This window comes from Pseudarthrobacter sp. MOO14, assembly GCF_058267675.1.
Genome location: NZ_CM177849.1, coordinates 2,211,691 through 2,268,213, shown reverse-complemented (window position 1 = coordinate 2,268,213; position 56,523 = coordinate 2,211,691). Strand labels below are relative to the sequence as shown.

53 protein-coding genes (2 of these 53 cut by a window edge) are annotated in these 56,523 nt (G+C 66.8%); 27 read left to right on the top strand and 26 right to left on the bottom strand.

Features of this window, described 5'->3' with window-relative positions; all coding sequences use genetic code 11:
* Both AC4EEV_RS10595 and AC4EEV_RS10590 read right to left on the bottom strand, forming a co-directional pair.
* Window positions 1–233, bottom strand: the 5' portion of a protein-coding gene (locus tag AC4EEV_RS10595) for a hypothetical protein (RefSeq protein ID WP_491328916.1). Its footprint begins 667 nt before the window's first position; only the first 233 of its 900 coding nucleotides appear in the window; it begins with the start codon at window positions 231–233; its stop codon lies off the left edge, out of view.
* Window positions 234–428: 195 nt separating this feature from the next.
* Window positions 429–854 (bottom strand): phage holin family protein, encoded by a 426-nt coding sequence (locus AC4EEV_RS10590; RefSeq protein ID WP_018763694.1) that lies wholly within the window; start codon window positions 852–854, stop codon window positions 429–431.
* A gap of 105 nt (window positions 855–959) precedes the next feature.
* Here AC4EEV_RS10590 and AC4EEV_RS10585 point away from each other — a divergent pair, with 105 nt between their 5' ends.
* The 5 genes from AC4EEV_RS10585 (at window position 960) to AC4EEV_RS10565 (ending at window position 6,530) form a co-directional block, all read left to right on the top strand.
* Entirely contained in the window at window positions 960–2,078 is a 1,119-nt protein-coding gene (locus AC4EEV_RS10585; protein WP_018763693.1) for a histidinol-phosphate transaminase, read from the top strand.
* Between the two features lie 150 nt (window positions 2,079–2,228).
* Window positions 2,229–3,461: a pyruvate dehydrogenase (acetyl-transferring) E1 component subunit alpha gene (pdhA, locus tag AC4EEV_RS10580; RefSeq protein WP_133832359.1), complete on the top strand. Its 1,233-nt coding sequence runs from the start codon at window positions 2,229–2,231 to the stop codon at window positions 3,459–3,461.
* Window positions 3,461–4,441 carry an alpha-ketoacid dehydrogenase subunit beta gene (locus AC4EEV_RS10575; RefSeq protein ID WP_018763691.1) on the top strand — a complete coding sequence of 327 codons (981 nt, stop codon included), beginning with the start codon at window positions 3,461–3,463 and terminating at the stop codon, window positions 4,439–4,441. Before pdhA ends, AC4EEV_RS10575 begins: the two co-directional genes overlap by 1 nt.
* Window positions 4,442–4,448: 7 nt before the next feature.
* Window positions 4,449–5,909: a dihydrolipoamide acetyltransferase family protein gene (locus AC4EEV_RS10570; RefSeq protein ID WP_491328915.1), complete on the top strand. Its 1,461-nt coding sequence runs from the start codon at window positions 4,449–4,451 to the stop codon at window positions 5,907–5,909.
* 3 nt (window positions 5,910–5,912) lie between these two features.
* The gene (locus tag AC4EEV_RS10565; protein ID WP_491328914.1) at window positions 5,913–6,530 is read left to right on the top strand and encodes a phosphatase PAP2 family protein; all 618 of its coding nucleotides are present in this window, start codon (window positions 5,913–5,915) and stop codon (window positions 6,528–6,530) included.
* A 39-nt stretch (window positions 6,531–6,569) separates the two neighbouring features.
* On the opposite strand, the gene AC4EEV_RS10560 is transcribed toward AC4EEV_RS10565, so the two are convergent.
* From AC4EEV_RS10560 to AC4EEV_RS10545, 4 genes are all read right to left on the bottom strand, one after another.
* Window positions 6,570–6,905 (bottom strand): hypothetical protein, encoded by a 336-nt coding sequence (locus tag AC4EEV_RS10560; RefSeq protein WP_491328913.1) that lies wholly within the window; start codon window positions 6,903–6,905, stop codon window positions 6,570–6,572.
* 156 nt (window positions 6,906–7,061) lie between these two features.
* Window positions 7,062–7,490 (bottom strand): universal stress protein, encoded by a 429-nt coding sequence (locus AC4EEV_RS10555; protein WP_018763687.1) that lies wholly within the window; start codon window positions 7,488–7,490, stop codon window positions 7,062–7,064.
* Window positions 7,491–7,534: 44 nt separating this feature from the next.
* Entirely contained in the window at window positions 7,535–8,827 is a 1,293-nt protein-coding gene (locus AC4EEV_RS10550) for an aminotransferase-like domain-containing protein (protein ID WP_491328912.1), read from the bottom strand.
* Between the two features lie 143 nt (window positions 8,828–8,970).
* Window positions 8,971–9,528 (bottom strand): NAD(P)H-dependent oxidoreductase, encoded by a 558-nt coding sequence (locus AC4EEV_RS10545; RefSeq protein ID WP_018763685.1) that lies wholly within the window; start codon window positions 9,526–9,528, stop codon window positions 8,971–8,973.
* 121 nt (window positions 9,529–9,649) lie between these two features.
* On the opposite strand from AC4EEV_RS10545, the gene AC4EEV_RS10540 reads away from it, so the two are divergent.
* The 6 genes from AC4EEV_RS10540 (at window position 9,650) to AC4EEV_RS10515 (ending at window position 17,748) form a co-directional block, all read left to right on the top strand.
* Window positions 9,650–10,261, top strand: coding sequence for a TetR/AcrR family transcriptional regulator (locus AC4EEV_RS10540; RefSeq protein ID WP_491328911.1), 612 nt, complete (start codon window positions 9,650–9,652; stop codon window positions 10,259–10,261).
* Window positions 10,262–10,617: 356 nt separating this feature from the next.
* Entirely contained in the window at window positions 10,618–11,601 is a 984-nt protein-coding gene (locus AC4EEV_RS10535; protein ID WP_491328910.1) for an ABC transporter permease, read from the top strand.
* Between the two features lie 2 nt (window positions 11,602–11,603).
* Window positions 11,604–12,593, top strand: coding sequence for an ABC transporter permease (locus tag AC4EEV_RS10530; RefSeq protein WP_018763682.1), 990 nt, complete (start codon window positions 11,604–11,606; stop codon window positions 12,591–12,593).
* Window positions 12,590–14,827: a dipeptide ABC transporter ATP-binding protein gene (locus AC4EEV_RS10525; RefSeq protein WP_491328909.1), complete on the top strand. Its 2,238-nt coding sequence runs from the start codon at window positions 12,590–12,592 to the stop codon at window positions 14,825–14,827. The genes AC4EEV_RS10530 and AC4EEV_RS10525 overlap by 4 nt, the downstream gene beginning before the upstream one ends.
* Window positions 14,828–14,878: 51 nt before the next feature.
* Window positions 14,879–16,594, top strand: coding sequence for an ABC transporter family substrate-binding protein (locus AC4EEV_RS10520; RefSeq protein WP_018763680.1), 1,716 nt, complete (start codon window positions 14,879–14,881; stop codon window positions 16,592–16,594).
* Between the two features lie 92 nt (window positions 16,595–16,686).
* Complete coding sequence (locus AC4EEV_RS10515) at window positions 16,687–17,748, top strand: Gfo/Idh/MocA family protein (protein WP_491328908.1); 1,062 nt, start codon at window positions 16,687–16,689, stop codon at window positions 17,746–17,748.
* Window positions 17,749–17,818: 70 nt separating this feature from the next.
* Here AC4EEV_RS10515 and ald read toward each other — a convergent pair whose 3' ends face one another.
* Entirely contained in the window at window positions 17,819–18,937 is a 1,119-nt protein-coding gene (gene ald, locus AC4EEV_RS10510; RefSeq protein ID WP_133832433.1) for an alanine dehydrogenase, read from the bottom strand.
* 233 nt (window positions 18,938–19,170) lie between these two features.
* On the opposite strand from ald, the gene AC4EEV_RS10505 reads away from it, so the two are divergent.
* Window positions 19,171–20,391: a PucR family transcriptional regulator gene (locus AC4EEV_RS10505; protein ID WP_018763677.1), complete on the top strand. Its 1,221-nt coding sequence runs from the start codon at window positions 19,171–19,173 to the stop codon at window positions 20,389–20,391.
* A gap of 16 nt (window positions 20,392–20,407) precedes the next feature.
* Here the strand turns inward: AC4EEV_RS10505 and AC4EEV_RS10500 are convergent, their stop codons facing one another.
* Genes AC4EEV_RS10500 through ptsP form a run of 3 tightly spaced genes read right to left on the bottom strand, consistent with a single transcriptional unit; the run spans window position 20,408 to window position 23,384 of the window.
* Window positions 20,408–21,223: an alpha/beta fold hydrolase gene (locus tag AC4EEV_RS10500; protein WP_231369933.1), complete on the bottom strand. Its 816-nt coding sequence runs from the start codon at window positions 21,221–21,223 to the stop codon at window positions 20,408–20,410.
* A complete protein-coding gene (locus tag AC4EEV_RS10495; RefSeq protein WP_018763675.1) occupies window positions 21,223–21,645 on the bottom strand; it encodes a helix-turn-helix domain-containing protein in 423 nt (140 codons plus the stop codon). The genes AC4EEV_RS10500 and AC4EEV_RS10495 overlap by 1 nt, the downstream gene beginning before the upstream one ends.
* Window positions 21,646–21,698: 53 nt before the next feature.
* Entirely contained in the window at window positions 21,699–23,384 is a 1,686-nt protein-coding gene (gene ptsP, locus AC4EEV_RS10490; protein WP_491328907.1) for a phosphoenolpyruvate--protein phosphotransferase, read from the bottom strand.
* 161 nt (window positions 23,385–23,545) lie between these two features.
* Between ptsP and AC4EEV_RS10485 the strand changes: the two genes are divergently transcribed.
* The 6 genes from AC4EEV_RS10485 (at window position 23,546) to AC4EEV_RS10460 (ending at window position 30,015) form a co-directional block, all read left to right on the top strand.
* The gene (locus AC4EEV_RS10485) at window positions 23,546–24,274 is read left to right on the top strand and encodes a TetR/AcrR family transcriptional regulator (protein WP_491328906.1); all 729 of its coding nucleotides are present in this window, start codon (window positions 23,546–23,548) and stop codon (window positions 24,272–24,274) included.
* Between the two features lie 88 nt (window positions 24,275–24,362).
* Window positions 24,363–26,417, top strand: coding sequence for a PTS mannitol transporter subunit IICBA (locus tag AC4EEV_RS10480; RefSeq protein WP_018763672.1), 2,055 nt, complete (start codon window positions 24,363–24,365; stop codon window positions 26,415–26,417).
* The gene (locus AC4EEV_RS10475; protein ID WP_018763671.1) at window positions 26,417–27,580 is read left to right on the top strand and encodes a mannitol-1-phosphate 5-dehydrogenase; all 1,164 of its coding nucleotides are present in this window, start codon (window positions 26,417–26,419) and stop codon (window positions 27,578–27,580) included. The genes AC4EEV_RS10480 and AC4EEV_RS10475 overlap by 1 nt, the downstream gene beginning before the upstream one ends.
* Before the next feature lie 209 nt (window positions 27,581–27,789).
* Entirely contained in the window at window positions 27,790–28,281 is a 492-nt protein-coding gene (locus AC4EEV_RS10470; protein ID WP_491330872.1) for a GNAT family N-acetyltransferase, read from the top strand.
* Between the two features lie 41 nt (window positions 28,282–28,322).
* Window positions 28,323–28,760: a MarR family winged helix-turn-helix transcriptional regulator gene (locus tag AC4EEV_RS10465; RefSeq protein WP_133832347.1), complete on the top strand. Its 438-nt coding sequence runs from the start codon at window positions 28,323–28,325 to the stop codon at window positions 28,758–28,760.
* 28 nt (window positions 28,761–28,788) lie between these two features.
* Window positions 28,789–30,015 (top strand): MFS transporter, encoded by a 1,227-nt coding sequence (locus tag AC4EEV_RS10460; protein ID WP_109864205.1) that lies wholly within the window; start codon window positions 28,789–28,791, stop codon window positions 30,013–30,015.
* 79 nt (window positions 30,016–30,094) lie between these two features.
* Here AC4EEV_RS10460 and AC4EEV_RS10455 read toward each other — a convergent pair whose 3' ends face one another.
* The 3 genes from AC4EEV_RS10455 to rraA form a co-directional block, all read right to left on the bottom strand.
* Window positions 30,095–31,537 carry a sugar porter family MFS transporter gene (locus AC4EEV_RS10455; protein ID WP_026265121.1) on the bottom strand — a complete coding sequence of 481 codons (1,443 nt, stop codon included), beginning with the start codon at window positions 31,535–31,537 and terminating at the stop codon, window positions 30,095–30,097.
* A 211-nt stretch (window positions 31,538–31,748) separates the two neighbouring features.
* A complete protein-coding gene (locus AC4EEV_RS10450) occupies window positions 31,749–33,413 on the bottom strand; it encodes an MDR family MFS transporter (protein WP_018763666.1) in 1,665 nt (554 codons plus the stop codon).
* A 125-nt stretch (window positions 33,414–33,538) separates the two neighbouring features.
* Window positions 33,539–34,033, bottom strand: a complete 495-nt coding sequence (gene rraA, locus AC4EEV_RS10445) for a ribonuclease E activity regulator RraA (RefSeq protein ID WP_018763665.1) — start codon at window positions 34,031–34,033, stop codon at window positions 33,539–33,541.
* Between the two features lie 115 nt (window positions 34,034–34,148).
* Here rraA and AC4EEV_RS10440 point away from each other — a divergent pair, with 115 nt between their 5' ends.
* From AC4EEV_RS10440 to AC4EEV_RS10420, 5 genes are all read left to right on the top strand, one after another.
* Window positions 34,149–35,432, top strand: a complete 1,284-nt coding sequence (locus AC4EEV_RS10440) for an MFS transporter (protein WP_491328905.1) — start codon at window positions 34,149–34,151, stop codon at window positions 35,430–35,432.
* Window positions 35,433–35,569: 137 nt separating this feature from the next.
* Window positions 35,570–36,178, top strand: coding sequence for a TetR/AcrR family transcriptional regulator (locus tag AC4EEV_RS10435; RefSeq protein ID WP_018763663.1), 609 nt, complete (start codon window positions 35,570–35,572; stop codon window positions 36,176–36,178).
* A 286-nt stretch (window positions 36,179–36,464) separates the two neighbouring features.
* The gene (locus AC4EEV_RS10430) at window positions 36,465–37,664 is read left to right on the top strand and encodes an NAD(P)-dependent malic enzyme (protein WP_285319050.1); all 1,200 of its coding nucleotides are present in this window, start codon (window positions 36,465–36,467) and stop codon (window positions 37,662–37,664) included.
* Between the two features lie 95 nt (window positions 37,665–37,759).
* Window positions 37,760–38,263, top strand: a complete 504-nt coding sequence (locus tag AC4EEV_RS10425; protein ID WP_018763661.1) for a DUF456 domain-containing protein — start codon at window positions 37,760–37,762, stop codon at window positions 38,261–38,263.
* Window positions 38,264–38,305: 42 nt separating this feature from the next.
* Window positions 38,306–39,283: a hypothetical protein gene (locus AC4EEV_RS10420; protein WP_133832340.1), complete on the top strand. Its 978-nt coding sequence runs from the start codon at window positions 38,306–38,308 to the stop codon at window positions 39,281–39,283.
* On the opposite strand, the gene AC4EEV_RS10415 is transcribed toward AC4EEV_RS10420, so the two are convergent.
* Window positions 39,280–39,921 carry a LysE family translocator gene (locus tag AC4EEV_RS10415; protein ID WP_285319052.1) on the bottom strand — a complete coding sequence of 214 codons (642 nt, stop codon included), beginning with the start codon at window positions 39,919–39,921 and terminating at the stop codon, window positions 39,280–39,282. The genes AC4EEV_RS10420 and AC4EEV_RS10415 overlap by 4 nt on opposite strands.
* 107 nt (window positions 39,922–40,028) lie before the next feature.
* On the opposite strand from AC4EEV_RS10415, the gene AC4EEV_RS10410 reads away from it, so the two are divergent.
* The gene (locus AC4EEV_RS10410; RefSeq protein WP_081624212.1) at window positions 40,029–40,484 is read left to right on the top strand and encodes an Lrp/AsnC family transcriptional regulator; all 456 of its coding nucleotides are present in this window, start codon (window positions 40,029–40,031) and stop codon (window positions 40,482–40,484) included.
* Window positions 40,485–40,489: 5 nt separating this feature from the next.
* Here AC4EEV_RS10410 and AC4EEV_RS10405 read toward each other — a convergent pair whose 3' ends face one another.
* The 3 genes from AC4EEV_RS10405 to AC4EEV_RS10395 all read right to left on the bottom strand — a co-directional run bounded on the left by AC4EEV_RS10405 (window position 40,490) and on the right by AC4EEV_RS10395 (window position 43,185).
* The gene (locus AC4EEV_RS10405; RefSeq protein ID WP_491328904.1) at window positions 40,490–41,155 is read right to left on the bottom strand and encodes a hypothetical protein; all 666 of its coding nucleotides are present in this window, start codon (window positions 41,153–41,155) and stop codon (window positions 40,490–40,492) included.
* Complete coding sequence (locus tag AC4EEV_RS10400) at window positions 41,152–42,633, bottom strand: WXG100 family type VII secretion target (protein WP_018763656.1); 1,482 nt, start codon at window positions 42,631–42,633, stop codon at window positions 41,152–41,154. Before AC4EEV_RS10400 ends, AC4EEV_RS10405 begins: the two co-directional genes overlap by 4 nt.
* A gap of 84 nt (window positions 42,634–42,717) precedes the next feature.
* Window positions 42,718–43,185: an Lrp/AsnC family transcriptional regulator gene (locus tag AC4EEV_RS10395; RefSeq protein ID WP_018763655.1), complete on the bottom strand. Its 468-nt coding sequence runs from the start codon at window positions 43,183–43,185 to the stop codon at window positions 42,718–42,720.
* Between the two features lie 330 nt (window positions 43,186–43,515).
* Here AC4EEV_RS10395 and gluQRS point away from each other — a divergent pair, with 330 nt between their 5' ends.
* Both gluQRS and AC4EEV_RS10385 read left to right on the top strand, forming a co-directional pair.
* Window positions 43,516–44,412: a tRNA glutamyl-Q(34) synthetase GluQRS gene (gene gluQRS / locus AC4EEV_RS10390; RefSeq protein ID WP_491328903.1), complete on the top strand. Its 897-nt coding sequence runs from the start codon at window positions 43,516–43,518 to the stop codon at window positions 44,410–44,412.
* A gap of 9 nt (window positions 44,413–44,421) precedes the next feature.
* The gene (locus AC4EEV_RS10385) at window positions 44,422–45,039 is read left to right on the top strand and encodes an HD domain-containing protein (RefSeq protein WP_133832334.1); all 618 of its coding nucleotides are present in this window, start codon (window positions 44,422–44,424) and stop codon (window positions 45,037–45,039) included.
* Here AC4EEV_RS10385 and AC4EEV_RS10380 read toward each other — a convergent pair.
* Both AC4EEV_RS10380 and AC4EEV_RS10375 read right to left on the bottom strand, forming a co-directional pair.
* Entirely contained in the window at window positions 45,036–46,352 is a 1,317-nt protein-coding gene (locus tag AC4EEV_RS10380) for an ATP-binding protein (RefSeq protein WP_491328902.1), read from the bottom strand. The genes AC4EEV_RS10385 and AC4EEV_RS10380 overlap by 4 nt on opposite strands.
* 125 nt (window positions 46,353–46,477) lie before the next feature.
* Window positions 46,478–47,428, bottom strand: coding sequence for an L-lactate dehydrogenase (locus AC4EEV_RS10375; RefSeq protein ID WP_018763651.1), 951 nt, complete (start codon window positions 47,426–47,428; stop codon window positions 46,478–46,480).
* Window positions 47,429–47,515: 87 nt separating this feature from the next.
* On the opposite strand from AC4EEV_RS10375, the gene ggt reads away from it, so the two are divergent.
* A complete protein-coding gene (gene ggt / locus AC4EEV_RS10370) occupies window positions 47,516–49,348 on the top strand; it encodes a gamma-glutamyltransferase (protein ID WP_491328901.1) in 1,833 nt (610 codons plus the stop codon).
* Window positions 49,349–49,440: 92 nt separating this feature from the next.
* Here the strand turns inward: ggt and AC4EEV_RS10365 are convergent, their stop codons facing one another.
* From AC4EEV_RS10365 to AC4EEV_RS10335, 7 genes are all read right to left on the bottom strand, one after another.
* A complete protein-coding gene (locus tag AC4EEV_RS10365; protein WP_491328900.1) occupies window positions 49,441–50,955 on the bottom strand; it encodes an amino acid permease in 1,515 nt (504 codons plus the stop codon).
* Window positions 50,956–51,038: 83 nt separating this feature from the next.
* A complete protein-coding gene (locus AC4EEV_RS10360; protein ID WP_491328899.1) occupies window positions 51,039–52,454 on the bottom strand; it encodes an aspartate ammonia-lyase in 1,416 nt (471 codons plus the stop codon).
* Between the two features lie 8 nt (window positions 52,455–52,462).
* Window positions 52,463–53,539: an asparaginase gene (locus tag AC4EEV_RS10355; protein ID WP_018763913.1), complete on the bottom strand. Its 1,077-nt coding sequence runs from the start codon at window positions 53,537–53,539 to the stop codon at window positions 52,463–52,465.
* 30 nt (window positions 53,540–53,569) lie between these two features.
* Entirely contained in the window at window positions 53,570–54,277 is a 708-nt protein-coding gene (locus tag AC4EEV_RS10350) for a FadR/GntR family transcriptional regulator (protein WP_018763914.1), read from the bottom strand.
* A gap of 42 nt (window positions 54,278–54,319) precedes the next feature.
* Entirely contained in the window at window positions 54,320–54,955 is a 636-nt protein-coding gene (locus tag AC4EEV_RS10345; RefSeq protein ID WP_018763915.1) for a DedA family protein, read from the bottom strand.
* A gap of 246 nt (window positions 54,956–55,201) precedes the next feature.
* Window positions 55,202–55,819 carry a uracil-DNA glycosylase family protein gene (locus AC4EEV_RS10340; RefSeq protein WP_491328898.1) on the bottom strand — a complete coding sequence of 206 codons (618 nt, stop codon included), beginning with the start codon at window positions 55,817–55,819 and terminating at the stop codon, window positions 55,202–55,204.
* Window positions 55,820–55,921: 102 nt separating this feature from the next.
* A protein-coding gene (locus AC4EEV_RS10335) for a cytochrome c oxidase assembly protein (protein WP_491328897.1) crosses the window boundary here: on the bottom strand, window positions 55,922–56,523 show its 3' portion. The gene runs 280 nt beyond the window's last position; only the last 602 of its 882 coding nucleotides appear in the window; its start codon lies beyond the right edge, outside the window; its stop codon occupies window positions 55,922–55,924.

The window sequence follows — 56,523 nt, the reverse complement described above, 5'->3', positions numbered from 1 at the left end:
GCCAATTGGGCGGACAGGCAGGGATTGACCGTGTCCGGACGCCCGCCGTTGACCCCCACGATCGCAAAGGCCGGCGGTCCGGGAAGGTCGCCGCCGCATTGCGGCCAGGAGATGTCGTTGCCGAGCGCGGCTCCGTCGGCAGGGGCGGCCCCTGCTGTGACTGCCCCTTGTGCCGGGCCCGCCTGCCAGGCGAACAGCAGGCAGGCGGCAACCATGATTCTTATGGCCCTCACTGATGGCCCCCGTTCCAGTAACTGACAGCAACGGGCCGCACGGCGGCCCAACTGGCAGCAGCCTAGGAGGCCGGGTCCCGCGGGTCATGGGTGGCCGGTACTGCAATTTCAGAGCGGTTCAGAGGACGCGCACCTGCCGAGTACTTGGTTCGGGGCGTATTCCTACTTGGGCGGGAAGGTCCCGGACGGCCGGAATCAGCGCCGGCGGCCCGGCAGGATGCCCGCCACCATGGAGACCAGGGAGATGATGATGGCGGCCAGCACCGCGGTCCAGAAGAAGGAATCAATGGTGAGGTGTACGGGGGTGTAACTGCTGATCCATGCGGTCAGGTAGAGCATGGCGGCGTTGATGACGATGGCGAACAGGCCAAGCGTCAGGATGGTGATGGGCAGGGCCAGGAGCCTTACCAATGGCCGCACGAAGGCGTTGACCACCCCGAAGATGAGGCCGATGAAGAGATAGGCCAGGACAATCCCGATGGTGCCGGTATCCTGCGATATCCCGGACCGTGCCACCGCATCGGACGTCGCGGTGCTTGAGATGTCCATTCCCGGCAGTATCCAACTGGCCACCCAGAGGGCTGCTGCGTTGACGATGACGCGAAGGATGAAGGAACCCATGTCACCATGCTTCCACATGGTCAGGGGCGCCGGCTTGCAGCGCGGGCGTGGATTTCCGGGTTTGCCTCCCGGGTGCCCCCGGCAGCCGCGAAGTAGGCTGGAACCATGACCTCATCTGAGACCAGGGAAGGCGGAATAGCGCCGCGCCCGGTGCTGGACCGACTGCCCCGTTATGCCGCAGGAAAACCGCCCGCCGCCGTCAGCGGACTGGCCAGCTATAAGTTGTCATCAAACGAGAACCCGCTGCCGCCGATTCCTGCGGTGCTGGAGGCCATTGCCCGGCAGGATGACTTCAACCGGTATCCGGATCCCCTGAGCAGCAAGCTGAGGGCAGCACTTGCCAAATTCCTTGGCGTACCGGCCGAGGACATCGTGACCGGCGCGGGAAGCCTGGGGGCCCTGGGCCAGATCCTTGCGGCCTTTGCCGGTCAGAATGAGGACGGCAAGGCCGACGAGGTGATCTATGCGTGGCGGTCTTTCGAGGCCTACCCCATCAGCGTCGGCCTTGCAGGTGCGGAAAGTGTGCGCATCCCCGTGCTGCCGGACGGCCGGCATGACCTGGACGCCATGGCCGCTGCAGTCACAGCCCGCACCAGGGTCATCATCCTCTGCACGCCCAACAATCCCACCGGGCCCGCCCTCACGGCGGCCGAGACTGAGGCCTTCATCCGGTCCGTTCCCGCCGATGTGGTGGTGGTGATCGACGAGGCCTACCAGGAGTTCGTCAGGGCGGCAGGCGCCGTCGACGGGATCGACCTCTACCGCAAATACCCCAATGTCGTCGTGCTCCGGACGTTCTCCAAGGCCCATGGCCTGGCAGGACTCCGGGTCGGCTACAGCGTGTCCCGTCCCCAGCTGACCCAGTACCTTCGCATCGCAGCAACGCCCTTTGCGGTGTCCCAAATTGCGGAGCGTGCGGCCATTGTTTCACTCGAGAACTATGGCCAGGTTGTGGAAAGGGTACAAAAGCTCGTCGACGAGAGGGAGCGTGTCACCGCTGGCCTGCGGGATCTGGGCTGGGATATTCCCGATGCGCAGGGCAACTTCGTATGGCTGGCCCTCGGCGCCGAAAGTGCTGCGTTTGCGGAGCTGGCAGGCTCGCGTGCCCTCTCCGTGCGGGCGTTTCCCGGCGAAGGTGTAAGGGTAAGTATCGGGGAGGCTGAAGCCAACACGCGTTTCCTCCAGTTGTGTGCCGACTATACAAAGGCACCGGCCAGTTCCTAGCACTTAACAAGTAGCCCTTCCGCTACCTACCGAAGATAAAGTTAGGATCAGTAAGCCAATGTATATGCCGCAAGCGGAATGTATTCCATGTGCGGCATATATCCCAGCGACATTTGCATTGCATCCGGATGCGGCAAGCAAGGAGACGGTATGGGCACTCATCTGCCTTCCACCGAGTTCGACGGAACAGCGGTAGACGACCAGCGGGAAGCTGATGCTGAGGCTGTCTTGGGCGAGCCCGCGGCCCCCATGGTCCAGCTGCTCGGCCCCGATGGGAAGCTCGGCGCCGATCCGGTGTTCAGCAGGTATGCGGACAAGCTCACCCCCGAAGCGCTGCGCGGCCTGTACGCCGACATGGCCGCGATCCGCCGGTTCGACGTTGAAGCCACAGCCCTGCAGCGCCAGGGCCAGCTGGCATTGTGGGTGCCGCTCACGGGCCAGGAAGCTGCGCAGATCGGCTCGGGCCGTGCCAGTCAGCCGCAGGACTACATCTTCCCCACGTACCGTGAGCACGGCGTCGCCCTGACCCGCAACGTGGACCTTGCCGAACTCCTGCGCCAGTTCCGCGGAGTCTCCAACGGCGGCTGGAACCCCAAGGACACCAACTTCCACCTGTACACGCTGGTCCTGGCCGCACAGACCCTCCATGCCGTTGGCTATGCGATGGGAATCCAGCGCGACCAGAAGCTCGCCGCAGCAACCGATGGCGCAGGCAAGGAGCCGGACGCCGCCGTGATCGCCTACTTCGGCGACGGCGCCAGCTCCGAAGGCGACGTCCACGAATCAATGGTGTTCGCCTCCTCCTACAACGCCCCGGTGGTGTTCTTCTGCCAGAACAACCACTGGGCCATTTCCGTGCCCACCAACGTCCAGACCCGGGTCCCGCTTTCCAACCGCGCCAAAGGGTATGGCTTCCCGGGCATCCGGGTGGACGGCAACGACGTGATCGCCGTGCACGCGGTCACCGAGTGGGCGCTGGAGCACGCCCGCCAGGGCAAGGGGCCGGTCCTGATCGAGGCCTTCACATACCGGGTGGGAGCGCATACCACCGCCGACGATCCCACCAAGTACCGCCAGTCTGCCGAAGAGGACGCGTGGCGGGCGAAGGATCCGCTGGCGCGGCTGGAGAAGTACCTGCGCGCCGAGGGCCTGGCGGCTGACGACTTCTTCGCCAAGGTCAAGGCCGACGGCGACGAGCTCGCCTCCTACGTCCGGCGCACCGCCCACGACCTTCAGGACCCGGACATCCGGCAGGCTTTCGCCAACGTCTATGCCGAGGCCCACCCGCTGGTGGCCGAGGAACTGGCGTGGTTCGAGGAATACAGCGCAGGATTTGCCGGCGAGGACGAGTCCGCCGGGCAGGCAGCAAAGGCAGGCCACTGATGACCACAATGACCATCGCGAAGGCCATCAACGAAGGCCTCCGCGCCACGCTGGCGGCCAACCCCAAATCGCTCCTGATGGGCGAGGACATCGGCCCCCTCGGCGGTGTCTACCGGGTAACGGACGGGCTGATCGGCGAATTCGGCCCCGACCGGGTCGTGGACACGCCGCTGGCCGAGTCCGGGATCATCGGCACCGCGATAGGCCTGGCCCTGCGCGGGTACAGCCCGGTGTGCGAGATCCAGTTCGACGGCTTCGTCTTCCCCGGCTTCAACCAGATCACCACCCAGCTGGCCAAGATCCATTCGCGCAGCAGCGGCAACCTGAGCGTGCCCGTCGTCATCCGGATCCCCTACGGCGGCGGCATCGGCTCCATCGAACACCACTCCGAGTCTCCCGAGGCGCTGTTCGCGCACACGGCCGGCCTGCGCATCATCACCCCGTCCAACCCGCATGACGCCTACTGGATGATCCAGCAGGCCGTGGAGTGCAAGGATCCGGTGATCATCTTCGAACCCAAGCGGCGCTACTGGCTCAAGGGCGACGTTGACGTCCAGGCCCCCGGCCCATCCGCGGACCCCTTCAAGGCCCACGTCCTCCGCGAGGGAACGGACGCCACCGTGGTCGCATACGGCCCCCTGGTGCCCGTTGCCCTGGCGGCCGCGAATGCCGCGGAGGAGGACGGCAGGAGCCTTGAGGTCATCGACCTCCGGTCCATCTCCCCGATCGACTTCGACACCGTCACCGCGTCCGTCCTGAAGACCGGCCGGCTGATCGTCGCGCACGAGGCTCCCACGTTCGGCGGAGTGGGCGGCGAGATCGCCGCCAGGATCAGCGAGCGGGCGTTCCACTCCCTGGAGGCGCCGGTAATCCGCGTCGGCGGTTTCCACATGCCGTACCCCGTTGCCAAGGTGGAGGAAGACTACCTTCCGGACATCGACCGCATCCTGGAGGCGCTGGACCGCGCCCTCTCCTACTGAGGACACCATGACCCTTAACAAGTTCAACCTGCCGGACGTCGGCGAGGGCCTTACCGAGGCTGAAATCGTTTCCTGGAAGGTCAAGCCGGGCGACGCCGTCGCCATCAACGACGTGATCTGCGAGATCGAAACCGCAAAGTCGATCGTGGAACTGCCGTCCCCCTTTGCCGGGACCGTCAGCGAGCTGCTGGTGGGGGAGGGCGTGACCGTTGACGTCGGCACGGCCATCATCAGCGTCAGCGACGAAGTCTCCGGCGACCCCACTCCTGCCGATGTCCGCGCGCCGGAGCCCCCGGCGCAGCCGCTGTACGGCAAGCTCCCGGTGGACGCGGCAGAAGAGTCGACGGCGGCCGGCAGCGGGAGCTCCCCGGCCAATGCTCCCTTGGTGGGCTCCGGACCCAAGGCCGACGCCGTCAAGCGGCGCCCCCGCAAGAACGCACCCGCCGCCTCGGTGACGGTAAACGCTCCCGAAGTTGAGCCGGTGCAGCCGCGGACGCCAGCCGAGGTGACCGGCAGCGAAACTGCCGCCGTGGACAACCGCCCCACCCTGGGCGGCACCATCACGGGCCTGGTCAACCGGGTCCTGGCCAAGCCGCCGGTCCGCAAGATCGCCCGCGACCTCGGCATCGACCTCGCGGATGTGGTGGCCACCGGTTCCCGCGGCGAGGTCACGCGCGAGGACCTGGTCAGCTACCAGGCGCAGCGCGATGCGGAACTGGACAAGGCTGACGGCTTCTGGGGCAAGGCCGGCAAGCCACAGGACCAGCGCATCGAGCGTATCCCGGTCAAGGGTGTCCGCAAGGCCACGGCCAAGGCGATGGTGGAGTCCGCTTTCGCGGCCCCGCACGTCAGCATCTTCGTGGACGTCGACGCCAGCCGCACCATGGAATTCGTCAAGCGGCTCAAGGCCTCCCGCGATTTTGAGGGCATCAGGGTATCCCCGCTCCTCATCCTGGCCAAGGCCGTTATCTGGGCCGCCGCCCGCAACCCCAGCGTGAACGCATCGTGGGTGGACAACGGCGACGGCAGCGCCGAGATCCAGGTCAAGCACTTCATGAACCTGGGCATTGCCGCCGCCACCCCGCGCGGTTTGATGGTGCCGAACATCAAGAACGCCCAGGACCTGTCGCTGAAGGAACTGGCCCTGGCGCTGAACAACCTGGCCACCACCGCCCGGGCAGGGAAAACCCAGCCCGCGGAAATGCAGGGCGGCACGCTCACGGTCACCAACATCGGGGCACTGGGCATCGACACGGGAACGCCCATCATCAACCCGGGTGAGGTGGCCATCGTCGCGTTCGGCACCATCAAGCAGAAGCCGTGGGTCCTTGATGGCGAGGTGATTCCGCGCTGGATCACCACGCTGGGCGGATCCTTTGACCACCGCGTGGTGGACGGTGATTTGTCCGCCCGCTTCATGGCCGACGTCGCGGCCATCCTGGAAGAGCCCGCGCTCCTCCTGGACTAGGCCGTGCCCGTCAACACCGTGCCGCTGCGGGCGAAGAACCGCGCGGCCACATGGATCACGGAGGTGCTCCAGCCGCCGGTGGTGGTCAGCATCCAGCTGTTGATCAGCCCATTGGCCGAGCCGGGATTTCCGGGAACCATCGGCTACGGTGCACTCGCGGCGTTGTTTGTCTGCGTGCTGCCGCTGGCGGTGCTGCTGGTCCTGGTCCGGCTGGGCAAGGTCACGGACCACCATGTAAGCGACCGCAAGCAGCGCGCGCCCGTGCTCCTGATGGCATTGGCGTGCATCGCCGTCGGACTGCTGGTCCTGGCAGCGGCAGGTGCGCCGCACAGCGTGGTTGCCATGGTCCTGGCGGTGGTGGGCGGCGTGGCGGTGTTGGCCGCGGTCAGCCTGTTCTGGAAAATGAGCGGCCATGCCGCTGCCATATCTTGCGCCGCCGTCGTATCGGTGCTGATGCTCGGCGCCGCCTGGGCGCCGTTGCTGGTGCTGGTTCCGGCGGTCTGCTGGTCGCGCGTTGTGCTTCGGGCGCATACGCTGTCCCAGGTGGTGGCCGGTGCACTCTTTGGCGGGGTGGTGATGGCCGGGATCTGGTGGCTGCTGCGGGGCTGGCTGGTGGGCTGAATGCCCGTCCCGGGGTACGGGGAAGTACGGCGCGCGGGCCTAGTAGGCGGCGTAGGCCGTGAAGGCTTCAAGGACGGCCGGGTCGGCGCTGGTGCCGAGGAAGACGGTTGCGGCCGTCATCAGGCCTCCCAACAGGGCTGCTGCACCTGCCCAGGCGCTGAGGAGTTTCCAGTCTTCGCGCAGGACGCTGCGCACGGTCTGCGGCAGCTGCAGTCCGGGGACGATCAGGTTGGGAGCGCTGTCCAAGCTGCCGTCGTCGAGCAGTGCCACCACCCTGCCGTTGCTGCGGTCCACCCGCATTGAGGAGATGTGGTTCCCGTGGCGGGCCAGGAGGATGTCGTGGCCGACGAGCTGACGGCGCTGCAGAGTAATCAAGGGAGGCCTTTGCTGGAGGTGAATGGACGTGTCCACGCCTTTGGGGGCCTCTCCAATTTTATCGTTGCAGACCGTGCCGGGCCGCCGTTTCGGCGGTGAGAACGGACACCCCCCGCAGCGATGTCCGCCACCACGGGGAGTGTCCGCCGTTACGCTTCAGTCGGCGTCGTAGGTGTTGGCGATGTAGACATCGCAGGGCGCGTTGTGCGCCACGCTGTTGGCCACGCTGCCCAGTACCCGGCCGATTCCGTGCATCCGCCGGTTCCCCACCACAATCATGCGTGCGTCCACGCGCAGGGCTTCCTTGATGAGGGCGTCCGCCGGCCGTCCGCGCGCGGCCGAGTACGTCACCGTGACATCCCGGCCCAGGGATTCCGCCACCGTGCGGGCAACCTGTTCGGCGGCATCGGCGTCGGACACGATCCAGCGGTCGCTGCCGCTGCCGAACACCTCAGTCTTGTCGCTGTCGAACGCGGACACCACGTGCAGCGAGCTGCCCAGCGCCGCGGCCAGGTCCTTTGCCGACTCGGCCGCTTTCTTTGCCGTTGCGCTGCCGTCGACCCCTACAACGATGATTCCACCCATATGCATGCTCCCTTGCTCGGTTTTCGGCACTCGTGAGCCTTACGCTACAGCGCCGCAATCGCTTCCTGAAGCACCGGCGCCAATCGGCGGACGCCTTCCGCGATGGCGTCCGGGGGGACAGCGCTGAAGGCGAGCCGCAGTTTGTTGGACGGCTCGTCCGACGGCGTGAAGGCGGCTCCGGGGATGAACACCACGCCGGCGTCGATCGCCTTGTGCAGCAGCGGGTAGGTGTCCACGCCCTGGGGCAGCGTCACCCAGACGAAGAACCCGCCCTGCGGGCTGGTCCAGGTGGTTCCGGCCGGCATGTATTCCTCGAGGGCGGCCAGCATGGCCCGGCACCGTTCGGCGTAGAGGACACGGTAGGTTTCGATCTGGCCCTTCCAGTCGTACTCGCGCAGGTACGCGGAGACCAGCATCTGGTTCAGGGCCGGCGGGCAGAGGGTGACGGACTCGGCGGCCAGGTAGTAGCGCCGCTGCAGGTGTTCAGGGACCAGTGCCCAGCCGATCCGCAGGCCCGGGGCGAAGATCTTGGAGAACGAGCCCAGATAGATGACGTCGTCGGGATTGGCGGCGCGCAGGGGTGCCAGCGGTTCGCCCTCGAAGCGGAGGAGTCCGTAGGGGTTGTCCTCGAGCACAAGGATATTCGCTCTGCGGCATATATCCACCACCTGCTGCCGGCGCTCCTTGGCCAGCGTGATGCCGGAGGGGTTGTTGAAGTTGGGAATTGTGTACAGGAACTTGATGCTTTTGCCGGCGAGCTGGAGGGCCGCGATCCGGGCTTCCAGCAGCTCCGGGACCAAGCCGTACTGGTCCATCTCCACCGTTTCCACCTGGACCTGGTAGGCCTCGAACGTATTGAGCGCCCCGACGTAGGTGGGGTCCTCCACCAGGACGACGTCGCCGGGATTGCAGAAGAGCTTGGTGGCCACGTCCTGTGCCGACTGCGAGCCTGCGGTAATCACCACGTTCCGGGGGTTCGCGTCCAGGATGCCCTCCGCGGCCATGACCTCGCAGATCTGTTCCCGGAGCTCCTCCGTGCCCTGGCCCGCCCCGTATTGAAGCGCGGTCAACCCGTCGTTGGCGATGATCGCGGCCGCCGTTTCCGCCAGACGTTCCAGCGGGAGCGACTGCAGGTAGGGGCTGCCGCCGGCCAGCGAGATCAGGCCGGGGCGCAGCGAAATGTCGAAGACATCCCGGACGGCTGACTGGCGGATGTTGGCAGCCCGTTCGGAGAAGAGCTCCTCGTGGCGGTGTGCCGAGGTGGCGGCACGCTCGATCGCATCGATGGCCTCCGCGGGCAGCGTGCCGGCGGACGCGTCAAGTGTTTCGTGGGTCACAGAGCCAGAATACAACCAGCTGTTGCTTGAAAGGCAACAGCTGTTGATTCCTTATTTACGCGCGCGGGATGTGGAACCCCGGGAGACGCCGGTGCCCGGCACGCGTGATGCGTACCGGGCACTGAAAAGGATGCCGGGCCGTCTTATGCCGCCGGGGTGGAGGCGGCGAGGGAGTCGAAGATGCCCTTGATCTGTTCCACGATCTCTGCGTCGTCCTTGGGGTGGACTTCGGCGAAGCGGACCATGGAGCCCGGCACGGCAAGCTTGACGTCCTCCAGGACGCGGGCGCCGGCGATGCCGGCGGCCTTGCGTGCTTCGTCCTGGGCCCACACGCCGCCGTACTGGCCAAAAGCGGTCCCGACGACGGCGGTCGGCTTGCCTGCCAGCGCGCCGGCGCCGAAGGGGCGGGACAGCCAGTCGATGGCGTTCTTCAGCGTTGCGGGAACGGTGCCGTTGTATTCCGGCGTGACCAGCAGGACACTGTCGGCCTCCTCGGCTGCGGCGCGCAGGGCGGCGGCCGCGGCCGGCACCTCGCCTTCGACGTCGATGTCCTCGTTGTAGAAGGGGATGTTGCCCAGGCTCTCGTGGATCACAACGTCCACCTGCTCCGGTGCGTTGAGTTGGATCGCTTCCGCCAGCTTCTGGTTGGTTGACTCGGCGCGAAGACTGCCGACGAGGGTCAGTACGGTGCTCTTGCTCATGGGAACTCCTGGCTAGGGGCGCGGCGGGGGCCGCGATCGGTCAGAGGGCAGGCTCAGGGGAGCCTTCACCAGACTAAACGGACCGCGGTCCGTTTATATTCCCCATGGCTACACTGTCTTTGTGAGTTCCATCCCAGTGCGGCCGGGTATGACGCCGGTGACGGCCGCGGAACGCAGCGATGCTGCCCGCAACCGGGAGCGCCTCCTGCTCGCTGCCCGCGACCTGATCGAACAGGGGGGCGCCGCGGCGCTCACCATGGACCGCCTGGCGGAACACGCCGGAGTGGGCAAGGGGACGGTCTTCCGGCGTTTTGGGAGCCGCGCGGGACTCATGCTGACGCTGTTGAACGACTCCGAGGCCGCGTTCCAGGCCCGATTCCTGTTTGGGCCGCCGCCCCTGGGGCCGGGCGCCGCGCCCATGGACCGGCTGATTGCTTTCGGTACCGAAAGGATCGCCTATGTGGTCGAGTACGGGGACTTGGTCCTGGCTGCTGGAAACGCCTCCCGGGGCAGGTTCGAAGTTCCGGCGGTGGCCCTCTGGAACCAGCATGTGGAAATGCTGCTGCGCGCCGGTGGCGTCGAGTCCCGGGAGCCGGGGCTGCTGGCCGGTTCCCTGACGGCGACCCTCGACCCTGAGCGGCTCCTGCACCTCATCCGGGAGCACGGCGTCACGAGCGAGCGCCTGGCCGCATCGTGGTCCGAACTTGTCACACGGGTGGCGGGGTCGGCGTAGATTACGCGGAGGAAAGCCCTTTCGTCCAGTCAAGCCAACTTCACAGAACTATTCATAACGATCTGATACGGCCCGCGGTATTTCGGGGGATTACTGCGCTTTCCGGCTGATTGCTTGTGATAGTTTCCTCTGGAATGTGACCCGCAACATAGTCCACCAGGACGTGCCCTAGAGGCGGCGGGAGGCCAGCTATCCGCTGGCCGCAGGTCCCGGGGAGGCCGGCACAACCCGTGCTCGCCCGGGGAAGACGGAAGGATCCAGCAGTGATGGTTGATGTGGGTGGCATGGCATACCAGCGGACACCGGAGTGTTTTTCGATTCACCGCACGGCGGCGCCGCGGAAGAAATAGCGCCCCATGCTCAAATACCTCGCCAAGCGCGGCATTACCTACGTGGTGATGATCTTCCTCACCACGTCCGCCGGCTACTTCCTGGCTGTCAGTTCACTCAAGCCGGCACTCCTCGAGCAGGAACGCATCCCCCGGCCCACCCCCGAACAGGTCGCCAACTCCATGCGGCTCAAGGGCCTGGACCCGGACCTCAGCCCGTGGGAGCGCTACGTTGACTGGATCACCGGCATCATCACCCGGTGGGACTGGGGCCGGAGCCCCAACGGCGCGTACATCAACGCCGAGTTCGGGGACCGCGTCTGGATCTCCACCCGCCTTTTCCTGGCCTCGATCATCCTGACCCTGGTCATTGGCGTCGCCCTGGGCGTGTACTCGGCGGCGCGGCAGTACAAGTTCCAGGACCGGGTCATCACGTCCTACAGCTACCTCGCCTACATCGTGCCCGCACCCATCGCCTACTTCCTGGTGCAGCTGGGTGCCATCAACATCAACGAATCCGTCGGTGACCGGATCTTCTTCGTCACGGGCATCTCAACCCCGGGTGTTGCACCCGGCTGGCCCCAGTTCGCCGACCTGATGGCGCACTACGTGGTGCCCACGGTGGCCATCACCCTCGTGGGCTGGGGCGCCTACCAGATCGCCCAGCGGCAGTACCTGCTGGACAACGTCAACGCCGATTTTGTCCGCACCGCCCGGGCCAAGGGCCTGAGCCGGAACCAGGCGATCGCGCGGCACGCGCTGCGGGTTTCCTTCATTCCGGTGGCCCAGAGCATCGCCTTCACCATCCCGGCCATCTTCGCCGGCGGTTTCTTCGCCGAGAAGATCTTCGCGTGGCCCGGCGTGGGGTCCTGGAGCATTGACGCCATCTTACTGCAGGACGTCAATGCCGCCACCGCCACGCTCGCTTACGGATCAGTGATCTTCGCCTTGGGCGCCATCCTGGCGGACTTCGCCACCACGCTTGTCGACCCGAGAGTGCGGGTGCAGTAGCCATGACCAACCTGAACGCCGTTGACCCGGCAGCCGTGGCGCAGGACGCGCACCTGGAAAGCGCGGACGTCGTCATTGGCAAGTCCACCATCATCATCCGCCGGTTCCTGCGCAATAAGACTGCCGTGACGGGCTTGGCCATCTTCGTAGCCCTGACCGTCTTCTCGTTCATCGGGGGCTTCTTCACCCAGTGGGACAAGGAAACCATCGACCCCTTCAACATCGGGATGCCGCCCTCCGGCGAGCACTACCTTGGCACCTCGCAGGCGGGGATCGATCTCTACGCCATGACAGTCGAAGGAACCAGGATCTCCATCCTGATCGGCCTGGTGGTGGGCCTGGTGTCGGTGCTGATCGCCGCCGTCTACGGCTGCAGCATGGCCTACTTCGGGGGCAAGGTGGACAAAGTCATGCTGTTCATCCTGGAAGCACTGATCATGATGCCGGCGCTCCTGGTGGTGGCCGTTGCCACCAGCGGGGGCGGGGCGGGACTGAAACGCGACCTGCCGTCCTGGCTGCTGCTGATCATCGTCCTGCTCGTGTTCAGCTGGATGGGAACCGCCAGGCTGATCCGGTCCATGTCCATGTCCCTCATGCAGCGCGACTTCGTCAAGGCGGCCCAGTACATGGGCGTCCCGCCGCGCCGGATCGTTTGGCGGCACCTGGTGCCCAACATCGGCTCGCTGCTGATCCTGGACATCACCCGCGGCGTCACCGCAGCCATCCTGGCCGAGGTCGCCTTCTCCTTCATCGGCATCGGCATCAAAGTCCCCGACGTGAGCCTGGGCGTGCTGATCGGCCAGGCCACCTCCCAGGTCTCAACCTTCCCGTGGATGTTCTGGGTTCCGTTGACCGTGATGTTCCTGCTGACCGGCTCCCTGGCCATGATGAACGACGGCCTGCGCGACGCCTTTGACCCCAGCTCCACTTCCAGCGGCAAAGCCAAAAAAGCCAAAGCCCGGACTATCCGTGCGGAGAAGAAGACGCCATGAGCAGCGAAACCACCACCGGAGCCACGGACCCGTCGCAGTCGACCGTGGAGCGACTGCACGTGGCAGGGCTGCACGCCCCCGGGGACGCCGTCCTGTCAGTCCGGGACCTGAACGTGCGGTTCAATACCGAAAACGGTGTTGTGCATGCCGTCCGCGGTATCGATTTCGACCTGCTGCCCGGCCGCACCCTGGGAATCGTGGGGGAATCGGGCTCCGGCAAATCGGTCACGTCCCTGGCCATCATGGGCTTGCTCGCGCCGACGGCCGAGGTCACCGGATCTGTCCGGCTCAAGGGCCGGGAGTTGCTCGGGCTGAGCGACAAGGCCATGTGCGAATACCGCGGCAACGAGCTCGCGATGGTCTTCCAGGACCCATTGTCATCCCTCACCCCGGTGATCACCGTGGGCACCCAGATCATCGAAGCACTCACCATCCACAACCCCACGATGAGCAAGAAGGCCAAGGAAGCCCGCGCCGTCGAACTCCTGGCCATGGTGGGAATCCCCAGCCCCAAGGACCGGCTGAAGGCCTTTCCGCACGAATTCTCCGGCGGCATGCGCCAGCGCGTCATGATCGCGATCGCGATCGCCAACAACCCACGCGTCCTGATCGCGGACGAGCCGACGACGGCACTGGACGTCACCATCCAGGCCCAGGTCCTCGAGGTGCTGCACAAGGCGCAGGAGGAGACCGGCGCCGCCGTCGTCATGATCACCCACGACCTGGGCGTGGTGGCCGGAATGGCCGACGACATCGTGGTCATGTACGCGGGCAAGCCGGTGGAAACCGGGGCCGTGGACCACATCTACTACAACCCGCGGATGCCCTACACCATGGGCCTGCTCGGCGCCGTCCCGCGCGTGGACGTGGCCGAGAAATCCTCGCTCGTGCCCATCGAGGGGATGCCGCCGAACCTCCTGCAGGCCCCCACCGGCTGCTCGTTCGCGTCCCGCTGCCCGCTGGCGTCGGACGCCTGCCTTGACGGCGAACCCGCCCTGGCACCCGTGGCCGACGACGGACTGCACCGCGCCGCCTGCATCAAGTCCGACTCCCTGGGCGGGACGGTGGACGTGCACGATGTCTTCGCCGCCCCGCCGGTACCGGTCTCCCGTTTTGACGCCATCCCGCGTGCTGAACGGGCCACGGTCCTGCAACTCACGGACGTCCGCAAGCACTTCCCGCTGACCAGGGGCGCCCTGATCAAGCGCAGGATTGGCACCGTCAAGGCGGTGGACGGCCTGAGCTTCGACATCCGCGAGGGCGAATGCTTCTCCATCGTGGGCGAGTCCGGCTCGGGAAAGACCACCACCCTCCTGGAAATCATGGAATTCCACCCGGACCAGGATGGCGAGGTGGTGATCGGCGGCCTGAGCAACAAGCAGGCGGCCGATGCCAAGACCAAGGGCAGGATGCGCCGCGAACTGCAGATGGTCTTCCAGGACCCCACAGGTGCCCTGGACCCGCGCTTCACGGTCTACGAGGTCCTGGCCGAACCACTGCAGAACGCGGGCATGGACCGGGCGGCCATCAAGAAGCGGATCATGGAGCTGATGAAGCTCGTGGGCCTGCAGCCGGACCACGTCAACCGGTTCCCCAACCAGTTCTCCGGTGGCCAGCGGCAGCGGATCGGGATCGCCCGGGCCCTGGCCGTGAATCCCAAGCTGGTGGTCCTGGATGAACCCGTCTCCGCATTGGACGTATCGGTCCAGGCCGGCGTCATCAACCTCCTGGACCAGCTCCGCGCCGAACTGGGCCTGAGCTACCTGCTGGTGGCCCACGACCTGTCGGTAGTGCGCCACATTTCCAACCGCGTGGCCGTGATGTACCTCGGGAAGATCGTAGAGATCGGGGCTGTGGACCGGGTGTTCGACAACCCCCGCCACCCCTACACCCGTGCCCTCCTGTCCGCCATCCCGGTACCCGATCCGCACCTGGAACGGACCCGCGAACGCATCATCCTCCAAGGCGACCTGCCCTCCCCGCTGCAAGCCCCCAAAGGCTGCAACTTCGCCACCCGCTGCCCGGTCTTCGCCGCGCTGCCGCCCGCGAAGCAGGAAAAATGCCTCACCCTCGAACCGCTCCTGGAAGCCGCGGCACCCTCGGCGGCCGTGCAGGTCCTGCAACAGGCTCCCGTGCCCGTGCCGGACCAGCAGTTCGCCTGCTTCTATCCGGACGGGGAAATTGATGAGGACATGCTGGTGGTCCATGAACCGGCGGACCACCTTGCACCCTAGGATTTTTTCGACCCACCCGCACCACCACTCGCACCAATCGAAGGGAAAACCATGAGGAAACTGAACAGGATCGGCGGGGCAGCAGCCATTGCTGCCGCCCTGACGCTGACGGCCTGCGGAGGTGGCGGTGCCAGCGGCCCCGAAACAGCCAAGGGGCAGGAGGCAGGCAGCGACCTGTCCAAGCTGATCAGCATCAACGAGAAGCCGGCAGCCGACCTCCAGCAGGGCGGCAAGGTCACCCTGCCGCTGGGCAATATCGGCCCGGACTTCAACGGCTTCTCCAACAACGGAAACAGCGCTGACAACTCTGCCCTGCAGATTCCCATGAACCCGGTCGCCATGAACAGCGGCGGCATTGGTGGCTGCTGGAAGGTGGACTTCAAGGGCAAGGTCACCGCGAACCCCGATTTCTGCGAGTCGGTGAAGAGCGAGGTGAAGGACGGCAAGCAGACCATCACCATCGAGGTCAACCCCAAGGCCACGTACAACGACGGCACCCCGATTGACGTCAAGGCCTTCAAGAACACCTGGAATATCCTCAAGAGCGCGGACGCCGGCTACGACATTGTCAGCTCCGGAGCCTACGAATTCGTGGATTCCGTTGAGGCCGGCAGCAGCGACAAGGAAGTCATCGTCAAGACGTCCCGCCCGGTTTTCCCGGTCGATTCGCTGTTCTTCGGCCTGATCCACCCCGCCGTGAACACCCCGGAGATCTTCAATGAAGGCTTCAACGGCAACATGCACCCGGAGTGGATGGCGGGGCCGTTCAAGCTGGACCAGTACGACACCGCGGCCAAGACCGTGACCCTGGTTCCGAACGACAAGTGGTGGGGCCAGAAGCCGGTCCTGGCCAACGTGACCTTCCGCCAGCTGGAGACCAGCGCACAGATCGCGGCGTTCAAGAACGGTGAGATCGATGCCATGTCCGCCAACACCATCTCGCTGTACAAGCAGCTGGACGGCACCAAGGATTCAGACATCCGCCGCGGCCAGCGCCTCTTTGCCGGTGGCCTGAACCTCAACGCCCAGCGCATCACCGACGTCAACGTCCGCAAGGCCATCTTCGCCGCCGTGGACCGCGAAGCACTCCGCAAGGTCCGCTTCAACGGCCTGAACTGGGAAGAGCCCAGCTCCGGTTCCATGATGCTGCTGCCGTTCTCCGAGTACTACCAGGACAACTACCCGGTCAAGGAAACCGGCCCCGACGCCGCCAAGAAGGTCCTCACCGACGCCGGCTACACCGCCAACGCCAGTGGCGTCATGGAGAAGGACGGCAAGCCCGCCTCCTTCAAGATCAGCAACTTCGGTGACGATCCCACCACACTGGCCGTGGCCCAGACCCTGCAGAAGCAGCTCCAGGCCGGCGGCATGGATGTGGGCATCGACCAGCGCGCCTCCGCCGACTTCGGCAAGGTCCTGGGCAGCCGCGAGTTCGACCTGAGCATCTCCGGCTACACCGTGGGCCCGGATGCCACCGACGCCGTCAAGCAGTACTACGACTCCAAGGTCAACGAGAACAAGCTGGGCGACGCCGACCTGGACAAGAAGATCGCCGACCTCGCCTCCATCGAGGACAACGCAGCGCGCAACAAGGCTGCCATGGACGTGGAGAAGGAGCACATGGCGAAGTACTACTCCATGGGCGTGGTCTTCAACGGCCCGCAGATCTCCTTCGTCCGCACCGGCCTGGCCAACTACGGCCCGTCGCTCTTCCAGAGCACCTCGCAGGTCCCGGACTGGACCACCATCGGCTGGGAAAAGAAGTAACCTACCGCGGTCCAACCAAAAAGCCGGCACCCCTGGTTCACCAGGGGTGCCGGCCCGTTTAACGCTGCGCGCTCCGCGGTAGCGTAGCTTCCATGACTGGAGCTGAAGGCGACCCCCGCACCATCCGCACCGCCGTCGTCGGCTACGGGCTGGCAGGGAGCGTGTTCCACGGCCCGTTGCTGGCAGCCAACGGCAACTATTCGCTGGACCTCATTGCCACGTCCGACGCCGGGCGGCAGGCGGCTGCCGCATCCCGGTTGCCGGGGGCGGACGTGGTGCGCGACGGCGCCGCTGTCCTTGCGCGGGCAGCTGACCTTGACCTGGTGGTATTGGCGACGCCGCCGGACACGCACTATCCGCTGGCCAAGGCGGCCCTGGAGGCTGGACTGGACGTGGTGGTGGACAAACCGTTCACGGTGACCCGCGCGCAGGGGCAGGACCTGGTTGAGGTGGCCCGGCAGCGGGGCAGGGTATTGACGGTGTTCCACAACCGGCGGTGGGACGGTGATTTCCTGACCCTGCGGAAACTGCTGGCTGCCCGGTCCCTGGGTGAGGTGACACGCTTCGAGTCCCGGTTCGAGCGCTGGCAGCCCACTATCGCCAAGCCGTGGAAAGCACGGGCCACGGCCGCGGACGGGGGAGGGGCACTGTTCGACCTTGGCAGCCACCTGGTGGACCAGGCGCTGCAGTTGTTCGGTCCCGCCACGGTGGCCCACGCCGAGCTGTCGGCGCGCCGGTCCGATGAGCGCGCGGACGATGACGTCTTCCTGGTCCTGCGGCACGAATCGGGCGTCACCAGCCACTTGGCCATGAACATGCTGTGCGCGCAGCAGGAGCCGCGCTTCCGGGTGCTTGGTTCGGTGGGCGGGTACACGAAAAACGGCGTGGACCCCCAGGAGCCCTACCTTGCCGCCGGCGGCAGCCCCCTGGACGCCGCGTACGGGCAGGAAGCGCCCGAGTGGGCGGGGCTGCTGGGCCGTGACGGCCACCTGGACCGACTCCCCACGGAACGGGGGAACTACCCGGAGTTCTACCGGATCCTGGCGGACAAGATCCTCGACGGCGGCGCAGCCTCGTCCCTGCCCCTCCCGGTAAATCCGGAGGATGCCGTGGAGGTCCTAAGAATCATTGAAAAGGCACGCGAACTGGCTTAGAACCGTCGATTGCTCCGTAGATGCCGTTTGAGGGTTCAAAAGGACAAGTACGGAGCAATCGATGAAGGGCTTAGGCGGAGACCAGGTCGTGCCAGTCGGCTACGAGCGGCAGGTTGTGCGCCTCGGACACCGAGTGGTGTGCCACGTGGCCGGCGGCGATGTTGAGGCCGGCGGCCAGTGCGGGGTCGCGGTCGAACGCGGCCTTGACGCCCAGGTTGGCCAGGGACACGGCGTAGCGCAGGGTGACGTTGGTCAGTGCGTACGTGGAGGTGTTGGGCACGGCGCCGGGCATGTTGGCCACGCAGTAGAAGATGGTGTTGTGCACCTTGTAGGTGGGTTCCTGGTGCGTGGTGGGGTGCGTGTCCTCGAAGCAGCCGCCCTGGTCCACGGCGATGTCCACCAGGACAGAACCGGGCTTCATCCGGGCCACGAGGTCGTTGGTGACCAGCTTGGGAGCCTTGGCGCCGGGGATCAGCACCGAACCAATCACGAGGTCGGCGTCCACCACTGACTTTTCGATCTCGTACTTGTTGGAGGCGACCGTCTTCAGCCGGCCCTGGTACTGGGCGTCGAGTTCGCGGAGCCGGTTGATGTTGATGTCCAGGATGGTCACGTCGGCGCCCAGGCCCAGGGCCATGGCGGCGGCGTTGGTTCCGGCCACGCCGGCGCCCAGGACAACCACCTTGGCGGGGCGGACGCCCGGGACGCCGCCCAGCAGCACGCCCTTGCCGCCGGCGGGTGCCATCAGCGAGGTGGCGCCCACCTGGACGGACAGGCGTCCGGCCACCTCGGACATCGGGGCCAGCAGCGGCAGCGTGCGGCCTTCCTGCACGGTCTCGTAGGCGATCGCGGTGACGCCGGAGTTGATGAGTTCCTGCGTCAGTTCCGGCTCTGCCGCGAGGTGCAGGTAGGTGAAGAGGATCAGGCCCTTGCGGAAGCGGTGGTACTCGGCCTTCACCGGTTCCTTGACCTTCATGACCATGTCGGCGCGGGACCAGACGTCGTCCGCCTCGTTGACGATCTCGGCGCCCGCGATCGCGTATTCCTCGTCGGTGATGCCCGAGCCCAGGCCGGCCCCGCGCTCCACCAGGACGGTGTGGCCGTGGGTGCGGAACTCGTGGACGCCGGCAGCGGTGATCGCTACGCGGAATTCGTTGTTCTTGATCTCTTTGGGGACGCCGATGATCATCGTCTGCTCCAAGGTGTGGTCCCGGCGGGCCGGGAAAGTGGAAGGATTTTCGTGTTTCAACGATAAATCCGCCTGTGAGCCAGGCGACATGGGCGGGTGTGAAGCCCGCCGGGGCAGGCGCGTGATTCCGGGGTTTTTGCCGCGCCAGGCTCGACAACTGTCGACTCCTGAAGCGTCAGGTGTCGCCTCGTGTTGGTTCGTGGGTCCGGCTGCGCAGGCAGTAGTGTGAGCCCATGCAGCAGCAGGGTGTGGAGCAACTCGTCGAACAGGTGGCACAGAAGCTTGGCCGCGGCCTATCCCTGGAGGACCTGGACGGCCTGCTGCTTGCCTACAGCTCCAACCAGTCCCACGCAGACCGAGTCCGGGTGAATTTCCTGCTGAGCAAGAAGGTCCCGGCGGATGTCAGCGCCTGGCAGCTCTCCCACGGGATCGCCACCGCCGTCCGGCCGGTGGTCATTCCGGGCAATCCGGACCTGGGCATGCTTGGCCGGGTCTGCGTCCCGCTGATGGTCCGGGGCTTCCGCGTCGGCTATCTGTGGGTGCAGCAGGACTCGGCAGAGGAAAGCCCGACGGCGATCCTCACCCAGTTGCCCGGCGTCAACCATGAGCTCGAGCTGCTTTCGGGGCTCCTGCTCGACTCGAACACGGCGGAATCAGAATTCCGGCGGGGCCGGGAGCGCGAGTTCCTGGCAGCCTGCGCCGGTGAACCCAACGCGGTGGCGGCGGTGGCGGGCTGGAAGGAAGTCCAGGGCCGCGGCCCCTGGCAGATGGTCACCATCCTCGACGCGGACGGCTGGGCCAGCGGGCCGGATCCCATCGCATCGGCCCTGATCCACCGTTCTACGGCGCTGCAGGCAACGGTGGGTGTGGATGCGGCCCTCTTCAGTGCCGGCACCGAAACCCATTCGGTGGTGCTGTTCCGCGAATCGACGGGCAGGGCCAACCACGCCCAGGTGCTGGTGCACTACCAGCTGGAGCTGGCCAAGCGCTCCGGCCGGCCGGTCCACCGGATCATCCTGGGCATCAGCGAGGGGTTCGCCAGGACGCGCCAGCTCGCAGAGGCCTACCGGCAGTCCCGGCTGGCAGCCCAGGCGGCCGCCGTCGACCCGCAGCTGGGCGAACTCGTGGACTGCCGCGCCACCGGCGTCTACCAGCTGCTCGCGTCGGCCGGCGGGGGAGTGGGTGCGTGGGCGGACTCCGGGTCCGTGTACTTCCGGATGCTTGAGGACCACGACCGCAACGGCGAGCTCATCCCCGTCCTGGAGCTGCTGTATGACAATGACGGCTCCGTCCAGGACGTGGCAACCCGGCTCCACTTGCACCGCAGCAGCATCTACAACCGGCTGGGGCGGATCCGTCAACTGCTGGGGGTGGACCCGCTGAAGGGCTTGCCGCGGCTGGAACTGCATGCCGCGCTCAAGATGCGGCGCTGGGCGGCAAGGCCCAGGATCTGACGCCAGGGAATCCCGGTTAGCGGGAGGGCGCCCCGACGAAGGACCGGATGGCCTCCGCAACCTGCCGCGGGCGCACATGCTGGACCACGTGGCCTGCCTGCGGTATTTCCACGAAACTTCCCTGCGGCACGGCCTGGGCGAGCCGGATGCACCACTCCGGCCCGGCCACCTGGTCATGGCTGCCGCGCAGGACCAGGACGGGCACATTGATGCCGGCCAGCCGCCGCTCCGTGGGGTAACCCATCATCACCGGCACTTCAGTGAGATACCAGCGCGGCCCGCAGCGGAAGTAGTCGGTGACCACAATCCAGTTGGACGAGGCACTTTCCCGGAGCAGCGCGTCCAGGAAGAGGGCCACTCCCTGCCGCAGGACGCTCCGGTGCCGGGAATCCACTACGGGTCCCATCAGGACCAGCCGGCGTGCCCGTTCGGGTGCGTAGAGCGCGGCCTCGATGGTGAACTGCACGCCCATCGAGTGTCCGACGAGGATGTAGGAGTCGATGCCGCTTGCCTTCAGTGCCTGGGCGATGAACGCGCCGTAGTCCGCCGCGGAGAGCTGCCTGCCGGGCCGGGGGGTGCCGGCGAAACCCGGCAGGTCAAAGGAGTAGGTGGGGGCGCCGGCCAGTTCGCCGTGCAAACGGCGAAGGTAGCGGTGGGAGACGCCGATGCCGTGAATGAGGACATAGGCCGGTCCGGCCGGGTTGCCTGCAGCGTCCTGTCCGGGTGCGGGCGTACCGTCAGCCCAGAACAACCTCCCCGTCAAACCATTGGCGGCCACCTCCGTAGAGCGCAGCCCGGCGTCTTTCCGGCGCAGGCCACGGGGAAACCGCACTACTCCGCCTCGCCGGCGCGGCCGGCGGCGGCCTTGTCCTGCTTGCGCTTCCGGTCCTCAAGCTTCTGGTGCTCCAGCCATGCAAGGATGTCGGCCTGCCGGATCCTGCGGTGCGAGCCGCGGTACTCCACCGGGATCTCGCCGCGGTCGGTCATGTTGCGCAGGTACGTGTGCGAGATCCCCGCCAGTTCCGCGGCCTGGGAGGTGGTCAGCATTTCCTCCACGCTGCTCACAGTCACCGTTTCGCCGCGGCCCAGCCGTGCCAGGAGATCCACGACGGCGTCCCGTGCCTGCGCGGGCAGCCGGTGGACGGTGCCGTCAACGAAGACGGTGATGTCGTTGCTGTCCTCCAGGGCGCGCGCAAGGCTGCCGGCCTCGCCTGCGGGCAGGCCGGCCGTAACGCGGGGGGCTATCAATGCCATGGACGTAGCCTATCCCGCGTCCGGCTGCCGGCAGGCGAGGCCGTTCCTCCGGATCAGAGCCCCAGTTCCTCCAGGACCGGCAGTTTCTCCCGGACCCATGCGCGGGCTTCCGTGGCGCTCGGCGCGGAGAGGGCAAGTCTTGCCAGTTCCTGGGCCTCGGAGAGCGTCACCGTCTTCAGCACGGCGGCCACCGCGGCGAGCGAGCGGGCCGTCATGGACAGGGTGGTCACGCCAAGCCCGGTGAGGACGACGGCGAGGGCGGGGTCCGCGGCAGCCTCACCGCAGACACCCACGGGCTTGTTGTGGCCTTCGGCCCTGGACCCTTCAACCGTGAGCCCGACGAGGCGCAGGACCGCGGGCTGCCACGGGGTGTTCAGGTTGGCCAGGGGGCCGAGCTGGCGGTCGGCGGCCATGGCGTACTGGGTGAGGTCGTTGGTGCCCAGGCTGGCGAAGCCCACTTCGCGGAGGATCGCTTCGGCGGTGAGGGCGGCGGAGGGGACCTCCACCATGACGCCAGGGGTCTTGATGCCGGCGTCCGCGCACATGGAGGCGAAGCGCGCGGCTTCCTCGGCGGTGGAGATCATGGGGGCCATGACCCAGACGTCGGCTCCTGACTGCTTCTGGGCCAGGGCAATGGCTTCCAGCTGCCGGTCCAGGACGCCGGGGGTGGTGAAGTCGGTGCGGTAGCCGCGGACGCCAAGGGCCGGGTTGGGCTCCGTGGAATCCGTCAGGAACGGCAGCGGCTTATCCGCGCCGGCATCCAGCGTCCGGAGGACCACCTTCTTGCCGGGGAAGGCATCAAAAACGCTCTTGTAGGCAGCAGCCTGCTCTTCGACGCTGGGTTCGGTGTCGCGCTCCAAAAAGCAGAACTCGGTGCGGAACAGGCCCACGCCCTGGGCGCCCAGCTTGGCGGCCGCTTCGGCGTCCTTGCCGCCGCCCACGTTGGCGAGCAGCGGCACCTCGTGGCCGTCCGCCGTCGCGCCCGTGCCGGTGAATTCAGCCAGCAGCGACGCCGTGGCGGCCCATGCTTCCGCTGTTGCCCGGAGGGATTCGTCGGGGTCGGAAGTGATGAGGCCGGCCGCGCCGTCCACGTACACCTCGGTGCCGTCCGGCAGTTCGTCCACTCCCACGGCGGCAACCACGGCGGGCAGGCCAAGGGACCGGGCGATGATGGCGGTGTGGGACTGGGGGCCGCCGCCGGCGGTGACCAGCGCCAGGACCTTGTTCGGGTCAAGCGTTGCGGTGTCCGCGGGGGCCAGGTCCTCGGCCACCAGGACGAACGGGGTGTTGGACGCGGGAATGCCGGGCGCGGGCACGCCGCGGAGCTCGGCCACGATGCGGGCGCGCACGTCCAGGACGTCGGTGGCACGTTCGGCCATGTAGCCGCCCAGGTTGTGCAGCATTTCGGAGACGGAGGAGCCGGACTCCCAGATGGCGCGTTCGGCAGAGGTGCCGCGGGCCACCAGCTTGGCCGCACCCTTGATCAGCATGGTGTCCTTGGCCATCAGGGCGGTGGCCTCCAGGACGGCCTTGCCGTCGCCGGTGGCATGGGCGGCGCGGTCCTTCAGTTCGTCGTGCACGGCCTGCGCGGCGGCCTTCAGTGCTGCGGTGGCTTCTTCTGCAGTGGTGTCCGGGGCCAGCTGTTCACCGGCGGGAGGCTCACTGATCGGTTTGGGCATCTGCCGGATGGTGCCGATGACGCGGCCTGGACTGACGCCTACTCCTGGGAAGTTCTGCACTGAAGGTCCTCATTCTCTGCCGGTAGACAGGCCCGCCAAGTTCCCCCGGCGCCGTGCCGGGTCCGCCGGAGGACTGCTACGTCCAGGGCGGGAAACGTGCCTGAAAAAATTGTATGTGATTCAGTTCATATAGCAACGCTATAGGTGCTAGGGTAGCGGTTATGAGTTTGGATGGCCAGCTTCCCCCCAAAATGCGGCTGCTCCGTGCTGCCGCGGAACTGCTGGCGAAATCCGCGGGGGCTCCGGTGTCCACGCGCCAGATCACGCAGCTGGCCGGGGTTTCGGCTCCTACGCTGTACCACCACTTCGGTGACAAGGAAGGTTTGTTCGACGCCGTCGTCGCCGCAGGGTTTGAAGAATATGTCGCGGGCGAAAGGGATTTCGCCCCCTCCGGACAGCCCATCGAGGACATCCGGAGAATGTGGGACAACCACGTCCAGTTCGGACTGAACCAGCCCGAGCTGTACCTGGTGATGTTCGGCAATATCCGCCCGGAGAGCCGGCCTGCCATCGTGGCGGACGCCGAGGCGCTCATGGAGGAGATGCTGAACAAGGCAGCGGCGGCGGGCCAGCTGAACGTCCAGCCCCGGGAGGCAGCCAGGTCCATCCTGGCTGCCAACGTGGGCGTGACGCTGATGCTGATTGCGGAGCCCGCTTCCGAACGCAACCTCGAACTGTCCACCATGACCCGGGACGCCATGATCTTCGCGGTGTCCGCCGAGCCCGCCAGCGGCCCGGCCGCGGGCAGCACCGGAAAATCCTCGGTGGTGGTGGCAGCGATCGCCCTGAACGCCGCACTTCAGGCCTCGCACTCTGACCAGCTTTCCAGCTCGGAACTCAAGCTCTTCCTCGAATGGCTGCACCGGATCTCCACCAGCACCGCCGGCTAAGCCCCAATCAGCGCATTACCCAGCACTACGTCGTCGTAATCATTCGGACCATCCTGCGGAGCAGCAGGAATGACGGTTAGGAAATCACATGGCAACAGAGACAGTTGCAAAACCCCGCACCAGCGCGCGCGTGCACGTCCAAAAGTTCGGGACATTCCTGTCCGGCATGATCATGCCCAACATCGGTGCGTTCATCGCCTGGGGCATCATCACCGCCCTCTTCATTGAGAAGGGCTGGCTGCCGGTGCCGCAGCTGGGTGGATTCGGCGAGACCGACGGGAAGCCCAACATCGGCCTCGTTGGCCCCATGATCACCTACCTGCTGCCCCTGCTGATCGGCTACACCGGCGGCAAGATGGTCTACGACGTCCGCGGCGGCGTGGTGGGTGCCATCGGCACCATGGGTGTGATTGTCGGTGCCGGCATCCCCATGTTCATCGGCGCCATGATCATGGGCCCGCTGGGCGGCTGGACCATGAAGAAGATCGACATGCTGTGGGAAGGCAAGATCCGCCCCGGCTTCGAGATGCTGGTCAACAATTTCTCCGCCGGCATTTGGGGTGCCTTGCTGGCCCTGCTGGGCTTCTACGGCATATCGCCCCTGGTCACTGCGTTCAGTACGGCTGCGGGCAACTTCGTGCAGTTCCTGGTCCACAACGGCCTCCTGCCGCTGACCAGCATCTTTATCGAGCCGGCCAAGGTCCTGTTCCTGAACAACGCCATCAACCACGGCGTGCTCACCCCGCTGGGCGTGCAACAGTCGCTGGACCAGGGCAAGTCCATCCTGTTCCTGCTCGAAGCCAACCCCGGCCCCGGCTTGGGTATCCTGCTCGCGTACACGTTCTTCGGCCGTGGTGCCGCCAAGGCGTCGGCCCCCGGCGCAGCCATCATCCAGTTCTTCGGCGGCATCCACGAGATCTACTTCCCGTACGTCCTGATGCGCCCGCTGCTGATCCTGGGCGCCATCGCCGGCGGCATGACCGGCATCGCCACCCTCGCCGTCACCAACTCCGGCCTGGTGGCACCGGCCGCCCCGGGCTCCATCTTCGCCGTGCTGGCCCAGACCTCCCGCGACAGCTACTTCGGTGTGATCCTGTCCGTGGTCCTCGCGGCGGCAGTTTCCTTCCTGGTGTCCTCGGTCATCCTGCGGACCACCAAGCACAGCGATGAGGCGGACCTCGGCGACGCCACCGCCCGCATGGAAGAGATGAAAGGCAAGAAGAGCTCGGTCGCCTCAACCCTCACCGGCGCCGGCGTCGGAACTGCCGCGGGTGCGGCCGCCGGCCGCGGCGGGGTAGGCGTCCTGGCCGGCCCGGTGCGCAACGTGGTGTTCGCCTGCGACGCCGGCATGGGCTCCAGCGCCATGGGAGCCTCGGTGCTGCGGAACAAGATCAAGGCCGCCGGGTTCCCCGACGTCAAGGTCACCAACGCCTCGATCGCCAACCTCACCGACAGCTACGACGTCGTGGTCACCCACCAGGACCTCACCGAGCGTGCCAAGCCCGCGACGTCCAGCGCCGTGCACTACTCCGTGGACAACTTCATGAGCAGCCCGCGGTATGACGAGATTGTTGAACTGGTCCGCGAGAGCAACACCGAGCGCGAAGGCTCGGCCGACGCCGGCGCCACCCACGGTGCGCACGCCGCCGAAGCCCCGGTGGACGCTGCCCCCGCTGCCGCGGCAGGAACCGCCGCTTCCACGGCCGGGACCTCCGAGATCCTGGCACGGGAGAGCGTGGTCCTGACGGGTTCGGCCACCACCCGCGACGCTGCCATTGACGAAGCCGGCAGGCTCCTGCTGGCCCGGGGTGCCGTGGATGAGGGCTACATCGCCGCCATGCACGAGCGTGAGGAATCGGTGTCCACCTACATGGGCAGCTTCCTGGCCATCCCGCACGGCACCAACGCCGCCAAGGACCACATCCGCAAGTCCGCGGTGTCCGTGATCCGCTACCCCGAAGGCATCGACTGGAACGGCAAGGAAGTGAAGTTTGTGGTGGGTGTCGCAGGCATCAACAACGAACACCTGCACATCCTGTCCTCCATCGCCAAGGTCTTCACGAACAAGGAGCAGGTGGCCCGGCTCGAGGCTGCCACGTCCGAGGATGAAGTCCTGGAGCTTTTCGGAAAGGTCAACTCATAGTGAAGGCAGTACATTTTGGCGCCGGCAACATCGGCCGCGGCTTCGTGGGCCTGCTCCTGCACGATGCCGGCTACGAGGTGGTGTTCGCGGACGTGGCCGATGAACTGATCACCCGGCTGGCGGCCGCGGACAGCTATGCGGTCCACGAGGTGGGTGAGAACCCCGCCGTGCGGACCGTGGACAACTTCCGGGCGCTGAATTCCAACACCCAGGAGGCTGAGCTGGTCGCGGAAATCGCGACCGCGGATATCGTCACCACAGCGGTGGGTCCGCACATCCTGAAGTTCGTGGCGCCCGTGATCGCCAAGGGCATCGTCGCCAGGGAGCCCGGCCGGGCTCCCCTGCAGGTGATGGCCTGCGAGAACGCCATCAACGCCACGGACATCCTGGCCAAGGAAGTGGCCGCCCAGCCGGGCGCAGCAGCCGGGGCCCTGGATGGGAAGGTGGTCTTCGCGAACACGGCCGTGGACAGGATCGTGCCCAACCAGGAGCCCGGCCAAGGCCTGGACGTCACCGTGGAAACCTTCTACGAATGGGTCATCGACCGCACCCCGTTGGGTGACTCCGCGCCCGTGATCCCCGGGGCCACCTTCGTGGACGACCTCTCGCCGTACATCGAACGGAAGCTCTTCACCGTGAACACCGGGCACGCCTCCGCCGCCTACCTGGGGTTTGAGGCGGGGCTGGAAAAGATCTCCGACGCCATGGCGGACCAGGATGTGGCGGAAGATGTCCGGGCGGTGCTGGAGGAGACCAAGCAGCTCCTGGTGGCCAAGCACGGGTTCAGCAACGACGAGCAGGAGGCGTATGTCCAGAAGATCCTGGTCCGGTTCTCCAACCCCTACCTGCCGGACACCGTCAACCGGGTGGGCCGCGCCCCGCTGCGGAAGCTGAGCCGCCACGAGAGGTTCATCGGCCCGGCGGCGGAGCTGGCAGAACGCGGCGTGGTGCCGGAGGCCCTGCTGGGCGCGATCGCTGCCGCACTCCGCTTCAACGATCCCGCAGACGCCGAGGCCACCGAACTCGCGGGCATCCTCGGCTCCGCCAGCCCGGCTGATGCCACGGCCAGGATCACCGGACTTGAAGCGGACCACCCGCTGTTCAGCGCCGTCGCCACCCTCGTGGAGGAACGGCAGGCCGAACTGGCAGGCGCCCCCGCCTGACGCGCGCCATCCCAGCGACGCCGGCATCCACTTCATCGCAGGAGTGGGTGCCGGCGTTCGTCCGTCGTGCAATACCCCGGAAACCCCCGCTCACCTTTTGCCCGCTTTCCCGCAACGCCCGCTCACCTTTTGCAGGCTTTCCCCAAACCCCCGCTCAGATCCTGTGCCAAGCTGGGCAGGTGACCGATACCCAACGTGCCGTGACTCCCTTGCTGACCGCCGACGTCGACGGCGGTACGTTCCGCCTCCGCCATGCCACCCCTGCCGACCTCCCGGCCATGGTGCAGCTGCTCGCCGACGACGCCCTGGGCGCCGGCCGCGAGACCGCACAGGACATTAAGCCCTACCAGCGGGCCTTTGACGCGATCGACGCCGACCCCGCCCACCTCTTGATCGTCGGCGAGACCGTGCCGGTGGGGGACCAGGCCGGCCCCGTGGTGGCCACCTTCCAGCTCAGCTTCCTTCCCGGCATCTCCCGGCAGGGTGCCTGGCGTTCGCAGCTCGAGGGCGTCCGCGTTGCCGCGTCCCTTCGCGGGCAGGGCCTGGGGAAGCTGATGGTGGGCTGGGCCGTCGCGGAATCCCGGCGCCGGGGTTGCACCCTGATGCAGCTGACCACGCACCACAGCCGCTCCGCGGCGCACCGGTTCTACGAGCAGCTGGGCTTCGAGGCCAGCCATGTCGGGATGAAGTTGACGCTCTGAGCCTTGACTGTTAGGTGCCCTAAATGTTAGGCTACCTAACGATGAACGACGATAACGCACTCCAGGAACTTGCCAGCGGATTCCGCGAGGCCCTCCGCCACAGCGTCTACCTGGTCCGGCGCCTCGACGCCGACGGTGAACTCAGCGCCGCCCAGCTCAGCACCCTCAAGATGCTGCTTGACGAGGGCCAGCGCGTCGGCGAGATCGCCCGCAATCTCGGGGTCCGCGTCCCCAGCGCCACCGAGCAGATCATCAAGCTCGAACGCGCCGGGCTGGCCCGCCGTGAACCGGACCCGAACGACTCCCGCGCTGTCAGGGTGATCCTGACCCCCGAGGGCCGGGACGCCGTCGACTCGGCAAACCGGCGCCGCAACCAGGTGATGGCAGGCATCCTGAGCACCCTCAGCGACCAGGACCGCAAAGCCCTGGCTGACGCGCTGCCGGTCATCGACAAAATCAACGCTTCCCTCCAGAACTGAACCAGTGACGAATTTAGGAGTATCCTCCATGGACGGCCAGCTCGCAGAAACCCTGCCGGCACCAGAAAACACCCTGCAGGCTGAAAAGGCCTCATTCCTCAAGCAGCCGAAGGCGGTGTGGGCCACCGCGCTCGCTGCAGTGTTCGCCTTCATGGGCATCGGCCTGGTGGACCCCATCCTCCCCGCCATTGCCACCAACCTGCAGGCGAGCCCCAGCCAGGTCTCGCTGCTCTTCACCAGCTACTTCCTGGTCACTGCACTCGCCATGCTGATCACAGGGTTTGTCTCGTCACGGATCGGCGGCAAAAAGACCCTCCTGATCGGCCTGGCCGTCATCGTCATCTTCTCCTCGCTCTCCGGCCTGTCCGCCAGCGTCAGTGAGCTGGTGGGCTTCCGGGCCGGCTGGGGATTGGGCAACGCCCTGTTCGTGGCCACGGCCCTTGCCGTCATTGTCGGCGTCGCCAGCGGCGGTGCCGGGACCGCTATCATCCTCTACGAAGCCGCCTTGGGCCTGGGCATCTCGCTCGGCCCGCTCCTGGGCGCCCTCCTGGGCGGCTGGCAGTGGCGCGCGCCGTTCTTCGGCACCGCCGTCCTCATGGCGGCCGCCTTCATCGCCCTCATTGCCCTGCTGCCCAAGACGCCGCTGCCCGAGCGCAAGGTCCGCCTGCGGGACCCCTTGCTGGCACTGGGCCACAAGGGACTGCGGACGACGGCGGCGAGCGGCCTGTTCTACAACTACGGCTTCTTCACCATCCTGGCTTTCACCCCGTTCATCCTGGGCATGAACGCCTACGGAATCGGCGGCGTCTTCTTCGGCTGGGGCGTGGCCGTGGCTGTGTTCTCCGTCTTCGTGGCACCGCCGCTGCAGGCCCGCTTCGGTGCCGTCAAGGTGCTGACCGGCACGTTGTTCCTGCTCATGCTGGACCTGGCCGGGCTGGGCCTGGCGGCGGGGCACTCGGTGCCGGCCGTCGTCGTCCTGGTGATCGTCGCCGGTGCCCTGCTGGGCGTCAACAACACGATCTACACGGAACTGGCCATGGGTGTCTCCGATTCGCCCCGCCCGGTGGCGTCCTCCGGCTACAACTTCGTCCGCTGGATGGGCGGCGCGCTGGCCCCGTTCGCGGCTGCACAGCTCGGTGAGCACTTTGGCCCGCAGGTTCCGTTCTTTGCCGGCGCGGCGGCCATGGTGGTGGCCATCCTGATCGCCCTCGGCGGCCGGGCCTACCTCTCGTCACACGAACCGCACGTGGTGTAAGCGGCCCGACAACAAACAAACCCTCCATCACGCCAGGTGATGGAGGGTTTTGTTGTTTCCAGCGAAAGCCGGGGCGGCGTTACGAGGCCTTCTTGGAACCCTTGGGCACGAACAGCGTCTCTGCCTGCTCCAGGGACATTCCGTTGGTCTCCGGCACCTTGAACATCACGAAGAAGAAGGAAGCCGCCGCGAACAGCGCGTACATGGCGTACGTCAGGGGCAGCGAGCCTGCGGCCATCACCGGGAAGCTGAGGGTGATGGCGAAGTTGGCCACCCACTGCGCGGCAGCTGCCAGGCCCAGGGCCCGGGCGCGGATCTTGGATGGGAAGATCTCGCCCAGGAGCACCCACACCAGCGGTCCCCAGGACGCGCCGAAGCTGATCACGAACACGTTGGCTGCCACGAGCGCCACCGGTCCCCAGGCGCCCGGCAGGGTGATGTCCTCGCCGCTGCCCGTTGCCGAGGAGAACGCAAGGGCCATGGCGCCCAGGGACACCGCCATTCCCACGGAGCCGGTGAGGAGTATGGGGCGCCGCCCAATACGGTCCACCAGGGCGATGGCCACCAAGGTAACCAGGATGTTGGTGACCGCCGTTGCCACCGAAATGGCCAGCGAGTCCTTTTCCTGGAACCCGACGGCCTTCCACAGGGTGGTGGAGTAGTAGAAGATCACGTTGATGCCCACGAACTGCTGCAGCACGGACAGGATGATGCCCACCCACACCACCGCCTGCAGGCCAAACGCCTTGCCGCGCAGGGAACCCTTTTGGCCGGCCAGCTTGTCTTCCTCGATGGCTTCCCGGATGTCGCGGATGTGCCGGTCGGTGTCCTCGGCGGGCGCAATCGAATCGAAGACCTTCCGTGCCTGGTCCTCCTTGCCCTGGAACACCAGGAAGCGCGGGGATTCAGGCAGCGTGAAGGCCACCCAGCCGTACACGACGGCGGGAACGGCGGCGGCAAGGAACATCCACCGCCAGGCTTCGATACCGAGCCAGAACGACTGGTCCGCGCCACCGGCCGTCGTGGCCAGGAGCGCATCGGAGAGCAGGGCTGCGAAGATACCGGTGGTGATGGCCAGCTGCTGCAGGGAGGCCAGGCGTCCCCGGACCTTGCGCGGTGAAATCTCGGAAATGTAGGCGGGGGCGATCACGGACGCCAGGCCGATGCCCAGGCCGCCCACCAGGCGCCAGAAGATCAGGTCCCAGACGCCGAAGCAGAAGCCCGTGCCCACGGCGCTGACCAGGAAGAGCAAGGCGCCCAGCTTCATGGCGGGAATGCGGCCGTAGCGGTCCGCCACCTTGCCGGCCAGGAAGGCCCCGGCGGCGCAGCCAAGCAAGGCGATGGCGACGGCGAAGCCGGTCACGGCCTCGGACAGGGCGAATTCTTCCTTCATGGCGTCCACTGCACCGTTGACCACGGACGAATCGAAGCCGAAGAGGAATCCGCCCACCGCCCCCGCGAGCGCCAGCCAGATCACCCGCCGTGGAATCCGGGTGGTTGTCTGCTCCTGTGCAGTGGGCATGGTTCTCCCTGGTGTTGGGGGTTTATGGATGCGGTGCGGACGTCGTCGGCTGCTGTACCGGCCCAAAGGGCCGGCGCACACGCGCTAAACAGTGTGGCACGCCACCGCCGCAGGTTCCACTTGGCGCCCCTTGCCCCACAACTTGCCCCGCAACGAAAAACGACGACGGCGGGCCGTGCCGCCGTCGTCGTTTCTCCGTGCGCTTCCGGGCCTAATGGGCCGGAATCTGCATGTCGTCCTTGTCCTGCGGCGAGGCCTTCTGGTCCGTCAGCTTCTTCCGCGGCAACGCAAAGCTGATGAGGAACGCCAGGCCCGTCAGGGCAGCAGCGGTCAGCATCACGGTGTCGATCGAGGTGGCGAAGCCTTCGGTGATGGGCCTGGTCAGGGTGGAGTTGGCCGTGTGCAGCCAGCTGGTGTCGTTCAGCGAATCGTTGGAGGCGCCGTTCTTGAAGAAGTCATACAGCTTGGCGTTGGCGGGATCGGACGCGACGGCGGGGTCCTTCAGGACGGCGAGGTAGGCAGGATCCGTGGTGGCGCTCTTCATGCCGTCCGCGATCCGGCTGGCGGCCAGGCTGAAGAGCATGGAGATGAACACGGCGGTACCCACGGCGCCGCCCATGGAGCGGAAGAACGCCGCGGAGGAGGTGCCTACGCCCATGTCGCGCGGCGGAACGGAGGTCTGCATGGCAAGGGTGAGGGGCTGCATGCAAAAGCCCAGGCCCACGCCGAAGAACACGGCGATGAGGCCGGGAACCCACAACCCGGTGTCCACGCCCAGGGAGAAGCCCATCACCAGGGCGGCAGCGGTCAGGATGCCGGTGCCCATGATGGGGAAGATGCGGAACGTTCCGGACGCGGAAATGGTGCGGCCGGCGGTGATGGAACCGAACAGGATGCCCACCGTGAAGGTGATCATCATCAGGCCCGCCTGTGTGGGGGTGAGGCCCTTCACCAGCTGCAGGTACATGGGAAGCATGGCGATGGCGCCGAACATGCCGATGCCGATGATGAAGTTCAGCAGCGAGGACAGCCCGAACGTGACGTTGTGGAAGAGCCGCAGCGGGATCAGGGCGTAGTCGCCGGCGCGCTTCTCGGCGAGCAGGAACCAGGCAATGCCCACGACGCCCAGGCCATAGCAGAGGAAGGAGTTGACCGAGGCCCAGCCCCAGGAGCGGCCCTGCTCGGCCACCAGCAGGAGCGGAACGATCGCCACCGTGATGGCCGCGGCGCCCCAGTAGTCGATCTTCTGCTTCAGGTGCTTCGCCGGCAGGTGCAGGAACAGGAACACCACCGTCAGGGCGGCAAGGCCGATGGGGATGTTGATGAAGAAGACCCAGCGCCAGCCGTCAAAGCCCAGGATGTTGGCTGATCCGGCGAACGCGCCGCCCACCACAGGGCCGAGAACCGAGGAAATACCGAAGACGGACATGAAGTAGCCCTGGAACTTGGCACGGTCCTTGAGGGAGACGATGTCGCCGATGATGGTCAGCGCCAGGGCCAGCAGCCCGCCCGCGCCGAGGCCCTGGATGCCGCGGGCAATGGCCAGTTCGGTCATCGAGTGCACCGAGCCCGCGTACAGCGAACCCACCAGGAAGATGGCGATGGCCGTCAGGTACAGCGGCCGGCGGCCGAAGATGTCGCTCAGCTTGCCGTACAGCGGGGTGCTGACGGTGGAGGTGATCAGGTACGCGGTGGTGGCCCACGCCTGCAGCGAGAGCCCGTCGAGATCGTTGGCGATGGTGTAGATGGACGTCGAAACGATGGTCTGGTCCAGGGATGCGAGGAACATGCCCAGCATCAGGCCAACCATTACCGTGACGATCTGGCGTTGCGTCAGTGTTTCTCCGGCGCGGGGCGCGGCAGAGGCTTTGGACATGGGGGCTCCAGGGGAAGAAAAGGATATAAGCAGCGATAGTTGCTTTCAGTAACTATCTTACTCGCACTTTTTATTCCCCGCCCTGCCAACTTTCCGCGGTTGCCGTTGCCGGGCGCGCTCCCTGCCTAGGCCTCCACGAGGATGCCGTCCGGGTCGCACCAGATGGCGGCCCCGGCACGGATGGTCACGCCGTCGATCACCACGTCCACGTCGACCTCCCCGGCGCCGGCCTTCAGGCTCTTCTTCGGGTTGCTGCCAAGTGCCTTGACCCCAAGGTCCAGCCGGGCAAGGGCCTCCCGGTCCCGGATGGCGCCATTGATCACGACGCCGGCCCAGCCGTTCGCCACGGCGCTTTCGGCGATCATGTCCCCCATGAGGGCCGTCCCCAGCGATCCGCCGCCGTCCACCACCAGGACGGCGCCGTTCCCCGGGGATGCGAGCGTCGACTTCACCAGGGCGTTGTCCTGGAAGCACCGGATGGTCCGGGCCGGGCCGTTGAAATGCGTCCGTCCGCCCAGCGACTGGAACTGCAGGGAGATCGATGCCAGTTCGGAGCCGCGCTCGTCATAGAGGTCTGCAGTGTTCACGGCTGGGTTTCCCGCGGGAGTGGGTGCGCTCATCTGTTGCTCCTTGGTCTTCAGTGACGGGGCACCGGGGCGGGGCCCCGCGGCCAGGTACGGCCCACGATAGTCTGATTCCCACCGCCAACCGGCCGCACCAGGGGGAGCCAAGCCAATGAGTCTGTCCAAGAAGCCTCTGCCGCCGGGCGGCTCCGCACCGGAAAGTGCGACGGCGGCGCTCGCCGAGCCGGTGCAGAAGGTCACCGCTCGGTGGGTCACCGGCCTGGTATTGGTGAACGTCGGCATCAACGCCGCCTTCTTCGGCCCGATCAACGTGTTCATCGGCCAACAGGCCATCAGTATCGACGCGCCCAGCAAGGAAGCCATCCTTTCCTTGGTGACGGCCTGCGGTGCCGCCGTGTCCTTGGTGGCCAACCCGCTTTTCGGCGCCCTCTCGGACCGGACCACCTCGCGCTTTGGCCGCCGTGCCCCGTGGATTTTGGCAGGGGCGCTGCTGGCGACGGCGGCCCTGCTGGCGATGTCGTTTTCCGGCGCCGTGGCGCTCATGGTGCTTTTCTGGTGCCTGGTGCAACTGGGTGCGAACGCCGCCTATGCTGCCATCACCGCCGCCGTCCCGGACCGGGTGCCCGTGGCCCAGCGCGGCGGCGTGGGCGGGCTCGCGGCCATGGGCCAGACCCTGGGCATCCTCACCGGCGCCGTCTTCGGGGCGGTGGTTGCCGGCAACTTCATGGTGGGCTACTGGCTGTGCGCCGCGGCCCTCCTGCTGTCCGTCCTGCCGTACCTCTTCCACCGGAACGATCCCGTCCTGCCGGCGTCGGAACTGGAGGCTTTCCGCCCCCGCGTCTTTGCCAAGGGCTTCTGGATCAGCCCGGTGCGGTATCCGGACTTCGCCTGGGCGTGGCTGACGCGGTTCCTGGTGAACGTGGGCAACCAGCTGACCATCGTGTACCTGCTGTTCTTCCTGCGGGACGTGATCGGCTACCCTGACCCGGCCGCGGGGGTACTGGTCCTGACCGGCATCTATGCGGTGATGGTGATGATCACCGCCGTGCTGGCCGGTCCCTGGAGCGACAGGGTGGGCCGGCGGAAGCCGTTCGTCATCGGTTCGTCCGCCACGATCGCCATGGCCGGGGCCATCATGGCGTTCTTCCCCGTGTGGCCGGGCGCCCTCGCGGGGGCAGCGGTCCTGGGCATCGGCTTCGGTGCCTACCTCGCGGTGGACTTCGCTCTGCTGACCCAGGTCCTCCCGTTCGCCGTCAGCCGCGGCAAGGACATGGGCGTAATCAATGTGGCCAACTCCCTGCCCCAGGTGGTTGCCCCGGCCCTGGCGCTGGTGGCCGTGACGTACGCGGGCGGCTACCGGACCTTGTTCCTCACCGCCGCCGTCATCGGGCTTTTGGGCGCTGTTTTCGTCGTCAAGATCAAGGGCGTGGACTGACCCGAAGGCGGCCGAAGGTAAGCCCGCTGACCAACCTGCTCGGTGCGGTTGCCGTATAGTTGAACCGGGCTGCAGGGTGGTACGGAAGTGGGGGCACTCCTGGCCGCAGTCCCCTAAAACACAACCCCGGAATGCTGATGCCCGAGACTTTTTCAGACCATCCGCCCATGGCCGCCCGGCCTTCCGCTCCCCGCCAGCGCCTCCGTTACGCGCGGATCCTCGACACCGCCGCAGCGTTTGCCCGCAAGGGACTGGACGCTGTGGAGCTCTCCGAAGTCGCAGAAAAAGCCGACGTCCCGCTGGGGACGCTCTACCGGTATTTCCCGTCTCCCACCCACCTGATGCTCGCGCTCTTCCGGCACCAGCTGGACGAACTGCAGGCCGGTGCCCGTGGATCATCGCCGCGTTTCCGCGGACGTGCCCTCTCCGGCCTGGTGATGGAGATTTTCCACATGCGCGTCATGCAGCCTGCCGTGGAACAGTGCCTGAGCCGGAGTGTGTACCTGCCGGAGCGGGATACCACGGAGCTCCTGCGCGAGATCGACGCGCTCAGCGAGAAGCTCGTTGCCGGCGCGTGCGGCGATGCGGTGGGCGCGCGGGTCCTCCTGCTGACCGTCACTGGTCTGGTCCAGTCCGTGCGGAACCGCCGGCTTTCCCTCTTCGAAGCCGAGGAAGACCTCAAAAAAGCCTGCGGTCGCTTGTCTCCGGAGGCTGAATCCGGATTAACAGTGACTAAATCCGCGTAACTGGTCTAGACCAATGCGCAATTAAATCCGCCATAATGCCGTGATCTGGATCACTAAAAGGCCTGCTTAAACCTTTTGGCACTGCATCAGGGGTTCCGTGACGTTCCTGCCGGACGTTTGTGGGTGCCTACCATGGTCGCACCGGAGCGGCAGGGCGGAAACACCCCCGGCGTTCCCCTGGACCCGCCACCCTTGGGTTTCCGGTCGCACTACTTTCCCCGCTGGGCCCGGCCGGGTTCCAGCTCCATGTGCCGTGCGCCCACGGCGAGCACCAGGAGACAACGACGTGTCCATTGACGCAGTTACCGCCACCGACAACTCAGCAGCGACGGCCCTGACCGAAGACGAAATCTTCGGCGCCCACCAAGGCGGCAAGCTGTCCGTGACCAGCACCGTTCCGCTCTCCAACAAGCGGGACCTGTCCATCGCCTACACCCCTGGTGTTGCCGAAGTCAGCCGCGCCATCCACGCCAGGCCTGAACTGGCCCGCACCCTCACCTGGGCCGAGCGCCTGGTGGTCGTGGTCAGCGACGGCACGGCCGTCCTGGGCCTGGGCAACATCGGCGCCAGCGCCTCGCTGCCCGTCATGGAAGGCAAATCGGCGCTCTTCAAGACCTTCGGCGACCTCGACTCCATCCCGCTGGTCCTGAACACCACCGACGTGGACGAGATCGTGGAGACCCTGGTCCGGCTGCGCCCCAGCTTCGGCGCCGTCAACCTCGAAGACATCTCCGCACCGCGCTGCTTTGAACTCGAGGAAAAGCTGATCGAGGCGCTGGACTGCCCCGTCATGCACGATGACCAGCATGGGACCGCCGTCGTGGCCCTCGCAGCCCTCACCAACGCCGCCAAGGTGACCGGCCGGGGCCTGGAAGGCCTCAAGGTGGTGGTGTCAGGTGCCGGTGCCGCCGGGATCGCCGTCGCCGAGATCCTGCTGGCCGCCGGCATCACCGACGTCGTCCTGCTGGACTCCCGCGGTGTCATCAACAGCAGCCGCGCCGACCTTGCGGCCGACACCGCCAGCAAGAAGGCGGACATCGCAGCCCGCAGCAACCCCCGCGGCATCACCGGCGGCCCCGCCGAAGCGCTGGCCGGCGCGGACGTGTTCATCGGCGTCTCCTCCTCCAAGCTGGCCGAGGAACACCTGGCCCTGATGAACCAGGACGCCATTGTGTTTGCCCTGTCCAACCCGGACCCCGAAGTCCTGCCCGAGGTAGCCGTGAAGTACGCCGCGGTGGTGGCTACCGGCCGCAGCGACTTCCCGAACCAGATCAACAACGTCCTGGCCTTCCCGGGTATCTTCCGCGGCGCGCTGGACGCCGGCGCACGCCGCATCACGCCGGCCATGAAGCTGGCTGCCGCCCGCGCCATCGCGGAGCTGGCCGCCGGGGACCTGTCGGCCGACTACATCGTGCCCAGCCCGCTGGACCTCCGCGTCGCCCCCGCGGTCACCGCAGCCGTCGCCGCGGCGGTGGAAGCGGAGTAGGCCCTCGCCTGGGGACAGGCAACGACGGCGGTGCCTCCTTCGCGGAAGGAGGCACCGCCGTCGGGCGCTTGAGGAGCGCCCCTAGACTGGGGACCATGACCTCCGAAACCGTGGTGACCATCCTGTGCGGCCTGGGAATCCTGGTGGGCGTGGCCGGCACCATCATCCCCGTCCTTCCCGGCAGCGTCCTGGTAGGCATCAGCCTGCTGGCCTGGGCCATCTGGGGCGGCGCCGGCACCGTGGGGTGGGTGGTTTTCGCGGTGGCCATGATCTTTGTTGCCGCGGGCATGACCGCCGGCGCCGTGCTCACCGGCAGGAAGCTCAAGCAGCACGCCATCCCCAGCCGGAGCGTCGTGGTGGCGCTCGTGGCGGCCGTTGTGGGGATGTTCATCATCCCGGTGCTGGGACTCTTCGTTGGTTTTGCCGCCGGCCTGCTGGTCAGCGAGTTCCTCCGCACCAGGGATTTTCCGACGGCGGCCAGGTCCAGTTGGGCTGCCCTGAAGGCCACCGGCCTGGGGATGCTCGCCGAGTTCGGGCTGGCCTGCCTGGCCGCCAGCACCTGGGTGGTCGGAGTATGGATTGCGGCCGCCGGCCGCTGACCGCCCGGCGGGGCCCCACCCCTTCCCGGTTAGCATGGAACGATGAGCGCCGGGGACACCGCACCGATCTATTGGGACAGCCGTGACCTCACGCCGTTCGGGCACGCCCAGCTGCGGACGCCGGTCCACGACCTTGCCGGCGGCGTGGGCGGCCTGCTTACCGGCGTGCTGGGCGGACGGAACCCGGCCCTGCTGTCCATCGACGGCGAGGTTCCGAGGCTTAAACGGTTGCCGTCAAAGCCCGCCAGGGCCGTCCACGAGGCGGTCTTCTCCAGCCGCGAACCCGAGCGGCTGATCTACCTGGCGCGGACCTACCCCGGCTGGGCCGGGCTGTGCTACCTCATGGCAGGCCTCCTCGAGTACAAACACGGCGGCTACCTCCGTGCCTCCGAACTCCTGCAGCGCGGGCTCACCACCCGGAACGATGAGGAGGCCAACCGGTACTCCTCCACCTACCTCACCAGGATCATCACCCGGATCGAACTGGCAGAACGGGTGGAAATCCCGGTGCTGTTCAGCGAGGAGTCGGTGTTCCTGGCCCTGGCCCATTCGTTGCGCGAGACAGGCCGCACGGAAGCTGCCCTGGACGCCCTCTCGGGGTTGCCGCCGTCACTCCCCATGGCTTTGGCCCGCTGCTCGCTGGCCCTGGACCTTGGCCGGAGCCGCACTGTCATCGATTGGACGGAGGGCTTGCTGAACGCCGACGACCTCTCTGCTGCCCTGCTCCTGGTCCGAGCCCGGGCGCTGCGCCGGGAAGGTCGGCTGGACGCGGCGCAGCAGGCCATCGCCGAGGTCCTGCGCCGCCGCAAGACCCACCTGGCACTCCGCAACGACGCCCTGACGGACCGCGCGCTGCTGGTCTTGGAGTCAAGCCGGCGGTCCCTGAATCCGCGCGACTGGGGACGCCGGCGCGGGGACCCGGAGCCGCAACGGGAAATCGGGGCGCCGGTGCCCATCCGCAAGGACGAGGAAATGCGGCGGATGTGGGAGCAGGACTGGAAGGAACTCAGCGGTGACTAGGCGCGGCCGGCGAGGAACGGCACCACCTGCTCGCCGAGCAGGACGGTCCCCAAAGCAACCATGATGATGCCGCTGGCAAGGGTCACCACGCGCGCAGCCCCGGGCCGGCTCTGCAGGAGCGTCCTCGAGAGCAGTGCCACCGCCGTGTAGACCAGCCCCGCCAGGGCCACGAACGTCATACCCAGCAGTCCCGACTGCACCGGCACCGGCAGGGAGGCGTCCGCGCTGACGAACTGCGGAATCAGCGCCACATAGAACAGCAGCCCCTTGGGGTTGATCCCGCTGGTCCCCATGCCCTGCAGGAAGGTGCGCAGCCGCGTTCCGGAGCCGCCTGCCGCCGCGGCACCAAAGCTTGCACCCCGCCAGGACCGGAGGGTCCCAATGCCGAGCCAGAGAAGATAGGCCGCACCGGCCAGGGTGATCCAGCCCAGGAGACCAGGCATTCCGGCCAACAGCGCCGCCAGGCCTGCCACCAGCAGGACGGTGTGGAGGATGTAGCCACCGCAGAGCCCCGCCACCGCCGGCACCAAACTGCGCTGCCGGAGGCCGGCGGCAATGGTGTACGCCCAGTCCACTCCCGGCGTGCAGGCCAAAGCGGCGGCCACCACGATAAAGGCCAGGAACAGCTGGGGATTCACGGGGGTTCTCCTGTCGACGGTGTCTCAAGAGCAACCTTAGGGAGAATCACGCCATAAGTGCTGTCCGGTTTTCGCCCGCCTCGCGGTACGGGCAGTATGTTTATTGCGTGATAGACGGCATTGACAGGAATATTTTGCGCTACCTCCAGGAGGATGGCCGGATGACTGCCACGGCGCTCGCCGCAAAGGTGGGGCTGACGGTGGCGCCCTGCCACCGCCGGCTGCGTGACCTGGAGCAGTCCGGCGTGATCCGCGGCTACAAGGCGGACATTGACCCGGCGGCGGTCGGCCTGGGTTTCGAGGCGATCGTGTTCGTCACCCTGCGCCAGGTGGACCGTCCCACCATGGAAATCTTCGAGAACCGGGTGGCGGACAATCCCAACATCGTGGAGGCGCAGCGGTTGTTCGGCTCGCCCGACTACCTGCTGAAGATCATCGCCGCAGACCTGCCCGCCTACCAGCGTTTTTACGACACCGAACTGACATCGCTTCCCGGGGTGGAGCGGTTGACGTCCACCCTCGTGATGAAGAACCTCAAGTCCAACGCCGGTCCGCCCGTGTAGGAAGGCTAGGTCAGCGGGTTGACGTGGACGATGATGACCTGGACGTCCTTCGAGCCGTCGTAGCGGAGGTCGTAGTTCACTTCAAGTCCCGTGCTGGTGCCGGACGTGATGGAGAAATTGCTCTTGGTGCCCGGATTGCTTTCCATGCTGCTGATCCACCTCTCCGCGGCGGCAGAGTCCACCCCATACTTCTCAACCCCGTCCCGGATCAGGCCGGTGTACTCCTCCAGCGACCCTGCAGTCAGGAAATAGGTCACCTCGCGGAAATCGGGCTCCTTTTCCGTGGTGCTGAAGCGGATGCGGTCTGTTTCGGCCTGCACGTCTCCGGTGGGACCGGCAATGGTCAGGGAAATCTTGCCGAGGTCGCGGGTGTTGATCTCCGGGCCAAAGCTGTCGTCGGTCAGCCTCACCGACGCTTTTTGCAGCCTGCCCGAGCGCATGTCCAGGCGGGCGGTCCTCGTCTCGCGGATGGCATCCACGCCGGCGGCGTCAAGGGTGGAAAATTCGGAAGTGTGCACGGTGCTCCCTGCGGAAGGTGATGAGGCGGACGGCGGAGTGGAGGTCGGGACGGCGGGCGCGCAGCCCGCCAGTGCAGCAGCGGCCAGGAGGACCAGGACGACGCCGGCACGCGGCCGCAGTGCGCGGCCGGCAGAAAGAAAGGGCGTTGTCACTGGTGCACCTCGGCTCCGAAACCATCAAGGAAGCGGCCCATGATGGCAGGGATGTTGTTGGTGGGCCGGTACTGGTCCACCCGGGCATCGAAGTCGGATCCGATGATCCCGGCCGCGCGGGCCGGATCTGTTGCCAACAGATGCTGATAGGCAGGCAGCGTGTCCTGCTTGATGAGGTTCCAGCGCTGGTCCGCGTTGGCGATGTTGCCGTCCGGGAAGCCGGTGGTGAAATCGGTGCGGAACTGGGCCGGGTTGTCCCAGTTGGTGAACGGGATGTTCTGCGGGCCGGGACTTTCCACGCTGAAGCTGTAAGGAAATACCTCCGGATAGCTCCTGGCGCCCGGGATGGAGGGTTCGCCGGCGAGGGTCACCATGTATGTCACGGCTTCGCCGCCGGGGTGGCTGCGCATGGAGTCGTAGTCGTCCGCGATGATGTCGTTCTGCTCGCGGTAAAGCAGGGCCGTATTGCCCTTCCGAACTTCATCCGGAATGCCGGAGTCCACCTGGGCCCATGCACGCGCCGTCTCGGGATCGATGGCGCCTGAGTCGCGGAGCCGGTTGATTTCTTCGATACCGCCGTTGAGGTAGGCCTGGTGCTGGCGTGCCTGGTCAAGGAAGATTTCCTTGTTCATGTCCAGCATGCTGGTTTCGTAGAAGCGGATCTCCTGGTCTGACATGCCGGCAAGCTGCTCCAGCTGGTCCAGGACCGGCAGGGGAACATCGGAGGCCGGGTTGTCCGCGATCTGGCGGGCCAAGTCCCGCAGCACGGCCATGTCCCGGAAACCGCCGGCGAACGATGGCCCGATCATGTTGGCCATTCCAGCCCACTGGAGGTCGGGGTTCGCGAGGTAGGCCTGTCCGTAATAGTCGTAGACGCTGCGGATGGTATTCCAGTTGTATTCGGTCCCCTTGGAGGTGTCCCAGGTGGAGGGGTCGATCCCCATCTGCAGCATCGCTTGGTTGTTCCAGTACGAGCTGAGGAAGTCCGCATATTCCGGGGACTTCTTCTCGATCAGCCCGGAATCTGCGGCGGCGTCCATTGCTGCCTTGGCCGCCTCCGGGTTGGCCAGGGCCCACTGGCGGAACTCCGCGCCCTGCAGGTACTGCAGCCGCTCCGAGGGGGACATGCCGGTCAGCAGATCCGTCAGTTCCTGCGCAGTACCGCCACCGGACGCGCCCGAGCCTCCTGTTCCAGTCCCGCCGGAACCGCCGGCACTGGCTTTCTCCTGCTCGTCCGCGTTGGCCAGCAATGCTTTGGACGCCGATTCCAGCCCTGCGGTGGCAGACCTCAGCAACCTGGCGTGGGAGGAGGTCCACTCGCTGCGGAACCTGTCGCCGTCGTGCCCCTTCCACAGCCCTGAAGCGATGCTGCTGGAGAGCTGCTGGCCCAGGGACTCTAGCCGGCTCGCACTCCTGGACAGGTCCTTGGCAAGCTGCCGGAGCTGTGCCACATCACCGCCGTAAAAATTCCCCGCCATATTTTCCCCCTGTTGGATCCCGTGCCAGCCTAACCGCAGCCGCCGACCGGCGGCGATGGGGAGAGCTGCCCTGTGGGCGCCAGGCTACCCCTGCCCCTCCTGCAGGAGCCCGGTGGTCCGGTACGGGATGACCTCGCGCAGGAACATGCTCGTTGAGGTGCGGACAATGCCCGGGCAGAGGCGGATCTCCTCGGAGACCCGGTAGAGATCGTCGGGGCTTTTGGCCACCACGCGGATCAGCAGGTCAGTGTCCCCCGCGGGGGCATGGCATTCCAGGACTTCGGGGATCTTGCGCAGCGCAGCGATCGCCTCGTTAAGGTGGCTTTGGTCCAGTTCTGCGCTGACAGCTGCGGCCACGCCACGGCCGAGCGCGGAGGGCAGGACCCGGCTGCTGTTGGGGCGGAGGGCGCCCGAGGCGGCCATCCGCTCCAGGCGCGACTGGACGGTGCCGCGGGCAAGGCCCAGTTTCTGGGCAAGCACCATGATGGGCACCCGTGGATCGTTATCAAGCGCGGCCAGGATGCGCCTGTCGGTCGAATCGAGTTCCTGCAATCTGACCACTTCCTGCTTTGCTGTGCATCATCAATTAGTCAGTCTGACCAGTCCGAGTGACCTCGGTTGCGCCTACTGTAGGGCATCTGCTGAAATCATGGCAATAAGGGATGCAGGCTACCGCCGCAGCCCCGCAGGCTACAGGATCCCCGGCACACCACCCGGACCCTGGACCAAGCTTCCCGCAGGGACGCTGCCGCAGATTGACTCTTGTTCACACCAATGTCATTCCGCATCACACGGCAAGAGCCCCTGAGCTACCGACGTCGGCATTCCCCGAAGTCATCGGTAGCTGAGGGGCTCTTGTGCTGTTCCGTTTAAGGTGGATCCATGACCTCCGCCGGACGTTTCGCCCCCAGTCCCTCCGGTGACCTGCACGTCGGAAACCTGCGGACCGCCATCCTCGCCTGGCTCTTTGCCCGATCCACGGGACGGGCGTTCCTCCTGCGGGTGGAGGACCTGGACCGCGCCCGCGCCGGATCAGAGGCGGGACAGCTGCGGGACCTCCAGGCCGTCGGCGTGACCTGGGACGGCGACGTGGTGCGGCAGACGACACGCGGGCCCCTCTACGCCCGGGCCATTGCCGGCCTGGAACAGGCGGGGCTCACCTACGAGTGCTTCTGCACGCGCCGGGAAATCCAGGAAGCAGCCTCCGCGCCGCACGCTCCCCAAGGCGCCTACCCGGGGACCTGCCGGAACCTGGGCCGGGCGGAGCTGGAGTTCAAGCGCTCCACCCGGCCCGCGGCCCTCCGGCTGCGGGCGGACGTCACCGAATTCACGGTCCATGACACCCTGCACGGCGAGTTCACCGGGGTGGTGGACGATCTTGTGCTGCGCCGCAATGACGGTGTCACCGCGTACAACCTCGCGGTGGTGGTGGACGATGCCGCTCAGGGCATAGACCAGGTGGTCCGGGGTGGGGACCTCCTGCCGTCCACGCCACGCCAGGCGTATCTCGCGTCCCTGCTGAATATTCCCGTACCGGAATATGCCCATGTGCCCCTCGTGGTAAACGTCGACGGCGCCCGGCTGGCGAAGCGCGACGGCGCCGTGACCCTGGCGGACCTGGCAACGGCAAGGGTGGACGCAACCCGGGTCCGCGACGCCATCCTCGAATCCGTGGGCCTTCCGCCCGGTCCGTTGGACCATGCCCTGGAGTCCTTTGACCCCAGCTCGCTCCCCATGGAGCCATGGACGTGGCCGGGCGTGCCCGGGGCGGGCGCGTAGGCTGGACCCATGCCAGAAACAGGAACCGCGGACGCGAGCCTCCACGGGCCGCGATTCACGGTGGAGACTGCCAAGGTCCTCGCCGAAGTTGCCCACAACCGCCAAAAGGACAAACTCAAGCGGCCGTACCGCGAGCATGTCCTGGCCGTCGGCGACGCCCTTGCGGACTTCGACGACGACATCCGGATCGCCGGCTACCTGCATGACATCGCGGAAGACACCCCGATCACCCGGCAGGCGCTGCTGGACATGGGCGTCTCCGAGCGCGCCGTGCGCATCATCGAGCGCGTCACCAAACGGCTGCACGACAACCCCGACGACTACCAGGCCGGAATCCGCTTCATCGCCGAGGACCACGACGCGACCCTGGTCAAAATTGCCGACAACGCCCATAACTCGCTGCCCGAACGGGTGAAGGCCCTCGCGGAAAAGTGGCCGGACAAACCGCCCGTCACCCGCTACGACGACGCCCGGCCGGTGCTGTACGCGGCGGTTCCCGTGGAGGAAACCCGCAAGATCCTGGCCCGGATCAACCCCTGGCTGCTGGAGGAATTCGACGCCATGCTGGACGAGGACGACGACACCGACTACGAGAACCTCTCCTACGACGACGTTTCCGGGGATTAGACCCGGCCCAGCGAGCCGATGTCTTCCAGGAAATCCGCCTGCACCTCCGCGCTGACGGTGGTGCGCGTTTCACCGACCGCATCCAGGTAATCCTGGGTGGACGGGCCCTTCCGCACCGCCTCGCGCACCGAAGCGTCACCGCCCGATGCCAGCCCGCCGTCGTCGTACACTGCCTTTTCCAAAGCCCGCTGGGAAGCGCTGCGGGCAGCGTACTCGATGTCCGCCGGCGAAAACCCTTCGGTGCGTTCCACCAGCAGTTCCACGTCCACGGCGTCCACCACGGCCGCGGGGATGAACCGCTGCCACATCGCCTCGCGTGCCTGCCGGTCCGGCAATCCGATGGGAATCACGTAGTCGAACCTGCCGTGGCGCAGGAAGGCGGAGTCCAGCGCCCGGATGAAATTGGTGGCGCACACCAGCAGCCGGCCGGGCTGCTCGCGGAATGCCGGAATGATCTTCAGCAGCTCATTGGTCACGCCCTGCAGCGGCGACGGCGGATCACCGGCCCGCTGGGACGCGATCTCCTCCACCTCGTCGATGAACACCACGGCGTGCTCCAGCTCCGCGATCTCCAGGAAGGTCTCCCGCAGCGCACCGGCCAGGCCCTGCGGGTCGCCGGCCAGCCGGGACGGGAACACCTCCACGAACGGCCACTCGAGCCGGGATGCGATGGCCTTCGCGAACGTGGTCTTGCCGGTGCCAGGCGGGCCGAAGAGGACGACGGCGCGCGGCGGCACCACGCCGAATTCATCGGCCAAGTCCGCCTCGGCCAGCGGGAGCACCAGGCGGCGTTCCAGCAGCTCCTTTTCCTTGCGCATGCCGGCCACGTTCTCCCACAGGTCCCGGGCGAGGACGCGGCCGCCCAGCTGGCCCAGGGCCCCCAGTTCCTGGCGCTGCACCGGAATGGTGCGCTCGAAGTACCGCAGGTTCTTCTTCAACGCAAAGCCCCTGCCCAGGAAGGCCTCCACCCGCGTTTCGGACTCCGGCATCAGCGCTGAGAGCTTGTTCAGCCCGTGCGGGGCCATCCGGTTCTCGACGGCGGCCAGCAGCGAGGTGCCGATGCCGCGGCCCCGGTATTCGGGGAGGGTGGCCAGGAACACGATCCACCCTTGGTCGTGCGCGGCGCGTCCGACCGCGGCGCCCACCACCTGGTCGCCCTGCACCGCCACCACCGCGTGGTCCTTCTCGCAGGACGCGAGGACCTCGGAGAGCGCATACACAGGTTCGACGTTGTTCGCCTTCAGGGTCTCCCAAAGGTGCAGGATCCCGTCGAGGTCCGCCGAGTGGAAATCCCTGATCCGCCAGTTGGTCATGGGTTGCTCCTGTTGGTTCGTCGTTGAGCCAGTGTGGACATCTCAGGTGAGCATATGCGAACCGCGCAGCGGGCGGGGTTGCGGCGGCGTTGCATGACGCCGGCCGCCCGTCCCCGTGGCCCCGCTCAGATCCCCAGCGTGTCCATCGTGTTCCGCAAGGTGTCAGCGGAAACCTGCAGGGCCGCCAGTTCGCCGCCGTCCATGGGTGTGTCCAGGACCCGGTGCACCCCGCCGCGGCCCACCACGCTGGGAAGTGACAGCGCCACTCCCGAGATTCCGTACTGCCCGGACAACACCGTGGAGACGGGGAGGACGGCATTGTCATCGCGCAGCAGCGCCTCCACGATGCGGGCGCCGGAGAGGCCGATGGCATAGTTGGTGGCCCCCTTGCCGGCGATGACCTTGTACGCGGCCTGCACCACGTCCCGGGCCGTGGCGGCCAGGTTCTCGGAGGTGAAGACCCGCCCGCCGCCGTCCGTCCAGTCGCGGATCGGGACAGGCCCGATCGTGGCCCCGGACCACAGCGGAAATTCGGTGTCGCCGTGTTCGCCCACCATGCTGGCATGCACGCTGGTGACGGAGACACCTGCACGCCGGGCCAGCAGCCAGCGCAGCCGGGAGGTGTCCAGGACGGTGCCGGAAGAGAAGATCCGCTCCGGCGGCAGCCCGGAGATGCGCTGGGCCGCGACCGTCAGGACGTCGCACGGGTTGGTGACCAGGACGTAGACGGCGTCCGGCGCCCGCTCCAGGAGCTGCGGCATCAGCTGTTCAAGGATCCGGACGTTGGTGCCGGCCAGGTCCAGGCGGCTCTGCCCCGGGTTCTGCTTGGCACCCGCGGTAATCACCACGACGTCGGCACCCTCCGTGACGGCGATGTCCCCGCCGCCGGCCACCGTCGCGGACGCCGCGGCGAACTGGCTGCCATGGGCAAGGTCCAGGGCCTCCGCTTCGGCCTTGGGCGCATTGACGTCGAACAGGGCGATACTGCTTGCCGAGCCACGGATCAGCGCGGCGTAGGCCAGCGACGTGCCTACGCTCCCGGCCCCCACTACGGCGAGTTTGGATCCACCAGGCATGGTGCCCTTCCTTTCGGAATCGTTGAGTGTGTCCTACCCGAAGAGTAGCGTGGCCACCATCACACGAACCCCCACTAAGGAGCCACCATGCCACATTTCGGACGCCGGCTCGCTGCTGTGACGGCGGCGCTGGCCATCGGCGTGACCACCGGGGCCATCAGTCCCGCTGCAGCGGACCCCCGGCAAACCGACAAGAGTCCCACGGCCACCGGGTACGGCGGCGCGGTCAGCACGGTGGACCCGGAAGCGTCGGCAGCGGCCATCGAAGTCCTCCGGAAGGGCGGGAACGCCGTGGACGCCGCGGTTGCCGCCGCAGCCACGCTGGGCGTCACCGAACCCTACAGCGCCGGCATCGGCGGGGGCGGCTATTTTGTCTACTACGACGCCAAGTCCGGGAAGGTCAGCACCATTGACGGCCGCGAGACTGCGCCGGCCGGAATCAAGCCGGATGCCTTCATCAATCCCGCTACCGGCAAGCCCTACCCGTTCACCCCGGAACTGGTCACCAGCGGCGTCTCCGTGGGCGTGCCCGGCACCCCGGCCACATGGGAACGTGCGCTGGACCGCTGGGGCAGCATCAGCCTGGGGGACGCACTGAAACCGGCCATCAAGGTGGCGGACCGAGGTTTCGTGGTGGATGAGACCTTCCGCAACCAGACCCAGGACAACCAGACGCGGTTCGCGGCGTTCACCTCCACCAAGGACCTGTACCTCCAGGGCGGCAAGCTGCCGGAGGTGGGATCGGTCTTCAAGAACCACGACCTCGCGGACACCTACCGGCTGCTGGCACGCAACGGAATGGACGCGTTCTACAACGGTCCGCTCGCCGAAGAGATCGCCAACACCGTCCAGAATCCGCCCAAGTCCCCGGACACCAAGCTTCCCGTTCCCGTTGGCTCCATGACGGCGGAGGACCTGGAAAACTACCGGGCCGTGGACCAGGACCCCACCCACGTGAACTACCGCGGCTATGACGTCTATGGCATGGCACCTTCCAGCAGCGGCGGCACCACCGTCGGGGAGTCCCTGAACATCCTGGACGTCTTCGACCTGCCGGCCTTGAAGGCAGACCAGCCTGCCGTCCTGCACCACTACCTCGAAGCCAGTGCCCTCGCGTTTGCCGACCGCGGGAAGTACGTCGGCGATCCTGCCTTCGTGAAAGTCCCCACGAAAGCCCTGACTGATCCCGTCTTCGGCAAGGAACGAGCCTGCGAGCTGGACCCAGCCCATGCCGCAACCAAGCCGGTCCTGCCCGGCGACGTGACCTCCTACGACGGCGCCTGCCCGGCCGGGCCGGCTGCTGCCGCCGAGGAGAAGGACACCGAAAACATCTCCACCACCAACATGACTGTCTCCGATAAGTGGGGAAACGTGGTGGAGTACACGCTGACCATCGAACAGACCGGCGGGTCCGGCATGGTGGTCCCCGGCCGCGGCTTCCTGCTGAACAACGAGCTCACGGACTTCTCCACGGTGTACAGCGCCACCGATCCCAACCGGATTGAGCCGGGCAAACGGCCGCGGTCCTCGATGTCGCCCACCATCCTGCTGGAGGACGGCAAGCCGTTCCTGGCCCTGGGCTCCCCGGGTGGCTCCACCATCATCACCACGGTGCTGCAGACCCTGGTGAACAAGATCGACTTGGGTATGAGCACCCCGGACGCCATCGCCGCGCCGCGTGCGTCGCAACGGAACACGGCCAGCGTCACGGCCGAGCCTGCCTTCATCGATAAGTACGGGGCAGCCCTGACCTCGCGATTCGGCCACACGCTGACCCCGTCCGGCGACTCCTTCACCTCCGCCTCGGAGATCGGGGCGGCCACCGCCATCGAATTCCTGAAGGACGGCCGGACCCTCGCCGCCGCGGAGCCGGTCAGGCGCGGCGGCGGCTCGGCCATGGTGGTCAAACCGTCACAGTAGGAGGACCACCGCATTAAGCGCCCGACGGCGGCACCCGGGTTCCGGAATTCCAGAACCCAGGTGCCGCCGTCGGCGGTTAAGCCCGAAGGCCGTTACTTCTTGAAGGTGTCAGCCGGTGCGTTGGCGACTACCGGGGACGTCCCGGTGTAGCCGTCGCGGGTTTCGGCGATGTGGCGGATGCGGTGGCGGCAGGCGTACCAGCCGGCGACCATGAGAATGGAGGCGATGGCGGTGACGAGCATGGTCAGGGGTGAGTCGATGAAGACCATGATGAGGACGCCGATGAGGAAGAGGAGGGAGAGGTAGCCGGTGTAGGGGGCGCCGAACATGCGGAAGGTGGGGCGTTGGACCCAGCCTTTGTCGGCCCAGCGTTTGAGTTGGATTTGGCATAGGACGATGGTGGCCCAGGTCATGATGATGCCGACGGAGGCGATGTTGAGGACGATTTCGAAGGCGTCGGCGGGGACGAGGTAGTTCAGGGGGACGCCGAGGAGGGAGACGGTGGCGGTGATGGCGATGCCGCCGTAGGGGACGCCTGCTTTGTTCATGCGGGAGGCGAAGCGGGGGGCGGAGCCGTTGACGGACATGGAGCGCAGGATCCGGCCGGTGGAGTAGAGTCCGGCGTTCAGGGAGGACAGGGCGGCGGTGAGGACGACGAGGTTCATGATGACGTCTACGCCTTGGACGCCGATGGAGCCGAAGAACGTCACGAAGGGGCTGACGCCCTTTTGGTAGGTGGTGTAGGGGAGCAGGAGGGCGAGGAGGATCACGGAGCCGACGTAGAACACGGCGATGCGGAAGACCACGGAGTTGATGGCTTTGGGCATGATTTTTTCGGGGTTTTCGGTTTCGCCGGCGGCGGTGCCGACGAGTTCGATGGAGGCGTAGGCGAACAGGACCCCTTGCATGAGGATGATCATGGGCAGCAGGCCGGTGGGGAAGATCCCGCCGTGGTCGGACAGGAGGCTGATGCCGACTTGTTGGCCGTCCACGGGGGTGCCGAAGATGACGAAGTAGGTGCCGATGATCAGGAACGCGACGAGGGCGGCGACTTTGATCAGGGCGAACCAGAATTCCATTTCGCCGAAGACCTTGACCGAGACGAGGTTCAGGGCGAGGACGACGAGGAGGGCGGTCAGGGCCCAGGCCCACTGCGGGACATCGGCCATCCAGGGGATGTAGTTGCCGAAGAAGTGCATGTAGAGGGCGGCGGCGGTGATGTCCACGATGGTGGTGGTGGCCCAGTTGATCCAGTAGAACCAGCCGGAGACGAACGCGGCTTTCTCGCCGAAGAATTCACGGGCGTAGGAGACGAAGGAGCCCGAGGAGGGCCGGTGCAGGACCAGTTCGCCCAGGGCGCGCAGGATCAGGAACGCGAAGAACCCGCACACCGCGTACGCGATGACCAGGGACGGGCCCGCGGCGTTCAGCCGGCCGCCGGCACCCAGGAACAGGCCGGTACCGATCGCACCGCCGATCGCGATCATCTGGATCTGCCGCGGCTTGAGGTTCTTGTGGTAACCCTTGTCCTCCGCATGCAGGGAAGTCTCGGATGCATGCGCGTGACCACCATCAATTACATGGTCTGGAAGGGGGGAATTTGTCATGGGAGTGTCCTTCGGGGATGTGGGGGGGCCCACGGCCGCCTGGTTCCCTGGCCGGGCTTGCGGGGCCAGGGGGCGGAGGGGGACTACTTGCTGAGGTTTGCCAGGCGCTCGGGGCTGAGGAGGTCCTGGAGCTGGGCATCGGTGAGGAGCCCGTGCTCAAGGACCAGTTCAGCCACGCCCTTGCCGGTGGCAAGTGCTTCCTGCGCGATGGCGGTGGCGGTGGCGTAGCCGAGGTGGGGATTCAATGCGGTGACCAGGCCGATTGACTGCTCCACGGTACGGCGCAGGTGTTCGGTATTGGCGGTGATCCCTCTGATGCAGCGGGCCGTGAGGGTGCGGCAGGCGGCTTCCAGGTGGGAGATGCTCTTGTGGAGGCTGTGGACGATGATCGGTTCGAAGGCGTTGAGCTGAAGCTGCCCGGCTTCGGCGGCCATGGTGATGGTGACGTCGTTGCCGATGACCTCATAGGCCACCTGGGAGACCACTTCGGGGATGACCGGATTGATCTTGCCGGGCATGATCGAGGAGCCGGACTGGACGGCGGGGAGGTTGATCTCGCCGAAGCCGGCGCGGGGTCCTGACGAGAGCAGGCGCAGGTCGTTGCAGATCTTGGACAGTTTGACCGCAACACGCTTGAGCACGCCGGAGAGGTGCACGAACGCCCCCACGTCCTGGGTGGCTTCAATCAGGTCGACGGCGGTGACCAGCGGCAGGCCGGTGATCTCCGCCAGGTGCCGGCAGGCCGCGTCGGCGTAACCCGCCGGGGCGTTCAGGCCGGTGCCGATGGCGGTGGCGCCGAGGTTGATCTCATGAATCAGCAGTTCGGCCTCCGCCAGGCGGAGCCGGTCCTCGCCGATGGTGACGGCGTAGCTGCCGAACTCCTGGCCCAAGGTCATGGGGACTGCGTCCTGCAACTGCGTGCGGCCCATCTTGACCACGGTGCGGAACTCCACGGCCTTGGCGGCGCAGGCGTCCTCGAGTTCTTCGAGTGCGGCCAGCAGCTCGCGGGCGGCAAAGATGGTGCCCAGCTTCACGGCCGTGGGGTACACGTCGTTGGTGGACTGGCTGAGGTTGACGTGGTCGTTCGGGTGCAGCCTGGCGTAGTCGCCCTTGGGGTGGCCGAGGATTTCCAGGGCACGGTTGGCGATGACCTCGTTGGCGTTCATGTTCGACGACGTCCCGGCACCGCCCTGGACCACGTCCACCACGAACTGGTCGGCAAGCCGGCCGGCCATGACGTCCTGGCATGCCTGCTCGATGGCATCGGCGCGGTCGGCGTCCAGCAGTCCGAGTTCACGGTTGGTCCGTGCGGCCGCGAGCTTGACGGCGGCGAGCCCGCGGACCAGGTGCATGTTGGAGGACAGTTTTTGGCCGGTGATGGGGAAATTCTCTACGGCCCGGAGCGTGTGCACGCCCCAGTAGGCGTTCGCCGGTACGTCGCGGTCGCCGAGCAGGTCGTGCTCGGAACGGACGTCGGCGGCGGTGTCGATGATGGTCATGGGGTTCCTCACAGGGCTTCGTTGTCGGGCGTGGACGGGGTGGTATCCAGGAAATCGGTGGCCAGCAACTGCCCCACTTGGTGGCCGCCGCCCAGGACGGGGGCGGTGGCGATACCGGCGAACGGTTCGATGTCCACGCCCAGCGCATCCAGCAGGCGGACGGTGGCGGGCATCCGGGCGCGGTCGCCGCCGTCGGAAATCTTGACGGCTGCTGCGCCGCCGTTGGCCAGGCCCACCAGCTGGACGCCTTCGAAGCCATCCTTGGCCACGGCCCCCGGGAGCAGCCGCATCAGGTCGGTGACATCCCGGCCTTCACCGGCAACCATGTCGGGGTGCTGCTGCATGGCCAGCCCGACGGCGGCTTCCGCGCTTCCGGAACCGGGCCCGCCGTCGTCGTGCGTGGCTGCAAGGGACGCCGCCCGGGCGATCCGGCCAAACGCGCGGGCCATGCCGCCCAGGGTGAGGGCGAACAACGGGGTGCCGCAGCCGTCGGTGCTCAGGGCAGCGGGTGACTCTCCCGTCAGCTCGGTGACGGTCCGCGCCACGAGCTGCTGCAGCGGGTGGGAGGGATCCAGGTAGCCCCGGACGGGCCAGCCGTTGATCACGCAGGTCGCGGCCATGGCGGCGTGCTTTCCGGAACAGTTCTGGGTGGTCTGCGTGGGGCCGCCGCCGGTGCGCAGCCAGTCCTCACGTTCGGCGGTGCCGTAGGGGAGGTCGGAGCTGTTCTCAAGGTCGGTGGCGGCCAGCCCGTGCAGATCGAGGATGCGCCGGGTGCCGTCGCGGTGCGCCGCGGAGCCCGAGTGGCTTGCGGCGGCGAGGGCCAGGAGGTCGGCCGGAAGGTCCAGACCGGCCCGGACCATGGCGACGGCCTGGAGCGGCTTGAGCGCTGACCTCGGGTAGAAGGGGGCCTGGGGATCACCGGCGGTTGCCGCCACGGACCCGTCAGCCGCGAGGGCGATTGCCGAGCCGTAGTGCACGCTCTCCACGAGGCCGTCACGGACGGCGGCCACCAGCGGGGTGTGGTGCGGCAGGGCCGCCTCACCCAGGGCAGCGGTGCGGGCAGCGGAAAACACGGGGGATGGCATGGCGTCCTTGGAAAGGTTGGTTGGATGTGTCTAATTGTTGAGGATGGAGTCCAGGGCGGCGCCCACGGCTTCCAGGTGGTGGGCCATGGCGGCGCGGGCCTTGTCCGCGGAGCCTGCCTCGATGGCGGCCAGGATCTGCTGGTGTTCCACGTCGGAGGCGTGCTGGCGGTCGGCCACCATGTTCAGCGTTTCGGACTGGTGGGCCAGCGCGTCACGGATGTCCGTCACCACGCTGGCGAAGACCTTGTTGCCGCTGGCGCGGGCGATGGCGGCATGGAAGGAGGAGTCCAGGGCCACCCAGGACTCGGGGTCGGTTTCCGTGGCCATGGCCGCCACGATGTCGCGAAGGGTATCCAGTTCTTCAGGGGTGCGCCGCTGTGCGGCCAGTCCGGCGGCGGGGACCTCGATGTGCGGGCGGGCCTCGGTCAGGTCCCGCGCCGAGTACTGCCCCAGGGTCAGGTCGTTGGCCACCTTGCCGGCAATGACGAACGTGCCTTTGCCGGTCCGGGTAACCGTCAGGCCCAGGGCGGTGCAGGAACGGAGCGCTTCCCGGATGACCGAGCGGCTGACCCCGTATTGCTGGGACAGTGTGGCCTCCGAGCTGAGCTTGCTGCCCACCGGAAGGGTGCCGGACTCGATGTCCGCGCGGAGGGCGTTGAACACCGCCTCGGCAGCGCTCAGCCGGGCAAGGGGACGGTAAGCAGGCTGTCCTGCTGTCCGGCTGTCTGACAGGTTCACGCCTTAAATATGGCACCCGTCACAGTCACTGTCAAGCCCTCCCTAGTCCTGCCGTTGCTCCGCGGCGCGGTGGTGTTGCCGCCGTCGCCGTGAGCGGAAGTGCCAGGCAACAAGCGCGGCCACCGCCACCGCGGCGATGACGACGGCGATGTCCCGGCCGGCTGCCTGGGCCACGGCTTCATAGGAGTTGCCGGCCAGGAAACCCAAGAGGACGAAGCCGATGCCCCACACCACGCCGCCCGCCGCGTTGTAGGCAAGGAAGCGGCCGTACGGCATCCGCGAAGTTCCGGCCAGGGCGGGCATGACCGCCCGGAAGAAGGCGGTGAAGCGCCCGAGGAAGACGGCGGAGCCGCCCCGGCGGCGCAGCAGGTCCTGGGCGTTCTGCAGCTTTCCGGAGTGCCGGGCCAGCGCCCTGGTCTTCAGGATGCGGCTGCCCAGGTGCTTGCCCACCTCGTATCCCACGCTGTCGCCCACGATCGCGGCGGCGACCACCAGGGCCATCATCGCTCCCAGCTGGACTTCGCCCCGGCTGGCCACCACTCCGCCCAGGACGGCCGCGGTTTCTCCCGGGATGACGAAGCCGATGAACAATGCGTCCTCGGCAAAGACGAGACAGAACACCGCGATGTACGCCACCAGGGGGCTGACGTTCATGAGGCCATCGATGAACCCCGTCATGGCAGCAACCCCAGGCCCGCATCGCCGGGCTGAACACCGCACCGGCGAACGGGGGACGCGGCACGTGCCGCGGGCGCAGCGCCGATCGGGCGGGTGGGGGCGGACGTCACGGTAGAGCCTTCTTTGGCCGGCGGTCAGGTACGTACGAGTATGCGCCTTTGCGCCTGGAAATTCCCTGACAGTTTGGTCCCGCCAGCCCTGCTCATCGCTGCCGGCGGAAAGCCGGTGGGCGGCGCTGATTCAACCCTAGAGGTGCTGGATGCCCGCCCGCTGCATGGCATCACGGTAGGTTTCCACGCTCTTGGCCAGGAGTTCTTCCTGCTTGGCCTCTGAAACAGCAAAGGCCCTGCCGCCGAGGGCGGAGGCCTTGTAGATTTTGATGCCGCTGTTCTTCAGCGACGAGTGGTAGGTCTTCTCAAAGAGAGTCAGGAACGTCGAGGCGTCCGTGCCGTGCGCGACGACGGCAGAGACCCGGGAATTGATCTTGAGGAACTGGCGGAAGGGGCGCAGGCCGTCAGTTTTCTCCTGGACGCTCAGCGCCGACGGGCTGCCGCTGTCGCGGATCCAGGGGTAGGCGTTCCACGGCATGACGTACTGCGGATCCAGTTCGGCGAGTTCGTAGATTTGGGTGGCGCGGCGGGCTGCCTCGTCGTCGTTGTAGAGCGAGACGAACCCGGATTCGGTGCCCTTGCCCGGGCTGGCCTGGAGGCTGATGATTCTGCACTCGTCTTCGTCATGCACGGGGTCGATGTAGGGGACGGTGGAACCGGGCTTCTTTTCCATCAGTTCTTCGCAAAGTTGGGTCACCTTCGCGATGTTCGGTTCCTGTAGCAGGGCCTTTTTTTCGTCCCAATCAATTGTCACGATTTCTCCCTTTGCAGCGAGGCGTCCAGAATCAGGCGTCCTCTGTCACTCTACGCTTCCGCGGCGAGCGGTGGGCACACTTGATTTTTGGCCGGGGCCAGCCTAGTGGCGGCCCCGCAGGTGCTGGTTGTGGAGCGCATCGAGCTGCTCGTCGGTCAGTTCATCGAAAGCCACGGCTTCCCGCTTGTCGCTGCGCGAGAAGCGGATGAACATAAGGATGATCAGCGGCAGGTCCACCACCTCGCAGATGAACCAGAGCAGATTCCCTGCGAACTGCTGGTCCTGGAGGGCGTCCCGGAACCACCACTGGGGATCCGGGACGGTCAGTGCATGGTCGAGGACCTGGCCGTTGAGGCTGAGGAGGATGCCGGGCACGGCGTCGATGAGCAGCTCAATGAACACGAACATGAATTCCAGGGTCAGGTAGGCGCTGGACCGTTGGAAGTTGGATTCTTCGATGATGGGCAGGGCCATGAGCATGCCCAGCAGGGGGACGCCGAGCGTGAGCAGTGCGTCGGCCGCGGGGCTGGTCCGCAGCGTGTAGAAGGCGGGGGTGAGGAAAGTGGAGAAGAGCGCCAGCCCCAGCAGGGGTGCGCCGAATGAATTGCTGACGAACCGCACCGGACGGCTGGAGAGCACGGCGTCGAAGACCCTAATTCCGTGGTCCGGCAACGCCGCACGCGCCAGCGTCAGCGGCTTGCCCA

What these genes read in the sequence shown, in the direction of transcription:
- AC4EEV_RS10460 (WP_109864205.1), top strand. Translation starts at nt 28,789, where the DNA reads ATGGACGGCCAGCTCGCAGAAACCCTGCCGGCACCAGAAAACACCCTG.
- AC4EEV_RS10440 (WP_491328905.1), top strand. Translation starts at nt 34,149, where the DNA reads ATGAGTCTGTCCAAGAAGCCTCTGCCGCCGGGCGGCTCCGCACCGGAA.
- AC4EEV_RS10570 (WP_491328915.1), top strand. Translation starts at nt 4,449, where the DNA reads ATGACCCTTAACAAGTTCAACCTGCCGGACGTCGGCGAGGGCCTTACC.
- AC4EEV_RS10505 (WP_018763677.1), top strand. Translation starts at nt 19,171, where the DNA reads ATGCAGCAGCAGGGTGTGGAGCAACTCGTCGAACAGGTGGCACAGAAG.
- AC4EEV_RS10420 (WP_133832340.1), top strand. Translation starts at nt 38,306, where the DNA reads ATGAGCGCCGGGGACACCGCACCGATCTATTGGGACAGCCGTGACCTC.
- pdhA (WP_133832359.1), top strand. Translation starts at nt 2,229, where the DNA reads ATGGGCACTCATCTGCCTTCCACCGAGTTCGACGGAACAGCGGTAGAC.
- AC4EEV_RS10425 (WP_018763661.1), top strand. Translation starts at nt 37,760, where the DNA reads ATGACCTCCGAAACCGTGGTGACCATCCTGTGCGGCCTGGGAATCCTG.
- AC4EEV_RS10355 (WP_018763913.1), bottom strand. Translation starts at nt 53,539, where the DNA reads ATGCCATCCCCCGTGTTTTCCGCTGCCCGCACCGCTGCCCTGGGTGAG.
- AC4EEV_RS10515 (WP_491328908.1), top strand. Translation starts at nt 16,687, where the DNA reads ATGACTGGAGCTGAAGGCGACCCCCGCACCATCCGCACCGCCGTCGTC.
- AC4EEV_RS10385 (WP_133832334.1), top strand. Translation starts at nt 44,422, where the DNA reads ATGCCAGAAACAGGAACCGCGGACGCGAGCCTCCACGGGCCGCGATTC.
- rraA (WP_018763665.1), bottom strand. Translation starts at nt 34,033, where the DNA reads ATGAGCGCACCCACTCCCGCGGGAAACCCAGCCGTGAACACTGCAGAC.
- AC4EEV_RS10450 (WP_018763666.1), bottom strand. Translation starts at nt 33,413, where the DNA reads ATGTCCAAAGCCTCTGCCGCGCCCCGCGCCGGAGAAACACTGACGCAA.
- AC4EEV_RS10520 (WP_018763680.1), top strand. Translation starts at nt 14,879, where the DNA reads ATGAGGAAACTGAACAGGATCGGCGGGGCAGCAGCCATTGCTGCCGCC.
- ggt (WP_491328901.1), top strand. Translation starts at nt 47,516, where the DNA reads ATGCCACATTTCGGACGCCGGCTCGCTGCTGTGACGGCGGCGCTGGCC.
- AC4EEV_RS10555 (WP_018763687.1), bottom strand. Translation starts at nt 7,490, where the DNA reads ATGGGTGGAATCATCGTTGTAGGGGTCGACGGCAGCGCAACGGCAAAG.
- AC4EEV_RS10480 (WP_018763672.1), top strand. Translation starts at nt 24,363, where the DNA reads ATGGCAACAGAGACAGTTGCAAAACCCCGCACCAGCGCGCGCGTGCAC.
- AC4EEV_RS10360 (WP_491328899.1), bottom strand. Translation starts at nt 52,454, where the DNA reads ATGACCATCATCGACACCGCCGCCGACGTCCGTTCCGAGCACGACCTG.
- AC4EEV_RS10400 (WP_018763656.1), bottom strand. Translation starts at nt 42,633, where the DNA reads ATGGCGGGGAATTTTTACGGCGGTGATGTGGCACAGCTCCGGCAGCTT.
- gluQRS (WP_491328903.1), top strand. Translation starts at nt 43,516, where the DNA reads ATGACCTCCGCCGGACGTTTCGCCCCCAGTCCCTCCGGTGACCTGCAC.
- AC4EEV_RS10485 (WP_491328906.1), top strand. Translation starts at nt 23,546, where the DNA reads ATGAGTTTGGATGGCCAGCTTCCCCCCAAAATGCGGCTGCTCCGTGCT.
- AC4EEV_RS10495 (WP_018763675.1), bottom strand. Translation starts at nt 21,645, where the DNA reads ATGGCATTGATAGCCCCCCGCGTTACGGCCGGCCTGCCCGCAGGCGAG.
- AC4EEV_RS10585 (WP_018763693.1), top strand. Translation starts at nt 960, where the DNA reads ATGACCTCATCTGAGACCAGGGAAGGCGGAATAGCGCCGCGCCCGGTG.
- AC4EEV_RS10575 (WP_018763691.1), top strand. Translation starts at nt 3,461, where the DNA reads ATGACCACAATGACCATCGCGAAGGCCATCAACGAAGGCCTCCGCGCC.
- ald (WP_133832433.1), bottom strand. Translation starts at nt 18,937, where the DNA reads ATGATCATCGGCGTCCCCAAAGAGATCAAGAACAACGAATTCCGCGTA.
- AC4EEV_RS10545 (WP_018763685.1), bottom strand. Translation starts at nt 9,528, where the DNA reads ATGAGCAAGAGCACCGTACTGACCCTCGTCGGCAGTCTTCGCGCCGAG.
- AC4EEV_RS10530 (WP_018763682.1), top strand. Translation starts at nt 11,604, where the DNA reads ATGACCAACCTGAACGCCGTTGACCCGGCAGCCGTGGCGCAGGACGCG.
- AC4EEV_RS10365 (WP_491328900.1), bottom strand. Translation starts at nt 50,955, where the DNA reads ATGACAAATTCCCCCCTTCCAGACCATGTAATTGATGGTGGTCACGCG.
- AC4EEV_RS10590 (WP_018763694.1), bottom strand. Translation starts at nt 854, where the DNA reads ATGGGTTCCTTCATCCTTCGCGTCATCGTCAACGCAGCAGCCCTCTGG.
- AC4EEV_RS10380 (WP_491328902.1), bottom strand. Translation starts at nt 46,352, where the DNA reads ATGACCAACTGGCGGATCAGGGATTTCCACTCGGCGGACCTCGACGGG.
- AC4EEV_RS10345 (WP_018763915.1), bottom strand. Translation starts at nt 54,955, where the DNA reads ATGACGGGGTTCATCGATGGCCTCATGAACGTCAGCCCCCTGGTGGCG.
- AC4EEV_RS10535 (WP_491328910.1), top strand. Translation starts at nt 10,618, where the DNA reads ATGCTCAAATACCTCGCCAAGCGCGGCATTACCTACGTGGTGATGATC.
- AC4EEV_RS10525 (WP_491328909.1), top strand. Translation starts at nt 12,590, where the DNA reads ATGAGCAGCGAAACCACCACCGGAGCCACGGACCCGTCGCAGTCGACC.
- AC4EEV_RS10455 (WP_026265121.1), bottom strand. Translation starts at nt 31,537, where the DNA reads ATGCCCACTGCACAGGAGCAGACAACCACCCGGATTCCACGGCGGGTG.
- AC4EEV_RS10435 (WP_018763663.1), top strand. Translation starts at nt 35,570, where the DNA reads ATGCCCGAGACTTTTTCAGACCATCCGCCCATGGCCGCCCGGCCTTCC.
- AC4EEV_RS10465 (WP_133832347.1), top strand. Translation starts at nt 28,323, where the DNA reads ATGAACGACGATAACGCACTCCAGGAACTTGCCAGCGGATTCCGCGAG.
- AC4EEV_RS10375 (WP_018763651.1), bottom strand. Translation starts at nt 47,428, where the DNA reads ATGCCTGGTGGATCCAAACTCGCCGTAGTGGGGGCCGGGAGCGTAGGC.